We start from the raw sequence: 57488 nt of genomic DNA, 5'->3' as shown, positions 1-57488 counted from the left end.
GGTCTTAAGCGGGTTTTCAGACCATTGGGAAACACGCAGTATCCCAATCGCTGATGGGGGAGAAGGGTCAATGGCAGCAGTCATTGCTGCGCTAGGAGGCAATTACGAAACGGTTTCAGTGACCGCTCCATTAGGCGGTAAGTTGCAAGCCCGTATGTTGGTCACCAAAATCAAGGAAGAAAAAATTGCCCTGATTGAATCTGCAGAAGTGATTGGGTTGCAACTCGTGGAACCTAGTGACGAGACCACCCGCAATAGCTCTTCTTTTGGTTTAGGCCAAATGGTCTTAGCGGCTTGCAGGCAAGGTGTGAAAAAAATTTACCTGACCCTTGGCGGTAGCGGCACTTCTGATGGGGGTGTAGGCTTTTTACTTGCGCTTGGAGCAACCATTCAAAGAAACGAGCGAATGGAAAACAATCCTTTGCTGCAAGCAGAATCTCTGGCGCTCAGCCAGTTGAACCCTCTGCTTGCACAAATTGACCTATTTGCATTGGCCGATGTAACGAATCCCTATTTTGGCAATCAGGGATTTGCGCAGGTTTTTGGTCCGCAAAAAGGGGCATCCCAAGAAACGATCCAGCAGTTGGATCAGCAGGCAAAGCGCTTGGCTGAGCACATCAAGCGGACCACGGGGATCGATCTGGAAGTCCCTGGTGCTGGTGCGGCAGGTGGGCTTGGTGGTGCTGTTCGTTTGGCAGGTGGTCAATTGGTTCCTGGATTTGCGACGATCGCTTCATTGGTTGGATTTGAGGAAAAAATCAAAGAAGCAGATTTGTTGATCACGGGTGAAGGACGCATCGATGGGCAAACCGCTGGGGGAAAAGTACCCTATGGCGTCGCGTTGCTCGCCCACAAACATCAGGTCCCGGTTGTTGCCATCTGCGGCTCCCGAAGTGACGATCTAGGAAAACTGCCGCAACTACTATCTGCCGTCTTTTGTATCCAGCAAGGTCCGATTTCGTTGACAGAAGCGATGGAGAAAAAGCGAACCTTAGTGAATGCTCAACAGACTGCTCAAGCCATCGCTGGTTTTGTGGAACAGTGGCAAAAAAAGACTGAATCAGACGCTTCAAATAGGACTGAATAAGAAGATAACACCAAAAAAACTTCGTATTGGCTACTGCCTTTTGTACGAAGTTTTTTTGGTGTTTTTCTCTGTGCTTAAGCCAAGGTAGCTTGTGCATCCATCTCTACTTTAAATTCAGGGGCAACCAAGGCGGCAACGATGACGAGACTCATGGCTGGTTTGTTTTCTGCCAAAATAGTTGTAAACGCCGTACGGACAGCAGCTAAGTAGGCAGCATCTGTTAAAAAGACGGTCATTTTGACCACTGATGACCAGGACAGTTGATTGGCTGATAGAAGCTGTTCGATCTTTTTCAAAACGATGGTTGTTTGCTCCTGCGGGTCCTCAGGTGTGGCTCCGTCTTGCGACGGCGTTTGACCAGAAATGAAAAGAAAAGGTCCTTGAGCGATTTTTGTATCGGTATAGATTGCCATTTCTTTGGCTCCTTTCGTCTATCTTGGCTTTGGATGATGGGACAGATAGAAATTGATTGGGTGTGTCCTAGTTTACTTGATTCCACCTGCAAAAACAATCAACGGACGTTTTCAGTTGGTTGTGTGAAGCCACGCGACCAAGCCGCTCTTCCCCTTTAAGAAAAGCACTCATTTTTTTCAGGCTCCGCTGAAATTATCGCCAGAATTTTATGGTTTCAATGTCTTATACTATGTTCAGATCAAATAAATAAACAAGGAGGAAAAAAATATGAATTGGTACAAAAACACAACAGAAGAACTATTACACACGTTGCAAACAACACGGCAGGGCCTTTCCTCCGAAGAACGCAACCAGCGTTTAGCAAAGCAAGGTGAAAATAAAATTACTGAGGCAGCGCAGATCCCCACATGGAAGAAAGTCGGCAAGCACTTTACCGACTTACTGATGTTGGTCTTGATCGTCGCAGCCGTCTTAAAAGGGATTTCTGGTGATTATATCGAAAGCGGCATTATTATGGCGGTCGTCGTCATCAATGGATTCGTCGGCTACTGGCAAGAGCGCAAAGCCCAAGAATCACTGGATGGATTGAAGCAGTTCATGGGGCAAGAAGCAACGATTTATGTTCACGGCCGCAAAAAGAAAATTGCTGTTTCTTCTTTAGTAAATGGAGATTTAGTCGTTTTAGGACCAGGAGATGTTGTACCAGCAGATATGCGCTTGATCGAAACCCATGATCTTGTGATTGAAGAGTCGATTTTAACTGGCGAATCTGAGCCTGTTCAAAAAATGACCGAGCCTATTACTCAAGAAAGTACGATTGGCGACCAGCGGAACATGGCGTTTTCTGGTACCCATGTAGAAAGCGGAACTGCCAGCGGGATCGTCGTTGAGACAGGCGACGATACGCAAATCGGCCAGATCAATCAAGCAATTCAGTCTGTGAAAGCGCAAGAAACTCCGTTGATCAAAAAAATGAAGCAATTAAATCACCAAATCTTTAAAGGCATTATCGGATTAGTGGTTTTCTTGATCTTCTTTACTACCTTCCGCTACGGCTTTGATCTTGATCTCTTGTTCTCATCAGGTATCGCCTTAGTGGTAGCGATGATTCCTGAGGGCTTGCCAGCCGTGCTAACCATGATTTTATCGATGGGTGTCAAGGAAATGTCTGAGGAGCAAGCAATCATCAAAACGATGCCATCAGTGGAGACACTAGGTGCCATGACGGTGATTTGTTCAGACAAAACAGGAACCTTGACCAAAAATGAAATGACGGTCGTCGATGTTTTAGTTGAGTCAAACGTGGATAAAGCAACGGTGCTTGATATCATGGCAAATTGTCAAGACTTGAAGCAAGACGAAGGACAAAAGGCTGCGGATCTCGTTGGGAACCCAACCGAAAAAGCCTTGTTACAATACGCAGAATCAGCGCAGCAACCATTGCGTAAAACAGTCGATAAGATTCCTTTTAGTTCCTCTTACAAGTACATGGCAACACGCCATCAAAATCAAGAAGAGCCGAATGCCTCGGTAGTTTTTGTCAAAGGTGCGCCCGAAGTGTTGCTTGAGAAAAGCCAACTGACTTCAGATCAAAAGCAATGGTGGTTAGATGAAAGTGCAAAATTAGCAGCGAAAGGGCAGCGGCTGATCGGCTTTGCGCATCTGACGCTGTCGGCACAGGAGTCCTTGTCCCACGAAGGGCTAACCAATTTAACCTTTGTCGGGATCGCTGGTATCATTGATCCTCCGAAAGACAGTGCCATCAAAGCAGTAAAAGAGTGCTTGCAAGCGGGCATCCAAGTCAAAATGATCACAGGAGACCATGGCAAGACCGCTCAAGCCATCGGCAAGCAAATTGGCTTGAAGCACACGAATCACGTGTTGGAAGGGCTAGAAATCGATCTGTTGTCGGAGGAAGAATTGCAGCAAGCAGTCCAAAAGACAGACATCTTTGCTCGAACGACCCCTGAGCATAAATTACGGATCGTTAGTGCTTTGCAGGCGAATGAAGAGATCGTCGGAATGACCGGTGATGGCGTAAACGATGCACCAGCGCTGAAAAAAGCCGATATTGGGATCGCTATGGGGATCAAAGGCAGTGAAGTAACCAAGCAAGCAGCCGATATGGTTTTGGCAGACGATAATTTTCATACGATCGCCAATGCCGTCCGAGTGGGTCGTCGAATCTATGATAATTTGAAGAAAACCATCAACTTCTTCTTACCAACTGCGGTTGCCCAAGGATTGATCGTTATTGCGGCACTCTTGTTGAACCGACCACTGCCACTGACACCTGTCCAAATTTTATGGGTAAATATGGTGACAACGATCACGCTTTCTTACGCACTCGGTTTTGAAAAGGCAAGTGCGGATGTCATGAATCGACCACCACGGCCAATCAAAGAAGGCATCTTATCTTGGTACAGCTTGTTCCGCATCTTCTACGTCTCGCTGTTGATCATGATTCCTTCTTACGTCTTAGCGGTTCAATTTGAGGGAACGGTCCTTCAGCAAAGCATGCTGCTGCAAAGTATCGTCTTTGCCCAAGCGGTCTACTTGTTGAACTGTCGAGAGCTGGTCAAACCAGCCTTGAATCGCCAACTGTTTGCCAACCGAGCGCTATTCGTTTCTCTTTCACTGCTGATCGTATTACAGGCAGCGATTTTCCTAACCCCTCTTGGACACCAGCTTTTAGGGATCGGTTCTTTGACCTTGATGCAGCAGTTGAGTATCGCTGCTAACGGCGCACTCCTTTTCGCAGTCGTTGAGGGTGAGAAATTTATTACGAATAAGCTGCAAGGACGGCAAAAAGCCGCTCCAGTGAAGCAGTAGCGGCAGCTTGATGATTCTAACGATAGCTTAAATAATAGGTTTGGATGAGCTCAGTCACTTGATTGAGCTCATTTTTCGTCGGTACCATCGATAAGTAAAAAACTGGAACAGATACTTCCTCTAAAGGGAAATTTGAGAGAATAAAATCAACCTCGATTTCCGCCAACGCTTCTAGTTGACCAGGCTCGATCGCCGATAAAAGGATGCGGGCACCGAGGAAGTCATTCAATTCTTGCAGGAGGTAAGCTTTCCAGGCGGGCTCACCTTGGAAAACAAAATACCCTTTTGCGCGAATGGGATTGATTTGTAAAATCGCTTGTTGGATCAGTAAGGTGGTGGTTGACAATAATGGAAAACTCATTTCCGATTGACTGGCTGTTTGCTCTTCTAAAAAGTCATGGATCGTCGCTTCGATCGATAGCGAATAGGGTTGATTTAACCGTTGGATCTCGTGAAATTCTAGCCCGAACAATTCTGAGAGCTTGGCTGACTCTTGCGATTTGATCAAAAGCAACAGCAGGTTCTCAATCAGTTGTGTATCACTAGCTAAAGACAACTGCAACAAGCGGTCTAGTTTTCCAACAAAATGTGTCGTTTTCTGATAAATGGTTTGGTAGGATTCAAGGGTTGCTTGGATCGTTGCGGACCAGTCGTTATTGTAGTTCCAACTTTCTAAGAAGCAGTAGAAGCTAAAGAAGTGTTCGCTGCGTTCTAAATAAACGCCTTCTTTTTGATACAGCTGGCTTAATGGCTGTTGGAAAAGGCTATAAAGGGGATCGTTCCCCTGAAATTCAAAGGAATCGATACGGCAATTGGCTTTGATGCGAATCGTATTGATAAAAAACCAGCAGGTACCGTAGATTTGTTCCACTTCGATCTGCAGCTTGGCTTTTGCTAAGCGATCCAAGAAATGATAATAGTGGGACTCATGAATCGTATATTCTTCAAAAAAGTAATTGTTATGGGTGTATGGCAGTAACAGGCGATGAAAAAAAACACGGATGTTGATCTCACTTCCTTCAAAGCGGATCATGCGATTGGTGATCCGAATCCGCAACGAAAAATCAGTGAGACTTTTGTTTAATTTTGTCACATGTCGTCGCAAGGTCTCATAGGATGTCCCTGTTTGGCTAAGAATATCTTGCGTACGGAGTTCGCTGGAAAAAAGCAATGCTTTCATCAAAGAAACACCGATCGATTGAGGGAAAAACGTTTCCCAGAGCTGACTCATCAACAATGGCCCATCATGGGTCAGAGCAAAGCCACTACTGGCAGCTTCGATCTGCCAACCATCAGGCAATTGTTGGCGAATATAGGTTAGATCGGAAAAAACGGTTCGCTCCGTCGTATCGATCAATTTTGCTAGTTGCTTGGCAGTGATCATTTTGTGATTCGCCAGTTGTTCCAAGAGAAGGATCTGACGTAATAAATCCTTCTCCGTAATGATTTTTTTCATCATCCAATCCATGACAAAAACTTCCTTTCCGAGTCTTGAAGGTCAAAAGAGTCACATTGACTGTTTTGATGAAAGACAACTCTTTCGTGTTCTTTTTGATTTTATACGAAAAAGGCAAGTTTTGCTATTTCCAATTCACTGGATGATGTTTTTTTTATTAAAAAAGATGGGATCGGCAACCTTCTGAGTAACTGTCTAAAGGAATGCGTTTGTTTTATGTGCTTTAACGGTTAGAGGTCTATCATGTGTTCGTATTTCTTCATTCGCAAATACATAGAATAACTTTCTTTCGACAATTTTATTTTTGAGGAAAAAAGACTCTTTTTGCGAGAGGCGTAGAGTTTTCGATGGAGCGCAGAATTGATGATCCATTCAATTTCTGCTTGTTCTTCCTCGGATAATTCGACTTTTTTCTCATTGGATTGAATGAGAGAGTAAGTAAATTCTAAGCAGCTCATTTTATAAATAAAGGTGGAAAAATATAATTTGTCTATGTGCATTTAATCACCCTTTCTTACATTCGGTTCAATCATATAGAAGAATATTTCAAATAACAATTCTGTTTTTTCATGATGTTATGAAAATTTTGGATAAATGTCGATTTTTTGGCAAAATTATAGCAAAGCTTTCACTCTTTGATCTTCACGTAAGGGTTATAAAAAAACAAATATTATTTAAATGGAGTAGCAGCTATAATTAAGTACGCTGAAAGAAGTGAAGGAGATTTTTATCCTAAAGAATGTCTTTTTATTTTGGTTAAGGCAACCCATTGTAGGTTGTTTTCTTGTATTGTCAAAAGGAGTCAAAAAAATAAAATTCGCTTTTTTCTGTTGACAGATCAGCAAAAGCCACGTAATATAGCTACCAATAACTAGTAAAGACCAAACAAAAGAGAAGTATGAGGACGTTCGTCTTGCAGAGAGCTGATGGTGGTGTAAATCAGCAGATTGACGCTTCAGAAATGGACTTTTGTGTCGAAAGGCTGAAATCAGTAGGCTTTTTTCGGGATCTCCCGTTACAGAGAACGATCGTTGATAGACGATCTAGAGAACCAATTGAGGTGGCACCGTGAGTAATCGCCCTCATGCAGACGAGTTTGTTTGCATGAGGGCTTTTTTGTTTTTCTTGCCCTTCAACCAATAAAAAAAATAAACGTAAAATCAAACTAAGAGAAGTACTTGAGTCTTTTTTGGTTACAGAAAGTCGGCGGTGATGAGAATCCGATACCAAGAAATCAAGGAAATGGCCTTAGCCGATCATTTTTTGAACCCTTTTTTGTCAGTAGGAAAATGCGGGAACTCCCGTTATAGAGGAAGACCGTTGTTAGACGGTTGATAGAGAAGAAGTTGTTTTTTTAGGCAACTTTCAATTGAGGTGGTACCGCGGTCATTCGCCCTCAAGCAGACGTTTTTATGATGTTTGCTTGAGGGCTTTTTGTTTACAAAGAAAGGAGCAGCTTATGTATCGAATGGAACGAATCAACAGCGATTGTTTGACACCTGTCTCAGTGTTTTTACGGATTCAAGGGGCGCATAAATGTTTACTGGAAAGTATTCCCAGAGAAGAAGATACGGGACGCTATTCGATCCTCACTTTTGATCCTGTTCAGAAACTGACCTTTAAGGATGGTGTTTTTCAAGTAGAGGATCTTTTGGAAAAAACGGTCAACAAGTATCCCTGTCAGGACCCTTTAAAAGAAATGGAACGGTATGTAGTCAAAAAAGAAACCACCGCTTTACCGAATCTGCCGTTGCAAAGTGGGGCGATCGGGTATGCGGGCTATGATATCACAGCTTGCTATGAAGATATTGGACAACTGCCCGCAGATGAATTGCAGGTGCCTGATATGGCCTTTTGGCTTTTTGAAACCTTTCTCGTTCTGGATCATCAAAGGGAAACCTTGACCATCATCCTTGAAAATTGCTACAGCCAAAGGGGGACCGCCGAGATGGAGCAGGTACTCCAAGCGGTGCAGCAGCAATTAAGGACACCAGTCGCAGCTGAGACCCGTGGGTTATCGAATGAAAAGCTGCATTTTACAAGTAATGTTACTCAACATGCCTATGAAACGATCGTTCGTGAGGCAAAAGCCAGAATTACGGCAGGGGATATGTTTCAAGTGGTTCCTTCCCAACGTCTACAAGCAGCATTTACGCAAGATCCTTTTGACTATTACCGAAAACTGCGAGTGACGAATCCGTCTGCCTACCTCTATTATCTTGATTTCGATCACGGATTCAAAGTAATCGGCAGTTCACCTGAAAGCTTGATTCGGGTTCAAGGAACAACGATCACCACAAATCCAATCGCTGGTACCCGCAAACGAGGGGCAACCAAAGCAGAAGACGAAGCTTTGGCGGCGGAACTATTAGCAGATGAAAAAGAACGTGCAGAGCACCAAATGCTGATCGATCTGGGGCGCAATGATTTGGGCCGAATCGCTGAACATGGCACGGTTCATGTTCCTTTATACATGGTGATCGAGAAATACCGCTATGTCATGCATATCGTTTCGGTGGTGGCTGCCAAGCGCAGAGCAGGTGTGACGGCAATGGATGCCTTGAAAGCAACCCTGCCAGCAGGCACGGTCAGCGGGGCACCAAAGATTCGTGCCATGACTCGCATCTATCAATGGGAAGCTGTTCGAAGAGGGGTCTATGCGGGAGCCGTTGGGTATTTTTCTCGAAATGATCAAGCGGATTTTGCCATCGGGATTCGGACAATGGTATTGAAAGACGCGATCGCTTATGTCCAGGCAGGGGCGGGTGTCGTTTATGATTCTGATCCCTCATCTGAATACCACGAAACCTTACACAAAGCCAAAGCACTATTGGAGGTGTCAGCCAATGATCTTACTCGTCGATAACTATGATTCGTTTACTTACAATCTTCTCCAGCTCTGTCCAGAAGAAACAGTCGTCTTGCGAAATGATGATCCAGACCTTTTCCTTGTTGCTGAAGAAGCAGATGCTATCATTTTTTCTCCAGGACCAGGACGTCCCGCAGAGGCAGGATTCATGATTCCTTTGATCAAAGCACACCATGATAGCAAGCCGCTTCTAGGGATCTGCTTAGGTCATCAAGCCATTGGAGAAGCGTTTGGTGCCAAAGTGGTCCAAGCACCAGCCATTATGCACGGCAAGCAATCGAGCCTTACGTATCAGAAAAAAGGCGTATTCAAAACCTACCTAGGAGACATGACTGTCATGCGCTATCACTCGCTGGTCATTGAGCCAGCGACCCTTCCTACACAATTTGAGGTGTTGGCTGAAACAAAAGGGATCATCATGGCGATCCAGCATCGACAAAAGCCGATCGTAGGCCTTCAATTCCACCCTGAATCAATGGGGACAAACGAAGGGGCATTTTTTATCCAACGGTTTCTTGAACTCATTCCAGAAAACTCAGCAAAAAGCAGCAAATGAAAATGGAGGAACATTTATGGAAGCAGTCAAAATACAGCAGCCGCAGCAAATCACCCAGCAGCTTTTTAATGGCAGTCATTTAAGTTATCAGGAGATGCGCCACTTTGCTCAAGGAATTTTAAGCGGGATGTTTTCAGAAAGTCAATTGGGGGCAGCGTTAGTTGCGATGAAGATCAACGGCATCACAGCCGCCGAATTGACCGCTTTAGCGGAAATCATGTTAGAGCATGCCGTTGCGATCCCTTATGAAGGAGGAGACGCCATGGATAATTGCGGTACTGGCGGCGACCACTCCAATAGTTTTAATGTCTCCACTACGGCTGCTTTCGTGTTAGCAGCTGGGGGAATCACGATGGCAAAACACGGCAATCGCAGTATCTCTAGTCGTTCAGGTAGTGCCGATGTCTTAGCCTGCTTGGGGGTATCGATCCAAGCATCACCAGAAAAAATCGCTGAACTATTAGCGACTGTCGGCATCGCGTTTCTCTTCGCTCCCTCGTTGCATCCAGGCATGAAAGCAGTGATGAAGATACGGCAAGAATTAGCGACGCCAACGATTTTTAATCTATTAGGTCCCTTGATCAATCCTGTTCCATTGACTACGCAACTGATTGGGACATACGCAGGCGAGAGCTTGGCCGACACCGCTCAGGCGTTAGGCAGTCTTGGTCGGCAACGAGCAATGGTGATCCATGGATGCAACGGGATGGATGAAGCCAATTTGGCAGGTGAAACTGCGATCAGCTTTTATCAAGGAGGAGAGGTAGCCAATTTTTCTTTGGATCCACAAGCGTACGGCTTTACGCCAGCGCCGATTAAGGCGATAGTCGGCGGGGATGCCGCTCAAAATGCGGCGATCTTAACTGCGGTGTTGAAAAATCAACCCTCCGTTTATCTAGAAACGGTGGTCTTAAATGCAGGGTTAGGCTTTTACGCTAACGGCAAAGCCGCCACCCTAGCAGAAGGGTTTGCGATGGCACGGGCGTGTATCGCTTCGGGTGCCGCCTATGACAAACTGCAGGAGTTGATCCGCCAGTCAAATAGCCAATAACTACGAAAGCTGTAAGGAGGAGAATCATGGATTTTTTAGAAACGATCATCCAGAAAAAAGTTAAAGAAGTTGCCGCGATGCCACAAGAAACCGAAAAGGTCGTAGCGAAACGCCCATCATTTTATCAGCAAGTCAAGGAACGACCACAAAAGATGCACCTCATTGCTGAAATCAAGCGAGCTTCACCTTCAAAAGGAGACATTAATCAAGCGATCGACCCAGTCACGCAAGCGCAAGCTTATGAAGCCGCGGGTGTCAGCGGGATTTCCGTTTTGACCGACCAGCAGTTTTTCAAAGGCTCGCTGGCAGATCTTGAAGCAGTCAGTAAGGCTGTTTCGGTGCCTATACTATGCAAAGACTTCATTATCGACAAAAAACAATTGATTCGCGCCAAGAATGCAGGTGCCAGTATCGTTTTATTGATCGTGGCTGAGTTAGAGCCAGCCCGTTTTGTCGCGCTGTATCAAGAAGCCGAAGCACTAGGGTTGGAAGTACTCGTTGAGACTCATAATGCGGCTGAATTTCAACAAGCCCAAGCATTAGGTGCCAAAATCATCGGCGTCAACAATCGTGACCTAAAAACTTTTGACGTTTCCTTGGATGTCAGTGTTGCTTTAGCACCTCAGCCATCAGAGGCGGTTTATATCAGTGAATCTGGTATTCGAACTGCCGCAGATGTGCTGCAGCTTGCACCGTTTTATCATGGAGTCCTCGTTGGAGAAACGTTGATGAGAAGCAATCGAATTGCTGAAACAGCGGCAGATTTGCAGGTGAGCCGCCGATGACCAAAGTGAAAATTTGCGGACTCACCGAACGCCTGCATGTCGAAACTGCCATCAATGCAGGAGCAGATTACCTTGGCTTTGTTTTTGCCGAAAGCCGTCGGAGAATCGATCCGACCCAAGTCCGCAAGATAACGGAGCAAGTACCCGAAAATGTAGGGAAAGTCGGGGTTTTCGTTTCTCCAAGTGTTGAAGAAGTGCAAGCGGCAATTCAAGCCGCCCAACTGACAGCGATTCAGCTCCATGGAAAGGTTCTGCCATCTTTGCAAACAGCCATTCAGAAGGGCGTTTTTGCTCATCAAAAGATCGCAGTGATCCAAGCCTTTGATGGAGAAGCAGAAACTTTAAAGCAAGATTTCCTGAGCTGCGATGCAGATTTTGGTTTATTGGACGCTCCAGTAAGAGATCACCCTTATGCTGGCGGCAACGGCCAGTCCTTTGATTGGCAAAAAGCGGCGAGAGAACCGTTGCCGTTGTCTGAGCGATTTTTTATTGCTGGCGGGTTGCACGCGGAAAATGTAGAAGAGGCGATCCAACTTTTTAAGCCTTATGCTGTCGATGTTTCTTCAGGCGTGGAAACCCAGGGCAAGAAAGACAGTCGGAAAATCGAACAATTTATTCATTTAGTAAAGGAGAAAAAAAGATGACTCAGTATCCCACAAAAGCAGGGTTTTATGGTTCTTTTGGCGGACAGTTTGTGCCAGAGACATTGATGTATGCAGTCAAGCAATTGGAAACTGTCTATCGTGAAGCACAAACGGACGCAAGTTTTCAAACTGAATTACAGGAATATTTGCAAGAGTATGTAGGAAGAGAGACCCCCCTTTATCATGCCCAGCGCTTGTCACAACACTTAGGCGGTGCCAAAATTTATCTGAAGCGAGAAGATTTGAATCATACGGGTGCCCATAAAATCAATAATGCACTTGGCCAAGTCTTATTAGCAAAACGGATGGGGAAAAAGAAAGTGGTAGCAGAGACCGGTGCTGGACAGCATGGCGTCGCCACAGCGACTGCGGCAGCGTTATTCGGTATGGAATGCACGATTTTTATGGGCGCGGTAGATGTTCAGCGGCAAGCACTAAACGTCTTTCGAATGGAATTGTTGGGAGCAAAAGTGGTTTCAGTCACATCAGGCAATCAGACATTGAAAGATGCTGTCAATGAAGCGCTGCGCTACTGGGTCGCAACCGTCGAGGACACTCATTACGTGATGGGTTCGGTACTCGGTCCGCATCCTTTTCCAGAGATCGTTCGAGATTTTCAAAGTGTGATTGGCAGTGAGACACGGCGGCAACTATTAGAAAAAGAAGGACAACTGCCAACGATAGTCGTTGCGTGTGTTGGCGGCGGCAGCAATGCGATGGGAATGTTTTACCCTTTCATCAACGATCAAACCGTTCGTTTGATTGGCGTTGAAGCAGCTGGAAAAGGCGTGGATACTACCGAGCATGCGGCGACTTTAACGAAAGGCAGTATCGGTATTTTACATGGTACCAAAATGCATTTGCTGCAAGACGATGATGGGCAAGTGATTGAACCCTATTCGATTTCAGCTGGTTTGGATTATCCAGGGGTCGGTCCCGAGCATTCTTATTTGAAGGAAATTGCACGTGCGGAGTATTTCGCGGTCACTGATGAAGAAGCTGTTGACGCCTTTTATCTCTTGTCTCAAATCGAAGGCATTATTCCCGCTTTGGAAAGTGCTCATGCCGTTGCCTATGCTTTAAAGTTAGCGCCAACGATGACAGCAGAAGAACGCTTAGTGATCTGTTTGTCTGGGCGAGGGGACAAAGATGTTCAACAAATCAAAGATCGGAAAGGAGTAGCGAAATGACCAGCAAAACATTGACGATGAAACTAAAAGAGCGCCAAAAACGAGGCAAGCCATTGTTTGTACCTTATATTATGGCGGGAGCCAACGGACTGGAACGCCTGCCAGCAGAAATCGAACTGTTGACGACACATGGCGCAGCCGCCATTGAAATCGGCGTGCCCTTTTCAGACCCAGTCGCAGATGGAGCGGTCATCCAAGCAGCTGGAATGCAGGCATTAGCCAATGGCACCACTTTAAAAAAGATCATTGCTGCGCTGCAAACGATCCATTCTGAGGTTCCACTGGTATTGATGGGGTATGCCAATTCATTCTTTCATTATGGGATTGAACAGTTAGCAAATGAGTTAAAAACGACAAATGTGAAAGGGTTGATTATTCCAGATTTGCCTTTTGAACATCGATCGCTAGTAACGCCTACGTTTGATGCGGCGGATCTCGCGCTGCTCACACTGGTCTCTTTGACCAGTCCTCCAGACAGAATTCAGACGCTGATCGAAGAAGCGGAAGGATTCGTTTATGCTGTGACAGTGAACGGTGTCACTGGAGAAGATCGTCAATACAACGAACAGCTGGATCAGCATTTGCAAGCCATTTCGGAAAAAAGTCCGATTCCTGTACTAGCTGGTTTCGGGGTCTCGACCCACGCAGACGTGCAGCGCTTTGCCCGAGTGTGCGATGGGGTAGTGATCGGTTCAAAAATCGTAGCAGCCTTACAGAACGAGCCACTGCCTAAAGTCAGTGAGCTGTTAGCAGAACTTGTTGGTATTTCATAGAAAATCAATGTGAAGGAAAGAACCCGAGTTGGGTTCTTTTTTTTATGAGAAAACTAGTATTCGAGATACTGATGGGCTGCTATGGAAAAAAGAACACGATGTGTGAAGAGGAAAAAAGGCTGATGGAAGATCAACCTAAATTGTTGTGATTATGCCAGTGTATCGGTGTCGATGGTGACTGTCTCGCAAAAATGCCCTCTGCCCCCAACGTAAACACGTTGGATTTCCTTTCGCGAAGTCGTAATTAGTTTGACAAAGATTTCAGAAGGTTCACCTAAATTGCTGCCTTGTTCAAAGCGATACTCTTCTTTTTCGAGGGAACACTTTTGATACAAGAAGCAAGCCAAAGCGGCATTGGAAGTACCTGTGGCAGATTCTTCATTGATGTCAAACAGCTGACAATAAGAATAAATACGGAAACGATGATGCCAATGAAAGAAATTTGCTGAAGATTGAAGCGGATGGGAAGCGTTCGTTTGATTGCTTTTGATGAGGAAGGGAACAGGCTGCTGATTATTCACCAAATTGCTATGGCAAAAATCTAAATCAATTTGGCACAAGAACAAACAAAAACCGCCAAGAACAAGGGTTCTCGACGGTTAAATAACGTTCCAGGAGGGATTCGAACCCCCGACCGTTCGCTTAGAAGGCGAATGCTCTATCCGGCTGAGCTACTGGAACAAATAAATTTCAGCGAATGCTCACTTCGCCTAAGCTGTTGAAATCAATCAGCAACAAATAACATTATAGAAAAAGGGCGCAGCAATGTCAATCTCTTTTCGCCCTTTTCTTATTTTTTCTTTGAAAAAAGGAAGCGCAGCTGCCCTCAACCTTTCTCAGGTTCCTCAAGGATTACGCTATCTGCTTCTTTCGTAATGAGAATCACGCCATCTCCTAAAGGGACGAGGGTGGAGGTCAGCTGAGGATGGTTCATCACGGTATCCAAGAAAAGATTCAATTTGCGATGGATCGCTCGCTGGTTGCGAGGGATGTCTTCGATGGGTTGTAGAATCGTTCCAGCTTGAAACACGTCATCCACCATCAACACGCCGCCTTTTCGTAACAGACGCAGACATTCTGGTAAAAATTCAATGTATTTCGATTTGGCACTGTCCATGAAGATAAAATCATAAGGCCCACTCAATGTAGGCAGGACATCTGCGGCTTGTCCTTCTAATAGCGTGATTTTGTCTTCATTTCCTAAGCGAGCATAGGTTTCTTTGGCTTTGCGGATCATGACGTCAAAGCGATCGATCGTTGTGACATGACCTTCTTTCACACATTGTGCCATTAAGCTTGAAGAAAAACCGATCGCTGTGCCGATCTCAAGGATTTCTTTTGGCTGAAGCTGTCCCAATAAAAACTGCAAAAAGACCACAGTTTCATGTGGGATGATTGGCACTTCTTTTTCATGAGCGGCTTGCTCGATTTCACCAAGTTCGCCGGGTAATTGTTTTTGTTTTTCACGCATAAACGCCACTAGTTCTGGTTTGACTACTGGACGATGCATCATTTCGTTGCGCATCTTCATCCTCCTCATTTATCGCTGCCCCTTATTATACGAATAACTCACCTTAAGTTCAATCTTTTCGAGTCTTTGGAACAACAAAAAAACCAGTCATACGACTGGCAGGATAAAGGGGTGAAAAATATTTTTGGGATATTTCTATCATAACGGTGTTATGTGGAGGTTTGGTTAAAATCCTGTGAAGATCTCGTCAGGTTCTGCTTAAATTTTCATCAAGGAAGAAAAGCAACCCATCATCAGGGCGAAAACGAACTTTTTATCGAAATATTCAGAAAATTCAGGGAAAAGTGTTGACAGAGGAACCTGCTGTTTGGTATCTTCATAACAAGATAAAAAAAGTGATAGGTGACGACGATGGATAAACGATTGAAACAAACAGCTGCATTTTTATTATTATCGTAAGGACTCTTTTTCTATGACCCGCCTTTTTAAGGCATCATTTGAAGAGTCCTATTCGCATTGCATGAAGGAAACCCTTTATGGAGTGCTTTTTTTATACCATTTTTTCAATTTGTTTGAATGAGGTCGCGCCAAGCGTGCCCCTACCACTGCCAAGGAGGAAATAGTGATGAGAAAAATCCAGTTTTTTGACACCACATTGAGAGACGGTGAACAGACGCCGGGAGTCAACTTCAATACAAAAGAGAAGGTTCAACTGGCGCTGCAATTAGAAAAATGGGGGATCGATACGATCGAAGCAGGCTTTCCGATTGCATCAGAAGGAGACTTTCAAGCAGTCCAAGCGATTGCTGGGGCGGTGACGAAAATGACCGTTGCAGGACTTGCCCGTTGTCAGAAAAAAGACATTGATCGTGCCTATGAAGCTCTTCATCAAGCCATCGATCCCCAGATCCATGTCTTTTTAGCAACGAGTGAGGTGCATCGCCAGTACAAGCTGAATATGACGAAAGCAGAAGTACTCGCTTCCATTAAAGAACATGTGGCTTATGCCCGTGAACGCTTTGAAAAAGTTCAATTTTCGCCAGAAGATGCCACCCGCACCGATAAGGCCTTCTTGCTTGAGGCGGTTCAAACAGCGATTGATGCCGGCGCGACGATCATCAATGTGCCCGATACAGTAGGGTTTACCAATCCTACGGAATATGGTGCGCTTTTTGCCTATTTGATCGCCAATATCAAGAGTGAGCAGCCGATCATTTTTTCTTCCCATTGTCATGATGACTTGGGAATGGCGACAGCCAATGCGCTGGCAGCTATCGAAAATGGTGCTGATCGGGTGGAAGGAACGATCAACGGGATCGGCGAACGAGCGGGCAATACCGCACTAGAAGAAGTGGCGCTGGCGTTGCATATACGCAATGATTTCTATCAGGCTACCTCCAACATCAAGTTAAACGAAACAAAACGCACCAGCGATCTGGTGGCACGTTTGTCTGGGATCACGGTACCGAAAAACAAAGCGATCGTCGGCGGCAATGCCTATGCTCATGAATCTGGGATTCATCAAGATGGCGTCTTGAAAAATCCTGAAACTTACGAAATCATTACCCCGCAATTGGTAGGCGTACAAACCAACTCACTGCCTCTTGGCAAACTTTCTGGCCGCCATGCGTTTGTCGATAAAATGCAGCAGCTGGGGTACCAGTTTGACCAAGAAGAAACCAATGAATTGTTTAAACGCTTCAAAGAGTTGGCAGATAAGAAAAAGCAAGTGACCGAACAAGATTTGTTAGCGTTGGTGGCTGACCAGGGCCGCAGCCAAGAAGATGGCTGCGAGTTGGAGTCAGTTCAGCTGCAATACGTGTCCAATGGCCATCAAGGAGCGGTGGTTTCTATCATCAAAGACGAGGAAAAACAAGTGGCATCAGCTATCGGTGCCGGCAGTATCCAAGCTATCTACAACTCGATCGATCAGATTTTCCAGCAGCAGCCGAAGTTGTTGAACTATGAGATCACTGCCTTGACCAGTGGGGAAGATGCGCAAGCGGAAGTGCACGTGGTTATTGAATGCCAGGAAACCAATGAAAAAATCAGCGGGATCGGCTTAGACTTTGATGTCTTGCAGGCGTCAGCCAAAGCCTATGTACAGGCTAGCGCAGCTCTAAAGAATCGAGGTGTCCTTGTTTGAAAAAGATCGTGGTTTTAGCAGGAGATGGCATCGGACCAGAAATTATGGCCAGTGCGCTTGCGGTATTGAAAGCGGCTTGTCCAGACCATCTCCAACGCTTTCATTTTGACCAGCGGCCATTTGGTGGTGCGGCGCTGGCACTTACTGGAGAGCCATTGCCGCAAGAAACACTACAAGCTTGCCAGCAGGCGGATGCGATCCTTTTAGGAGCCATTGGTGATCCAGTTTGGGGAAACGCACCGATAACACCCGAGAAAGGACTTTTGAATTTGCGTCAAGCGTTAGGGCTATACGCCAATATTCGACCTATCAAAGTAGTTGATGCGGTGATTGCTTTGTCTCCCATTAAAGAAGCGATCCTTCGGGGGACAGATTTTGTCATCGTTCGTGAGTTGACTGGCGGTATTTATTTTGGCGAAAAAGCAGAAAAACCTGAAGAAGCCTACGACATCAATCATTATCATCAAGCAGAGATTCGACGGATTTTGCGTAAAGCCTTTGAGATCGCCCGCACGCGGAAGAAGCGGGTTCTCTCTGTCGATAAAGCAAATGTGTTGGCGACTAGCCGACTTTGGCGACGATTAGCGGAAGAAACGGCACAGGAATTCCCAGATTGTCAGTTGACTCATCAATATGTTGATTCCGCCGCTATGAAAATCATCCAAAATCCCAAAGACTTTGATGTAATCGTGACAGAAAATCTCTTTGGCGACATTTTAAGTGATGAAGCCTCGGTTTTGCCAGGGTCATTAGGGGTGCTGCCCAGCGCAAGTCATGGCGCAGAAGGGGTTTCTTTATATGAACCGATTCATGGCTCTGCACCTGATATCGCTGGGCAAAATTGCGCCAATCCGGTTTCCATGATTTTATCTGTCGTCATGATGCTAAGAGAGTCCTTTCAAGAGGAAGAGCTGGCGGATACCATCGAAAGTGCTTGTTACGAGGTAATGAATGCGGGGATCTTGACCCGTGATCTAGGTGGTACAGCAACAACAACTGCCTTTACAGAAGCGGTTATTGCACAGTTAGGAGTGAGCAATTATGGGGAAAACGCTGTTTGATAAACTATGGGATCGGCATGTCATCACAGGAGAAGAAGGGCAAGCGCAGCTGCTTTATGTCGATCTGCATATGATCCATGAAGTGACGACACCGCAAGCCTTCGAAGGATTATGGCAAGCGGGACGGACCGTCCGTTGTCCCGAAAAAACCTTCGCAACGATGGATCACAACGTGCCTACCAAAGATATTTTTACCATTACTGATCTGGTTGCAAAAAAGCAAATGGACACGTTACGTAAAAACTGTCAAGATTTTGGGATCGAATTGTGTGACAATGGCTCTGCCAACCAAGGAATCGTCCACATGGTTGGCCCAGAAGTTGGCTTGACCCAACCAGGGAAAACGATCGTTTGCGGGGATTCCCACACTGCCACCCATGGTGCTTTCGGTGCGATCGCGTTTGGGATCGGTACGAGTGAAGTAGAGCATGTCTTTGCGACACAGACGATTTGGCAGACAAAACCGAAACGCATGGGAGTTGAGATTACCGGTCACCTGCAGCCGGGAGTGTACGCCAAAGATATTATTTTGGCATTGATCGCGACCCATGGCACTGATTTTGGTGGTGGCTATGCCGTAGAATTCTTTGGCGAAACGATCCGTAGCCTGACGATGGAAGAACGCATGACCATTTGCAATATGTCGATCGAAGGTGGGGCGAAAATGGGCTTGATCGCACCTGATGAAACGACCTTTGCTTATGTGAAGGATCGACGCTTTGCGCCGCAAGCGTTTGCCAGTGCGGTGTCTGATTGGCAAACCCTTTATACCGATGAAGATGCTAACTATGATGCCCTGATCACCCTAGACGCAACAACCTTAGAACCCTATATCACTTGGGGAACCAATCCAGAAATGGGGGTACCAGTCAGCGAAGCGTTTCCTGAAGTGCGGGATCACAATGATCAGCAAGCCTATGAATATATGGCGCTGCAACCTGGACAGACAGCTGCTGATATCCCCATTGAATACATTTTTATTGGATCGTGTACCAATGGTCGTTTGTCTGATCTGCAAGAGGCAGCGGCGATTTTGAAAGGTCAGACCATCAAAGAAGGGGTCACTGGTATTATCGTTCCTGGTTCACGCCCTGTTCGTAAAGCAGCGGAAGCGATCGGTTTAGACAAAGTCTTTATTGACGCTGGTTTTGAATGGCGGGAGCCTGGCTGTTCCATGTGCTTAGGAATGAATCCTGATAAAGTACCAGAAGGCGTCCACTGTGCCTCCACATCAAACCGCAATTTTGTTGGACGGCAAGGGAAAAACGCGCGGACGCACCTCTGTAGTCCAGCGATGGCGGCAGCAGCTGCGATTCATGGGCGCTTTGTCGATGTACGAGAAGTGGTTGGAGGTGTTGGTTAATGGAAGCTTTTACGCAATTTGAAGGTACGACGCTGCCTTTGATGAATGACAATATCGATACCGATCAAATCCTACCGAAAAATTATTTGAAACGCGTTGAAAAAACGGGCTTTGGCGAATTTTTATTTGACGATTGGCGCTATTTGCCGCAACGCAAGCCTAATCCAGCATTTATCTTGAATGATCCAGCATATCAGACCGCTCAAGTCCTCGTCACTGGTGATAATTTTGGTTCTGGCTCTTCACGAGAGCACGCGGCATGGGCGCTGTTGGATTACGGCTTTAAAGCCGTGATTGCTGGCAGCTTCGGTGATATTTTCTATATGAATGCCACCAAAAACGGGCTGCTGCCCATCGAGCTGCCATTGGATGTTCGCCAAAGGATCGCCTCGCTGCCTGCTTCTGAAAAAATCAGCATCGACTTGCCGAGGCAATGTGTGATCGTTGCTGGGGAGGAGCATTTCTTTGCAATCGATGCTACCTGGAAACACAAATTGATCCACGGTCTCGATGAGATCAGTATCACGTTGCAGGAAGAGGCGAAAATCACCGCCTATGAGCAGACGATTCCAGCGTATTGGCAGTAGGGCTAGCGGACTGGTCGTTATTCGTCGGCTGGTATTTGTGAGAGGATGTTTCTTAACCCTCGCCAATCGGCTTCGATTTGCGGAGTCAACGTTCGATTGTAAAAGATCGCAGCGGGATGATACATCGGCACGATCAAATATTCTTTTTCCGACCAGTTATAGCCATCTTTTGTTGGATTGCTTTCTTGTATTTTGGAACGGATCACTTCGCCATGGTGATCTTTGATATAATAGGCGTTGCCTAATAATCGCTGCAGTCCGATATTGCCAACAGTTGCAATGACAGGCGGATCTACAACGGACAACTCGTAGTCAAGCAGCGGTGCGTGTAGCAAGACTTCTTTTTTGGTAGGTGTCCGATTGGGATGGACGATCTCATGGGCACCGCTGCGCTTGTTGATCCGTTCTTTGACGGAGTATGGTCGGCTGCGAACAGCGCTGGTGATGTAGACATCCTCACGGGTCAATCCGGCTAAAGCCAACGATTTCATCAATTCTTTTCCTGCTTGTCCGCTAAAAGGAATAAAATTCTCGATTTCGGTTCGTCCAGGGGCTTCCCCGACGATCATCAATTTGGGCTGCAGCGGTCCTTGACCGGGAACAAATCCTTCCAACGGATAACTGCGGGACGCCTGTTGAACGGCAGTGGCTAATTCTTTGGGGTATTGCATGAAAACTCCTCCAATTCTGTTTCACTTGTGCTCTTTCTTCTATAGTAATAGAAAATAAAAAATGCACAAAAGGAAATGACTAGTAGCAAAAGAATTCTGTCTTTTCCTTAATTAGTGATTGACTTTAGGAAAACATTTTGATAAAGTTAATCTGTTGTAATTGTGGACTCCACAGCTACAACCGCACAGAACAAGTAGTAAGTACGAAAGTCACTTGGGATGGCGAGTCTAAGTATATTATAAGGAGGTGCTGTAGAGCATGTACGCAATTATCAAAACTGGTGGGAAACAAGTAAAAGTTGAAGTGGGTCAAGCAATCTACGTTGAAAAATTAGACGTTGAAGCTGGACAAAAGGTTACTTTTGATGAAGTTATCTTAGTAGGTGGCGAATCAACAAAAGTTGGTGCCCCAATCGTTGCAGGAGCAACTGTTGAAGGGACTGTTGAAAAACACGGCAAACAAAAGAAAGTCGTAACTTTCAAATACAAACCTAAAAAACATTCACACCGTAAACAAGGTCACCGTCAACCTTACACAAAAGTTGTTATTGACGCGATCAACGCTTAATTCTTACGAAAAGCAGGGTAACGAATATGATCAAAGGGACATTCAAACGAAATGACTCTGGTCGGATTGTTTCTTTTGAACTAGCTGGACACGCACAAGCAGGAGAATACGGCAAAGACATCGTCTGTGCTGCAGCATCCGCTTTAGCGATCAGTGCAGTCAATGGGATCGATGCTTTGGCTGGCGTTGCGCCAAAAGTTGAAGCAGATAACGAAAATGGTGGGTACTTATTAGTCACACTGCCTTCTCGTTTGACCCAAGAGCAGTCGAATATCGCACAAATTCTTTTAGAAAATTTGTTGATCGGCTTGCAATCAGTTCAAGAAGAGTACAACGATTATATCCAAATCAAAACTACTAAAGAAAACTAGGAGGTGCATCTCATGTTGATGAAAATGAATTTGCAATTCTTCGCTCACAAAAAAGGTGGGGGTTCTACTTCTAACGGACGTGACTCTCAATCAAAACGTTTAGGTGCGAAACGTGCTGACGGTCAAACCGTTTCAGGCGGATCAATCCTTTATCGCCAACGCGGTACTAAAATTTACCCAGGGGTAAACGTAGGTATCGGTGGAGATGATACATTGTTTGCAAAAGTTGACGGCGTTGTTCGTTTCGAACGTAAAGGCCGCGACAAAAAACAAGTATCTGTTTATCCAGTAGCGCAAGAAGCATAAGAAAATGACATCCAGATTACGTAAAAGTAACCTGGGTGTTTTTTTATACACCAATGAAAACGTTTTAACGAAATAGTTATTTGTAATGGCTTAGATAAGGAGAGAAGCAATGATTCAATTAAAAGAAATCACGAAGGAAAACTATCGTGCGTGCATGAATTTGAAGACAACGAAGGAGCAAGAAGACTTTGTTGCGCCCAATTGGTACTCAATGTTAGAGGCGATCTATGAGGAACCTCGTCAGGCATTTGCCCTATACAATGGTGAGGAAATGGTCGGCTTTATCCTATTTAGTTTTTACGAGGCGGATGAGGATTATCCAAAAGCTTCGTGGTGGATCGAGCGGTTTATGATCGCAGAAAAATTCCAAAATCAAGGGTTAGGCACTCAGGCGTTTCTTGCTGGGTTAGATTGGTTCAAAACCCATATCCAAGCGCGAGAATTAAGGATCTCCGCTGTGGATGGCAACGAGATCGCAACGAAGCTTTACGAACGCAATGGCTTTGTTTTGACGGGTGAAATGATTGAGAACGAGCATGTACTCTTGTTGCAGCTGCCAACGGATCAAGGGTAAATGACTCTTTTTACAGTAAGAGAATGAGGTCAAAAGCAGAGGTTCTTAAGGGAATCCTCTGCTTTTTTTGTATTGTTTCGTAAAAAAAAGTGTGCGGTCATCTTCTGGTTAGACGTTTCAAGAAAATTTGTGCACTCGGGGTAAGAATGACGAGTATGTCCATGCTTTGTTGTTCACAAAGTTCCTTTTGCTGTTAACAGAATCTTTACACGTTGACAACACAAACCTTATATTCATTTGATACTCTGAGGAAGTAGAACAAATGGAAAGAAACTTTCGAAAAACGTTGATTATTGAGAATGTGCTCACGAATGATTTCGGTCAAAACACGAACATTGTCAAAAAAGAAAACGTTCGTAATTCGAAAAAGATTGTTTTTAATTCGGTCGTTTTTTATAATCAAAAAGGAAAGTTCGGAATTCCATGAGTTCGATTTTTTATATGAAAAGGAGAAAAAGTGATGAAAGTTTGGAAGAAAACGGCAATGTTTGGTTTAGGTTTGGTGGCAGCAGTTACGCTGGCGGCATGTGGCTCAGGTGGAGCAAGTACTGACTCGGCGGCTGAGGAAGCAGGATATGTACCAGAAAAGTTGACCGTTCAATTTGTCCCATCACAAGCAGCAGAAACATTAGAAGCAAAAGCAAAACCACTTGAGCAATTGTTAAGTGATGAATTGGGGATTCCAGTTACAGTGAGTGTTTCCACTGACTACAATACAATCGTCGAAGCAATGGCTTCGAAACAAGTAGATGTCGGCTTTTTACCGCCGAATGCCTATGTTTTAGCAAATGAGCAAAGCAATGTAAAGGTGTTATTGCAAGCACAGCGTTATGGCATCAAGCAGCCTGGTGGCGAATCAACGGATGAATTGGTTGATAGCTATCGTTCAATGATCGTCGTAAAAAGCGGCAGCGACATCAAAGAGTTGGAAGATTTAAAAGGCAAAACGATTGCCACACAAGATGTTACTTCTTCTGCCGGTTATGTTTGGCCAGTAGCAGAAATGAAAAAAGCAGGCATCGATATCAATACGGATGTGACGACTGTTCAAGTCAAAGGCCATGACCAAGCGGTCTTATCAGTCTTGAATGGCGACGTTGATGCGGCGTTCGTTTTTGAAGATGCCCGTAACACGGTCAAAAATGATTACCCAGAAATCATGGATGAGGTAGAACCAATGTACTTTACCGAACCGATTCCGAACGATACGATCAGTGTTCGCAGCGATATGAGTGAAGAATGGGACAAAAAAATCCAAGATGCCTTTATCGCGATCGGAAAAGATGAAGAAGGAAAACAAATCATCTCTGATATTTACTCTCATGAAGGATACGTTGTTTCACAAGACAGCAATTTCGACATCGTAAGAGAGTATGCGGAACAAGTCGGACAATAATTAATAGATGAATAGATCGGGAGGGTACCGGTAGTTGAGGTACCCTTTTCGAATGGACAGCAATTTTTACCTAATGGAAAGAAAGTAGGAGAATCATGGCTCTAGAGAACGAAACGATTATTTCATTTCAGAATGTGACCAAGCAATACCCAAATGGGGTGTTGGGGTTGAAGGACTTGAACATCGATATCAAAAAAGGGGAATTTGTCATCGTAGTGGGCTTATCCGGTGCAGGTAAATCGACGATGCTGCGCTCCATCAATCGACTGCACGAGATCACAAGCGGCGAGATTTTAATCGATAAAAAGTCGATCACAAAAGCAAAAGGAAGAGAGCTGCGCTTGATTCGTCGAGACATTGGCATGATTTTCCAAAGCTTCAATTTGGTGAAACGTTCGAGTGTCTTGCGAAACGTCTTAACGGGGCGGGTGGCTTATCATCCCACGATCAAAATGCTGCTGGGTCTGTTTCCGCAAGCGGACAAAGAGTTGGCGTATCAATCACTGCAGCGGGTCAATTTAGCAGAAAAAGTCTATACCCGAGCCGATGAATTGTCTGGCGGTCAGCAGCAGCGGGTTTCGATTGCCCGGGCGTTGACGCAAGAGCCGAAGATTATTTTAGCGGATGAACCAGTTGCTTCATTGGATCCGTTAACCACTGAAAAAGTCATGAATGACTTAAAACGGATCAATCAAGATCTGGGGATCACCATCGTTGTCAATTTACATTCTGTCCAATTGGCAAGAGAATATGGCACGCGGATCATCGGCTTGCGAGACGGAGGCTTGGTTTTTGATGGCCCTGTCAGTGAAGCGACCGATCAACGATTGAAACAGATTTATGGCAGCGAGATCATGGAAGAGCAGGAAGGGGCGGGACAATGACGACAAATACGTTGCCGAAACGCAGCGGACTATGGAAAAATGTTCTTTGGCTCGTCATTTTTTTAGTGGTATTGTTCGTTAGCGGCTCTATTTCAGGTGTTGATTTGGCACGGTTCTTTAGCAATAGCAGTCAAATGAATGTCATCTTACAAAAGATGGCTCATCCTGATTGGGCATATGCCAAAATCATTGTTGAGCCGATTTTGCAAACGATCCAAATGGCGATCATCGGCACAACCTTTGGTGCACTGGCGGCCTTTCCGTTTTCACTTTTAGCAGCACGAAATATCATGACCAATCATTGGATCAGTGGTTGTTTCCGTTTTGTTTTGAATATCATTCGCACGGTACCTGATTTGATGCTGGCGGCTTTATTTGTTGCCATTGTCGGAATTGGTCCCGTTGCAGGGGTGATCTCCATCTCTGTGTTTTCTTTTGGGATGATCACCAAATTGTTTTATGAATCGATTGAAACGATTGATGAAGGGCCGATCGAAGCGATCACGGCTTCTGGAGGATCGAAGTTTGATATCATCCGCTATGCAGTCGTACCGCAAGTCATGAGTCATTTTCTTAGTTACTTGCTTTATGCCTTTGAGATCAATGTGCGGGCATCGACGATTCTTGGGTATATCGGCGCAGGCGGAATCGGTGTTTTCTTACAACGATCTTTAAGCCAATTTCGCTATGACCAGACGTCGATCATCGTCTTAGTGATTTTTGCAGTTGTTTTGGTGATTGATACCATTAGTAATAGATTAAGGGAGCGATTATTATGATGTTGCCAGCAGAACCGAAAAAGAAAAAAATACGGAATTGGCTGATCGCTGTAGTCGTTATCCTCCTTTATATCTGGGCTTTTGCTGGCGTGCCTTTTGCTGGTGTTAAAGAAAATGTCGGTCAAATTGTCGGCTCGATCTTTTATGGCCTGATCCATCCTGATTGGGGCTATGTTTATACCGGTGATGGCGAAGATTTGATCAGTCTGATGATCGAAACCGTCGCGATTGCCTTTGTTGGGACCTTTTTGTCATCGATTTTAAGTATTCCTTTTGCTTTTTGGGCGGCGCGCAGCAAAAACAGCCCTCGCTGGTTATCGGGGTTTGGGAAAATCGTGCTGACGGCGATTCGAACGTTTCCAGAAATCGTCTTAGCCATCATGTTTATCAAAACGGTAGGTCCTGGCTCCTTTGCTGGTGTCTTGGCGGTCAGTGTCCATTCCATTGGGATGCTGGCAAAGCTTTACAGCGAAGCGATCGAAAACATGGACCATGGTCCCTCGGAATCCGTCATTAGTGCGGGAGGAAGCCGCTGGGATGTATTAGGCTTTGCGACATTGCCGCAACTGATCCCAGAATTTCTTTCTTTTACCTTGTATCGATTTGAACTGGCTGTCCGTTCAGCTTCGATCTTAGGGATCGTAGGGGCAGGTGGGATCGGTACACCGATGATCTTTGCCATCAATGCGCGTTCATGGAGCCGTGTAGGGATCATTTTATTAGGGATCGTGGTGACGGTCACGATCATTGATTTTATTTCTGGGCGTTTGCGTAAACGATTGGTTTAATAAAATGAAATGAGTACTCGAAAAAACACAGTCTGATTAGGCTGTGTTTTTTTTGTAGGGGGATAGGCGGAGGTCGTTTAAGACAGGTTTCGTGAAACTTGTTATACTGGATTCATAGAAAATGAACCCAAACAAGGAGGCTGTTTTATGAAAGCATTATTGATCGTCAATCCAAGCTCTGGTGGGGAACAGGCCCAAGAATATGAGCAGCTGGCAGAAGAAAAGTTGCGGGAAGCTTTTTCAGAAGTCGTGGTCAAACATACCGAAACAGAAGGAGATGCCACACGTTTTGCCTCTGAAGCGGTAGCAGAATTTGACAGTGTCTTCGCAATGGGCGGTGATGGTACCGTCAATGAAGCGGTCAATGGCTTAGCTCCTCATGACAAACGACCAAATTTCGGTTTCTTCCCGCTGGGAACAGTAAATGATTTAGCCAGAGCATTAGCGATTCCACTAGATCCTAAGGAAGCCATCGAATCATTTGCAGTGGATCACACCCGCAAAATCGATATTGGTCAGGTCAATCAAGCCTATTTTACCAATGTGGTGGCGATCGGTATGATTCCAGCAGCGATCAACAACGTAGAGGTCGAAGAAAAAACGAAGCTAGGAAAAATGGCCTATTTTGTTTCTGGTCTACGGGAAGTGCGGAAAAATGAAAGTCATCCGTTTGAAGTGACCGCCGAAAATAATGGCGAAAAAACGACGATCGCTGTGGAAAGCAGTACGATGATCGTTGGGTCATCCAATACGATCGGCGGTTTCGAATCTCTTTTGCCTAAAGCGAGTACCGATGACGGCAAATTGCATCTGATCTACTTGAAGGATACGAATCTTTGGGAGACCGTCAAAAGTGTCCCAGAGCTTCTCAAAGGGGTGACAGAATCAAATGATGTTCTTGGCTATCAAACCCTTGATAAAGCTGCGATTCGTTTGACGGATGGGGCAACGATCGAAACGAATGTCGATGGTGATCCAGGACCTGAATTGCCAATCACAGTAGCGGTACTGCCACAACATCTTACCGTGTATTGCGGAGCTGAAAAAGCCCGCTAAATCATTTATAACTAGGAAACGATCCGTCAAAAGCGGATTGTTTTTTTTGTTCAGAAAGAGTATACTGGGAAAAAATTTACTGAAAGAAGGGATTCTATGACGATACGTTCTGCCACGATTGCAGATGCCCAAGCCTTGACAGCAATCTATGCTTATTATGTAGAAAATACACCGATTACCTTTGAAACGGAGGTGCCATCGGTTCAAGAATTCGCGGAACGCATCGCCAAGACCTTGAAACGCTACCCGTATCTCGTTGCAGAAGAGGCTGGTGAAATCGTCGGTTATGCCTATGCGTCAGCTTATAAAGAACGGGCTGCGTACGATTGGACCGTTGGAGTAACCGTTTATTTAGCACCGGATGCCAAAGTAAAAGGGCTCGGCACCGCTCTTTATCAAGCGCTTGAAGAAAAATTAAAAGCGCAAAACGTAGTCAATCTGACTGCATGCATTACAGGAGGCAATCAACAAAGCGAGGCTTTTCATGAGAAGCTTGGGTATCGGAAAGTTGCTGATTTTGCGCAGGTCGGCTATAAGTTCAATCAATGGCACGATGTGATTTGGATGCAAAAAGAACTGCAATGGTTTCCTGAGAAGGTACCAGCGTTCATTCCCAATGAAAAAGCCTAACGCATCCTGACTTTTGAATATCTTTTTTTGGCAAAATGCTTTATGCTGAGAGTAGCATGTGATAGGACGTTCTATTGCTCTTTCGAACAAAGTATTTTGCTTTTTCTGTGCGGAAAAAAAGTTGCTTTTTTATAGAAAAATGAGTAAAGTATTCAAGTGGAAAAAACAAGGAGGCGAAGCTGTTGGGCAAGCGAATCGAACGGATTTATCAATATATCGTCGAAAATACGATGAGCGGCTTAGGGGAAAAGAAAGGGTTGTCTACTTCAGAAGTTGCCGATCATTTAGCCATTCAGCGCAGTAATGCCAGTAAAGATTTAAATAAGCTTGTCAAAGAAGGGCGCGTCGAAAAAAGCGACTCGCGGCCTGTTCGCTACTGGGCGGCAGGGGTCGATCCCAGCAGTAGGGAAAAGTATGTGCCAAGCTACAAAGAAAGTCGCCCGCAAAGAGAAAAAGCCTTCCCTCAACGGGTACAAGGAAAACCCTCTGACCGAGATATTTTTGCGACGATCATCGGTGCCAACGGAAGTATGAAAAATGCCGTTGAGCAGGCGAAAGCAGCGATCTTGTATCCGCCAAAAGGGCTAAACTGCTTGATCACAGGGCCTACTGGTTCTGGGAAAACCTACTTTGCCCATGCAATGTTCCAGTTTGCCAAAAGCAATCAAGTAATTGCCGATGACAAAGAATTGATCGTCTTTAACTGTGCCGACTATGCAAATAACCCAGAGCTTTTGATGAGCCATTTGTTTGGTTATGTACGGGGGGCATTTACGGGTGCCGATCAAGAGAAGATCGGTATTATTGATCAAGCGGATGAGAGTATGTTGTTTCTCGATGAGATCCATCGATTACCGCCAGAAGGGCAAGAAATGATTTTTTACTTTATGGACCATGGAACCTTTAGCCGTCTGGGAGAGACGGGCAAAAATCATCAAGCGAATGTCCGAATCGTTGGAGCGACTACCGAAGACCCCAACTCAACGCTATTAGATACCTTTACCCGACGCATTCCTATCAATATTCAACTGCCCTTCTTTGAGAAACGACCCGCATCAGAAAAAGTCGATCTCGTTCGGGTGTTAGTCGGGCAAGAGGCGTCCCGTATTCAGCGGACGATCACCTTGACAGAAGATGTAGTCAAAGCGTTGATCGGCAGTGTCAGTTTTGGGAATATCGGTCAATTGAAATCCAATGTCCAGCTCGTCTGTGCACGGGGCTTTTTGAATCATATGCAACAAGATGAGATTGAGATCGATTTGATCGATTTGCCAGAAGGGATTCGTTCTGGATTGATCGTTTTGGGGAATCGCCGCAATGAGCTGGCGGAGCTTTCTAAAATCCTTGAACCGAAGATCAGCATTCAACCGAATCAAAACTTAAACAATATTCAATCAGATTCCTATGAATTGCCTTACAATCTCTACGACATCATCGGGGATAAAGCAGCCTTATTAAAAGCAGATGGTTTGGATCAAGAAGCAATCAATCATTTTATTTCAACCGATATCAATGTTCATTTGAAATCTTTTTATAAAGATCACGGCTTCTCTTTTAATTCTGTTAATAAACTAAGTGAATTTGTCGATCAGAAAGTGATCAGTGTAACAAATCAAATTTATGAGATGGTTCGGAAACGGTTGAATTACGATTTCCAGCAAAACTTTATTTACGCGATGAGTTTGCATATCAGTTCTTTTTTGAAAAAGATCCATCTGGGAGAAGAACGGCAAACCAACGACAACATTCGTCAAATGGTGGCGGATTACCCCCAAGAGTTCGAAGTTGCCAAAGAAGTCCGCGACTTCATCGGCGACAGCTTTCACGTGGCGATTCCTGAAAGTGAATCCTATTACTTGGCAGTTCTATTGGTTTCACTGCGTACGACACATTCCTCTGGGAAAATTGGTGTCGTTGTGGCAGCTCACGGCAACAGTACGGCTAGTAGTATGGTACAAGTAGTCAAGCAGCTGTTGGAAGTCGATCAAGTGACAGCGGTGGACATGCCATTAGATATGCCACCGGCTGTGGCGTTGAAAAAAATCGTGGATAGTGTACGAGCAGTCAATGACGGCAGTGGGGTGATCCTCTTAGTTGATATGGGGTCCTTAGCGACCTTTAATAATGAAATCCAGCGAGAAACGGGTGTGGCTGTTCGAACAGTCGATATGGTGACTACCTCCATCGTCCTTGAGACGGTCCGTAAAGCATCAGTGATCGGCACGGACCTCGATCAGCTCTATGATTCATTACGGAAGTTCCGCGGATACGGAGCGGTCACTGTGGAAGAACCAGTGACACAAAACCACCACCCTAAAGCGATTCTAGCGGTCTGCGCTTCGGGAAAAGGGACAGCGCAGCGCATCAAAGAATTGATCCAAAGCTCATTGTCGAAACGCCAAAATCAAAATGTTGACGTAGTTACCTTATCGGTGGCGGATCTGAGAACGGACTTGGATCAGATTCAACAGCGCTACCGGCTGATTGCCGCAACGGGGATCATTGATCCGCATATCGATGCACCGTTTATTTCATTAGAACGTTTTATCGACCAAGATGTTGATCTTTTGTTGGATGATATCTTATTGGAAAACGATTTGAGTTTTGAAGATGAAGTGCAGCTAGATGATCGGCAGGCAAAGGAAATCTGTGTTCGGTATTTAGAGGAAAACTTTACCTATATCAATGCGAAAAAAGTGGTAGAGCCGTTGTGGAAATTTGGCGAAGAGATCATTCACGATTTGGATTTGGTAGGGGCGCAGCAAGGCTTTCAGATCAATTTTGTGATGCATGGCGCAGGTATGCTGGAGCGGATCTTATTGCGTCAACCATTGACTGTTTCCGAAATTGATTTAGCAGCGATGGAGGAGAATCCTCTTTACGGCCAATTGCATGTGCATGTCCAATCATTTTCGCGCTTGATGAATATCGAAGTGCCGAAGACAGAAGAGTATTACCTGCTGGAGCTGATCAAAAACCATCACGAAAAAGAAATGTATTTTTAAATCCTGCAAATAATACAGATACACTAAAAAAGATACAGTATTTTTTAGTGTATCTTTTTTAGTGTATTATCCGAATGCTGATTCTTAAGGTTTTTTCAAGAATAGTGTATCGGAAAAACTTGGCACGCTTCTTGCTTCTATATAAGTGGATACAGGAGGTGATTGAAAAAAGAACAGATCCTCAATATGAAAAGCGGATCGATGGATGTAGGAGGCTTGCACAATGGGAATGGATATACGTCTTGCCCGAATCGACGATCGGTTGATTCATGGTCAGGTCGCCACAGCTTGGTCGAAAATGACTGGTATCAATCGAATCATCGTGGTCAGTGATGAGGTCGCAAATGATCAATTACGGAAGTTTCTCTTGAAAGAAGCTGCTCCACCAGGAATCAAATCCAATGTGGTGACAGTAGCAAAAATGCTTGAGGTGGCGCATAACACATTATTTAATTCGCAAAAAGTCATGTTATTATTTACCAACCCTCAAGATGTCGTGACTCTGGTCAAAGGAGGCATTGACATTCGTTCCGTCAATATCGGCGGCATGAGCTTTTCAATGGGAAAACGGATGATCACTAATTTCGTGTCAGTCAATGATCAAGATCTTGCTTCGCTGCTTTATTTGCAAAATCAAGGCATAGAAGTAGAGATACGCAAAGTTCCAGCTGATCGTAAAATCTTTTTGAAGGATATTTTGGAAAAAGAAGGTAGTCACCCTTAATTTTTTCGATGTTGTTTTTTCTTTCGTATTCGTGTCACATTTTTCAATTTTGATATAGGAGGTAAAAAGATGGTAGGAATTATCCTAGCAAGTCATGGAGAATTTGCTAACGGCATTTTGCAATCTGGTTCAATGATCTTCGGCGAACAAGAAAATGTTAAAGCTGTTACATTGATGCCAAGTGAAGGTCCAGATGACATCAAGGCAAAAATGCAAGAAGCAATTGCTACATTTGACGATCAAGAAGAAGTATTATTCTTAGTTGATCTTTGGGGTGGTACTCCTTTCAACCAAGCAAACAGCTTGTTTGAAGATCACAAAGACAAATGGGCAATCGTTGCTGGTATGAATTTACCAATGGTGATCGAAGCCTATGCTTCACGTTTTTCAATGAACACTGCGCATGAAATCGCTGCGCACATCGTTGAAACAGCTAAAGAAGGGGTTAAGGTCAAACCAGAAGAGCTTGAACCAGAAGAAGCGACAGCACCAAAAGCTGTGCAAGACGATCAACCTAAAGGATCACTTCCTCCGGGAACTGTTCTAGGCGATGGCAAAATCAAAATCGTGCTTGCGCGTGTGGATTCTCGTTTGCTACATGGTCAAGTCGCTACAGCTTGGACAAAATCAGTTAATCCATCTCGGATCATCGTTGTTTCTGATGCAGTTGCAAAAGATGATTTGCGTAAAAAACTGATCGAACAAGCAGCTCCTCCAGGAGTAAAAGCGAACGTCATTCCAGTGGACAAAATGATCGAAGTTTCTAAAGACCCTCGTTTCGGGAATACGAAAGCTTTACTATTATTTGAAAACCCACAAGATGTGTTGCGTGCAGTTGAAGGTGGCGTTGACATCACTGAGGTGAACGTTGGTTCAATGGCTCACTCTGTTGGGAAAGTTGTTGTAAGTAAAGTATTGTCGATGGGTACGGACGATGTGAAGACATTTGAAGATCTAAAAGGACGCGGCATCAAATTTGATGTACGTAAAGTGCCAAATGACTCTCGAGACAACATGGACGAAATCTTACGCAAAGCCAAAAATGAATTGGCGAATAAATAGAAACGTATTCAACTAAATAGGAGGTCTATCATGACTATTATATCTATGGTATTAGTAGTACTCGTTGCCTTTTTAGCTGGTATGGAAGGAATCTTGGATGAATTCCAATTCCATCAACCGCTAGTCGCGTGTACTTTGATCGGTTTAGTGACCGGTAATTTGGAAGCATGTATCATTTTGGGCGGATCATTACAAATGATCGCACTTGGATGGGCAAATATCGGTGCCGCTGTTGCACCTGATGCTGCATTGGCGTCTGTTGCATCTGCAATTATTTTAGTTTTAGGTGGACAAGGAACTGCTGGTGTTGATACAGCGATTGCCGTTGCGATCCCTCTAGCTGTTGCTGGTTTGTTCTTGACAATGATCGTTCGTACATTGGCTGTGCCAATCGTTCACTTTATGGATGCTGCTGCTGAAGAAGGCAACATTCGTAAAATCGAAATGTGGCATGTGATCGCTGTATGTATGCAAGGGGTTCGTATTGCGATTCCTGCAGCTGCATTGTTGGCAATTCCTGCTGCAACTGTTCAAAACTTCTTAGAATCAATGCCTGCATGGTTAACTGATGGTATGGCTATCGGTGGTGGTATGGTCGTTGCCGTTGGTTATGCAATGGTTATCAACATGATGGCAACTCGTGAAGTATGGCCATTCTTCATTATCGGTTTCGTTATCGCAGCTATTTCTCAATTGACATTGATCGCTATCGGTGCTTTGGCAGTAGCAATCGCATTGATCTACTTGAACCTAACTAAAATGGGCGGATCATCAAATGGAGGCGGCGGCAGCAACACTGGCGACCCTCTAGGCGATATCTTGAATGACTATTAGAATCGAAGGAGGAGAAAAAAATGGCAGAAAAAATTCAATTAAATAAAAAAGATCGTTTAGCCGTAGCATGGCGCTCTACCTTCATTCAAGGTTCATGGAACTATGAACGTATGCAAAATGGTGGTTGGGCATTCTCAATGATTCCAGCAATCAAAAAATTATACAAAACAAAAGAAGACCGTGCCGCTGCATTGAAGCGTCACTTAGAATTCTTTAACACTCACCCATATATCGCATCGCCAATCTTAGGGGTAACATTAGCCTTAGAAGAAGAACGTGCCAATGGCGCGCCTGTTGATGACGTAGCGATCCAAGGGGTAAAAGTTGGGATGATGGGTCCTTTAGCCGGTGTCGGTGACCCTGTGTTCTGGTTTACTGTACGTCCGATGTTAGGTGCTCTAGGTGCTTCTCTTGCTTTAGCTGGAAACATCTTAGGTCCAATCATCTTCTTCGTTGCATGGAACATCATCCGTTGGGCATTTATGTGGTACACACAAGAATTCGGCTATCGTGCTGGTTCAAAAATCACTGATGACCTTTCAGGCGGATTGTTGCAAGATGTGACAAAAGGTGCTTCAATTTTAGGGATGTTCGTATTAGGGTCACTCGTTCAGCGTTGGGTATCGATCTCATTTGCGCCAGTTGTCTCAAGCGTACCGCTTGATGAAGGTGCTTATGTCGATTGGGCGAACTTGCCTTCAGGCTCTGCTGGTTTGCAACAAGCCTTCCAACAAGTTGCTGAAGGCCGTGCGTTGACTGATACAAAAGTAACAACATTGCAAAACAACTTGGATCAATTGATTCCTGGTCTAGCTGCACTATTGCTTACTTTATTATGTATGTGGTTATTGAAGAAAAAAGTTTCTCCAATCATCATTATTATCGGTCTATTCTTAGTCGGTATCGGTGGACACTTGATCGGATTGTTATAATCTTTTCAATGAAAGGTGCTTGGGGCAACCCAAGTACCTTTTTATTTATTCGCCAAACCTGCTGCAAACACGTATAATAAGATAATAAGATAATAAGACGATATAGAATGGAGTAAGCGCAAATGGTACAATCTCTTAATACAAAAGTGGATTTGACGATCGATGCTACGTCTTTTTTAGGGATCAATGAGTACGGCAAAATCATGATCGGCGATAAAGCCTTTGAGTTTTACAATGACCGTGACAAACGCAAGTTTATTCAGATCCCATGGGAAGATGTCGACTATGTGATCGCTTCGGTCATGTTCAAAGGCCGTTGGATACCACGCTATGCGATCCGCACCAAAAAGAATGGCACGTATACCTTCTCCTCAAAAGAACCAAAAAAAGTCTTGCGAGCGATTCGTGAATACGTCGATCCAGACCATATGGTGCATTCATTAGGCTTTTTTGATGTATTGAAACGAGCCTTCACTCGCAGAAAATAACAAGAGAGCATATATTTTTCCAATTGATTCTCAATATGGTACCCTTTTTATAAGAAAGTTTAGGAGGGGTTAGTATGCACTTTTTATGGACATTGATCGTAGGAGCGGTCATCGGTTCAATCGGTGGTGCCATTGCAGGCGAAAAACGCGGTTGTATTTTTGATATCGTTGCAGGACTTGTAGGCGCATCGATTGGTCAAGGCCTTTTTGGCACTTGGGGACCGCAAGTAGCAGGAATGGCTATCGTGCCTGCGATTATCGGCGCAGTCATTTTCGTGGCAGTCGTATCGTTCTTTTTGGGACGTAAAAGATAATTATCAAAAAAGCAATTCATTGATTGAATTGCTTTTTTTGTGCACGGACGCCATCATTTAGAAGAGAACAACGAAAGATCACACGGCAGTCTTTTTAAAGTACTCTATCGTTTATTCATATTGCTTGATTTTTTAGAAAACTTTTCGCTTGCTTTCCGCTTTTTCTGGAAGTTTGTTATAATACTATCGTATAGAACAAGAAAGTAGGGAACGATACATGTTAAGAGTTGAAAAATTACGTGAAGCAATGAGAAAAGATTCGATTGATGGGTTCTTGATCACCAGCCCATACAATTTGCGTTACTTGACAAACTTTACTGGGACAACTGGTTTAGCAGTCATTACGTTGGACAAAGCTTTTTTTGTAACAGATTTCCGATATACAGAGCAAGCAGCTGCCCAAGCTCAAGGTTTTGAGATCGTAAAAAATAGCGGACCAATTTTTGAAGAAGTTGCAACCATCTGCCAAAAGGAAGAAATCAATGTCTTAGCTTTTGAAGAAAGTTTCGTCAGCTTTGCCGAATACTCCGTCTTAGAAGACTTGATCGAGGAATCATCCCTTGCCCCTGTATCGGGTATGATCGAGGCTTTGCGGGAAGTCAAAGATGAGGAAGAGATCGCATTGATCCAACAAGCCTGCCATATCGCCGATCAAGGATTTGAACATATTTTGAAAATGGTCCGCCCAGGAATGACAGAAATCGAAGTGGCGAATCAGTTAGATTTCTTTATGCGTTCATTAGGTGCCACAAGCGTATCTTTTGAAACGATCGTTGCTAGTGGTCTGCGTTCAGCAATGCCCCATGGGGTTGCCAGTGAAAAAGTGATCGAACAAGGCGATCTGATCACGTTAGACTTTGGCTGTTACTATCAAGGCTATGTGTCTGATATGACTAGAACCTTTGCAGTAGGAGATCCTGGCGATAAATTGAAGGAAATCTATCAAATCGTACTTGAAGCGCAAGAAAAAGTCTTGGCCGCAGCAAAACCTGGAATGACCGGAATTGAACTAGATGCGATCGCTCGGGATCACATTGCTTCCTTTGGATACGGAGATGCCTTTGGTCATTCAACAGGCCATGGGATTGGTTTAGAGATCCACGAAGGACCAAATGTATCCTTCCGCGCTGATAAAGCATTTGTTGTCGGAAACGTCATTACAGATGAACCAGGGATCTATCTTCCAGGAATTGGCGGCGTTCGTATCGAAGATGATCTTTTGATCACCGAAACTGGTAATAAAGTGTTGACACATTCACCGAAAGAATTGATCATTCTCTGATTCATCGACCTTGTTTATCAGAAAATTCATTGAGAATAGTGGGTTATTATAGATTCTCAGTGCAGAAAATGATAAACTTAGAGCGAGAAGAAACACTGTGCCATGGATGTTATTGATTGAATCAAGCGTTGGTTTGCTTCAAACGGAAAAAACGAGCGATTTTTTTACAAACAATACGGTACAGCTGTTTAGAATGGAGGCAAAAACGTATGAATGAAGATAAAAACCTTGTATTAAATGCAAGTCCTGAATTAGGCGAGATCGTCATCGCGCCAGAAGTGATCGAGATCATTATTGGGATCGCTGCTTCTAAAGTGGAAGGTGTCTATGGGATGCGAGGAACACTGGCAAACAGTGTCACTGAATTATTGGGTCGCGCAGCTCATGGCAAAGGGGTCTACTTAACGATCGATGAAACAGGGATCAAAGTGGACATTTACTGCTATATCACTTATGGGATGTCAGTGCCTAAAGTGGCAATGGAAATCCAAGAACGGGTCAAACAGCAAGTCTTATTTATGACAGATGTGCAACTGGCTGAAGTAAATGTTCATGTTGTGGCAGTCGTGCCAGAAAAAGTAGATTTACCAGACATCGAAGAATTATTTGGAAACGACGAGGAAGAAAATGAGTAAAGAATTATCACGGCATGAAATACGGAAAATGGCGTTACAAGCTTTATTTCCACTAGACTTTAATAAAGATTTAACGAAACAAGATGCCATCATGCATGCCATCGAGTTGGAACACCATGAATTGATCGATGAAGAACAAGAGCATTTTGTGCCTGTTTATTTAGATCAATTAGTGGCAGGTGTCTGTCATTACAAAGAAGCCTTGGATGAAGTCATTCAAAGTCATTTAAAAGCTGGTTGGAAAATCCAGCGTTTATCAAAAATGGACGTGACGATTTTACGAATTGCTTTGTATGAAATGATCTATGTGGATAATGTGCCGAATCGTGTGGCTTTGAATGAAGCGATCGAATTAGCGAAAACCTTTAGTGACGATCAGTCCAGAAAGTTTGTCAACGGTATTTTATCAACAGTCAATCAAGAGCTAGAAACAAAAACCAACCAAGTAAGTGAGTAATTTTCAGCCCTAACACGATCGATCAAAAGAGATCAGCTTTTTTTCGATCGAGTCAGAAACCGAACGATTTATGAGCAACCGCCTTGTTTTGACGGTCCTGCTTGATCGTTCGGTTTTTTTGCACGCACTTTGTCGGTTTACCCTCGTTTTTTCCGAAAAAAGGGAGCCTTAGACGGTGTTTTTCTTTTCAGAAAATGCTATGATAGAAAACATGAAGAAGCATATCGACAAACGATTGGTGCGTTTCTTTTTACAAAATAAGTCCGTATAATCAGGTTGGAGGAGTTGTCAGAATGGGTACATTAATCAATGGAAAAGAATTGGCTGAAAAAATGCAAGCAGCGTTTCTTTCAGAGACAGCAGCACTAAAAGAGCAGGGTGTGACACCGGGATTAGTTGTTTTGCTTGTTGGAGAAGACAAAGCGAGTCAGACTTATGTGAAAAATAAAGAACTAGCTGCGGCGAAAATCGGCATCAATTCCCGTGTTGCCCGCTACCCTGAATCCATTACTGAAGCAGAATTATTAGCAGAAATCGAACAGTTCAATAACGATGATGCCTTTCATGGAATTTTGGTTCAACTTCCTTTGCCAAAACATATCAATGAAGAAAAAGTCCTGTTAGCCATCAAACCAGAAAAAGATGTCGACGGCTTTCATCCAATCAATTTAGGAAAATTATTCGCAGGTGTACCTGACCGAATTCCTTGTACCCCTTATGGCATCATGAAAATGTTTGCTGCGTATGGGATCGAATTGGAAGGGAAAAATGCCTTAGTGATCGGTCGCAGCAACATTGTCGGAAAACCAATGGCACACTTGCTCTTGGGGGCAAATGCCACCGTGACTATTGCTCATTCAAAAACCAAAAATCTGCCCGAGTTGGCAAAACAAGCGGACATTTTAGTCGTGGCGATCGGCCGCGGTCATTTTGTCACAAAAGACTTCGTAAAAGAAGGGGCTGTGGTGATTGATGTTGGGATGAATCGTGATGCCAACGGCAAGTTGATCGGCGATGTGAAATTTGATGAAGTCGAACCGATCGCTAGCTATATCACACCGGTACCTAGAGGTGTAGGTCCAATGACGATCACGATGTTGATGGCCCAAACGATCGAGGCAGCAAAGGAGACAATGAAAAACTAAATGGCGCAAAAATATTTAACGGTAACCGCATTAACAAAATATATCAAGCGTAAGTTTGACGTCGATCCGTATCTAGAACGGGTTTATTTGACGGGGGAGATCTCCAATTTTCGTCGTCGCCCCAATCACCAATACTTTAGTTTGAAGGATGATGGTGCAAAGATTTCGACCGTCATGTTCAAAGGCGCTTTTGACAAGCTGCGCTTTCAACCAGAAGAGGGCATGAAAGTCATGGCGGTTGGGCGTATCACTCTGTATGAGGCAAGCGGAAATTACCAGATGGTGATCGATCATATGGAACCAGACGGTATCGGCGCTCTTTATCAAGCCTATGAACAATTAAAGCAGAAATTGGCAGCAGAAGGTTTATTTTCTGCACCGAAGCAGTCCTTGCCGAAATACCCGAAACGCATCGCAGTTTTGACCAGTCCTAGTGGGGCGGTGATCAGAGATATCATCACGACGACACAGCGGCGTTATCCCATTGCTCAGATCGTTTTGTATCCAACCGTGGTACAAGGCAATAAAGCTGCGGATGATGTGGTGAAAAATATCCAACGAGTCGAAGCCGATGGGACCTTTGATACTATGATCATCGGACGTGGGGGTGGATCGATCGAGGACCTCTGGCCTTTCAATGAAGAACGAGTGGCAAGAGCTATTTTTGATGCAAAAACCCCCATTATTTCTTCAGTGGGGCATGAAACCGATACGACGATTGCCGATTTAGTGGCGGATGTACGGGCGGCAACTCCGACCGCCGCTGCCGAATTAGCGGTGCCAGTGCTGTCGGAGGAGATTTTGCGGATCGAAGAAAGACAAGCCCGATTAGAGCAAGCATTTATGCACCAGATCCAGTACAAACAAGAACGCTATCAGCGAGTGATTGGATCGTATGTTTTTCGACAACCAGAGCGCTTGTATGAGGCACAGTCCATCAAACTCGATCAGTTGCAGCAGCGGATGCAGCAAGGCTTGCAAACCTTGCTTTATGACAAGGATCGCCAGGCACAGCAATTGATTTCACGGTTGGCCCAACAACAACCAAAAGCGCGATTACAAGCCAGCAATCAAGAGGTCAGCTATCTTTCTCAACGCTTAACGAAAGCCATGAAAGATATCTATGCGGCAAAAGAAAATCAATTTGCAAATGCAGTCCAATCCCTTGATTTGTTAAGCCCACTAAAAATCATGGGACGCGGCTACAGCTATACCACGAAAAATGAGCAGGTGATCAAATCGATTGATGCGATCGAGCCAGAAGATCAGCTGACGATCCATTACCAAGATGGCCAAGCACTGGTCGAAGTTATTAGTACAGAAGGAGTTAATCATGGCAAATCCAACATTTGAAGAATCATTACAAGAATTAGAACAAATCGTAACCCGTTTGGAACAAGGCGATGTTCCATTGGAAGAAGCGTTAGATGCTTTTCAAAAAGGCATGGTTTTGAGCAAGCAATGCAAGGACACCTTGAGTAAAGCGGAAAAATCCTTAACAAAAATGATGACTGAATCCAATGAAGAAGTCCCCTTTGAAGAGGAAAGCCAATGAGTGCTTTGAAGGAATTTACGAAAGAACACGCCCCATTGATCGAAGAAGTTATGGAACGTTTTGTCAAAGAACACACCTCTGATCGACGACTATTTGAAAGCATGCAGTATTCGATCCAAGCTGGCGGCAAACGCATTCGCCCGCTTTTATTGGCAGCAACAGTCGCCGCTTTTCACAAACCCATCAATACCGCGGTGTACCAGTGTGCAGCAGCCCTAGAAATGGTGCATACGTATTCGCTGATCCATGATGATCTGCCAGCAATGGACAACGATGATCTGCGTCGAGGCAAACCCACCAACCATAAGGTTTTTGGTGAAGCTTTAGCGATTTTAGCTGGAGATGGTCTTTTGACGGCTGCGTTTCAATTAGTCGCTATGGCGGAAATCGAAGCCAATCAAAAAGTCTTGCTGCTGCAGCAGTTGAGTAAAGCAGCGGGCACACAAGGGATGGTCGCCGGCCAAGCAGCTGATATTCAAGGGGAGAACCAAGCCCTTCGTCTTGAGGAGCTCATGTCGATCCATGAACGAAAGACTGGAGAATTGATCCGCTTTGCGGTGATTGCTGGTGGTGTCTTAGCCGACCAGACGGAAGAGGTTCTGCATGAATTGGATCGCTTTGCCCAGCATATTGGGTTAGCCTTTCAAATTCGCGACGATCTGTTAGATGCCACTAGTACGACCGAAGAGCTAGGCAAAGTTGTTCGCCGAGATGACGAGTTGGCGAAAAGTACCTATCCTGCTTTACTTGGCTTAGCAGGCGCGCAGCAAGCCTTGACTGAAGAATTGAGCAAAGCCAAAGAAATTCTGGCACAGTTAAGCCAATACGGTCAATTTACGCAGGATGTTTTATTAGCATTTGTGGAACGATTTGAGATTCGAGGGAACGCATGAAGAAAGAACGAGTAGATGTTTTAGCAGTCCAGCAAGGCCTCTTTGAGACCCGCGAGCAAGCCAAACGAGGAGTGATGGCTGGATTGGTGTACAAAGAAAAAAACAATGAGCGCCTAGATAAGCCTGGAGAAAAAATTGCCGCAGATACACTGTTGCAGATCAAAGGGAAGAAGCTGCCTTATGTTTCTCGTGGTGGTCTCAAGTTAGAAAAAGCACTCAAAGTTTTTGATTTTGACGTAACCGATAAAATCATGTTAGATATCGGCGCTTCCACCGGTGGCTTTACTGATGCGGCGTTGCAAAATGGCGCCAAAAAAAGCTATGCACTGGATGTCGGTTACAATCAGTTAGCATGGAAGCTGCGGCAAGATGAGCGAGTGATCGTAATGGAACGGGTCAACTTCCGTTATGCAAAACCAACAGACTTCCTGGATGGTCTTCCTGAAGCCGCTACGATCGATGTTTCTTTTATTTCACTTAAACTGATCTTACCTCCCCTTTACGATATTTTGGTAGCGGATGGCGAAGTGATGGCGCTGATCAAACCACAATTTGAAGCGGGCAAAGAAGCGGTCGGAAAAAATGGGATCGTTCGTGACCCCAAAACCCATGAACGAGTGTTGGAGGAAGTACTGGCATTCGCTAAGAAAACAAAATTCGATGTATTAAACCTAAGTTTTTCACCAATCACTGGTGGCGAAGGGAATATCGAGTTTATCGTACATTTAAAGAAAAGCCTGCAAGAAGGCACCGCAGCAGGGATCGACATCCCGAAAGTTGTTGCATCAGCACATGAGACCTTTCATCAACCAAAATAAAGAATGGAAGAGAGTGGACATTTTACGGCTCTTTGTCAATAAGGACTGATGAGTTGTGCAAAATCAAATCTGGGTCAGAATGAACCACATTCTGGCTCAGATTTTTTGTTATCTTACATTGATTAATTGATTGATCAAAAAGATTCTAATTCTCATGTTCTCGAATGATTTAAATCCGTAGGATACTCGTTTCATTGTCTTTATGTGGGTATTCTTCGCTTCTATTTTTCCATTGGAATAAGGATAGATCATTGCGTTGGTGATGCCTTCTTCATAGGTCAGAAGGTTTTGAAGCTTTTCCCGAAAGCCGTCATCTAACGTTTCGGGAAGTTCTGCCAATAAGGAGAAAAATAAGTCAGGGTCTTTGTCTCGAAAGGCTTCAACTAATTCATGAAAAAAGCGATACGCCTCCTTTAGGGGCGGAGAAAACTCAAGAAATCGATCAATCATCATTGCTTCAGTAAGAAATGGGTATTTTGGTGCTCGGAAACTTTTCCATGTTTTGTATTCATAATGGTTGATGTTTGCACGATTTTTTAGCAAAAAGCGCCAGTTCTTTTTCAGTTTTTCTGCCTGGCTTTTCTGTCCGGCTTTACGAAGTTCATTCATTTCACGGATACGCAACTCATTGAACGCTTGATTCATGTGTTTGACAATATGAAACCGATCAATCACGACTTTCGCATTTGGCAGAACACGTTTGGTGAGCTGGAAGTAGGCGTCGTTCATGTCTGTCACCAAGAATTCTACTTCTTCTGGATTGGTACAACCTAAGAAATAGCTTGTTAATCGAGGTAATTTACGCGTAGGCAAAACATCTATTAATTTTCCTGTTTCGCCATCTGCACAAATAAAGCTCATTTTATCTTCTATAGAAGCATGCGAACGAAATTCATCAACCATCAATACTCTGGGGAGAATCTTCTTAGATTGCTTTGGTAAATAGCTTTTAAACTCTTTCAATGTACGAATAACGGTGGTCAAAGATACCTGACAGCTTTTCGCAATAAAAGATAAAGATACTTTTTCAGTCAGTAAAGAAGCAATTTTATATCTAACATGATTTGCGATTGAATGTCTGGGTTGGACAAAATAACTTTGAGCAGTCCAATGGGTGCGACAGTTTTTACAGGTATAGCGCTGCTTTTTTAGGCGCATAACCAAAGGCATATGATTGTATTGTTCAAAACGGACAATCGTTTCCTTCTTCCCATTTTTCACTATAATTGCTTTCCCGTTTCCATCTACCACAGTAGAACCACAACTTCTACAAGCACGAGGAGTAGGCGAGAGAACAGCATCGACGACCAACGTCTTTTTCTTCTGAAGGGTCTCGTAAGAGACCTCTGTAATCATCAAATCTTTCTCTATTATTCTCAGCATTTTTTTGATAGAATCATTCATATAGCATATCGTCCTCTCAGTTGTTTATTTTGTGGTGATTTAATCATACTAGAGAACGATATGTTTTTTAATACCTAAAATGAAAATGGGGCTGAAGAATCAATTCTGATTCATTAGTCCCATAAATTATAGAGCCCATTTTACTTGTCGGCTCTCTTTCTTTCTTGCGCAAAATAGGATAAAATTAGTAGGAATTCATTCAGGAGGAACAAGAGATGAGAAAAAAAGAACGGCATCGCTTGATTACACGATTGTTAAGTGAACAAGATATTCAGAAACAAGAAGATTTTGTCGAGTTGTTAAAAGATCGCGGCGTCTCAGTCACACAAGCAACCATATCAAGGGATATCAAGGAATTGAAGTTAGTGAAAGTTCCTTCCCAAAAAGGCGGCTATCGCTATAGTATTCCACAAGAGACAACAGAAGACGTGAGTGGTAAACTAGATAAAATCCTAAAAACGGCGTTTGTTTCTGTCGATCGAATGGACAAATTTGTGATCCTGCGCACACTGCCTGGCAATGCTTCGGCTTTGGCGAATTTGATCGATAAGCGTTATGCCAAAGAATTATTTGGCACGCTAAACGATGATGACAACGTCTTGATGATCACTAGAACAGAAGCAGATACCGAGAACCTATTCAAGGATTTCCAACGTTACGTATAAAAGAGGAGGCAAGGGATGCTTTTAGAATTGTCGATCCAAAATTTTGCGATTATCTCCAACCTGCACCTGTCTTTTCATGAGGGGATGACGGCTCTAACAGGTGAAACAGGTGCTGGGAAATCAATCATTATCGATGCGATGGGCTTACTAGCAGGTGGCAGAGGATCCAGTGACTATTTGCGTCAAGGCGCAGAAAAATGCCGTTTGGAAGGGATTTTTGAATGGCCGAATCAGCTGGAGTTCAAAGAGCTGACCGCAGATTTGGGTATTGATGAAGAGGAAGTTCTGATCGTACAACGGGATATCTCTCAATCGGGTAAAACTATTTGTCGTGTTAATGGTCGAACTGTTACCTTGTCGGTTTTGCGCCAAATCGGCTTGTTTTTAGTTGATATCCAAGGACAAAATGAGCATCAAGAGCTGCTGCAGCCAGAAAAACATTTGGCGTTGATGGATGGTTTTGGAGATGATGCCTTTAAAGCGGAACTTGCAAGTTACCGTCAAGCCTATCAAGCCTATCGCTCCTTAGAAAAACATGTGCGGACCATTCAAGAAAATGAACAGCTCTATGTGCAGCGAATGGACATGCTGCGTTTTCAACAAGAAGAGATCGCCCAAGCGGAATTGATGGAAAATGAAGAAGAGCAGCTGATCGATGAACGAGAAAAACTGACCAATTATCAAAAAATCGTGGATGCTCTAGGGCAAAGCTATGGCGCTCTATCCGCCGAAGAAGTTAATAGCCTAGATGGAGTCAGTGTGGCATTATCAGAGATCCAGTCGATCGCCCATCTTGATCCTGCGTATGAAAAAATCAGTGAAGCGATCCAAAGTGCGTACTACCTGCTACAAGATGCAGCCACTGATATTTCGCGGCAAGTCGACAACCTTGAATTAGATGAAGGCCGACTGGAAGAAGTCATTTCACGGCTGGAAACGATTCGTCAATTGAAGCGCAAATACGGGGAGTCAATTCCTGTGATTCTTGCTTATTATGATGAGATCAGTAAAGAAATCAGCGAGTCTGCCTATACAGAAGGTCAGTTGGAGCAATTAGAAGAAGAGCTTGCCCAAAAAGCTGAAGCAGTTTGGCAGCTGGCGGAAGCCTTGCACGTCAAACGACGTGAATTGGCTCATCGTTTAGAAAAAGAAATCGTTCAAGAGTTAAAAGAGCTGTATATGGAGCACGCGCAATTTGAAGTACGGTTTGCATCTGGCTCAAAACAATTAAGCAGCAGCGGATTTGATACCGTGGAGTTTTATTTGACAACCAACCCCGGTGAAGGCATGAAACCGTTAGTACGAGTTGCTTCTGGAGGAGAGCTTTCCCGGATCTTATTAGCGCTTAAATCGATTTTCTCCCGCAAGCAAGGAATCACTAGTATTGTCTTTGATGAGGTGGATACTGGGGTCAGTGGCCGAGTAGCTCAGGCGATCGCCGAAAAAATCGCCAAGATCGCTGCGAATTCGCAAGTCTTGTGTATCACCCACTTGCCGCAAGTAGCGGCTGTGGCGGACAATCAATATTTTATCGAAAAAGCAATTCAAGAAGGTCGGACAGAAACCCATGTCCGTAAATTATCAGAAGAAGAACGAGTGGCTGAGATCGCCCGTATGCTCTCAGGTGCAGAAATCACCGATTTAACGATCGAACATGCACGAGAACTATTGGCGCTGGCTCACCGATAAAAATTGGAAACACTTATAGAAAGATTCAGGAGATGATGGACCCGCAACTTTCGTCTGCCATCCTTTCCTGATCTTCTTTTTTGCAGGAGGACATGATGAGAAAAAGAACAAAAGTCTTGATCGGTGTATTGATCACCGTTGTTATTTTAATTATTGCCGGTTGGGTCGGTTGGCAACAACTGCATTACTCAGCAGTGGATGCTGCAGTTACAGCTGCGAAAGAGGCAGATGATGAGGGAAATGTCCTCTATTTTGCTGGAGATGAAGAAAAGCCTTTGGTTATTTTCTATCCTGGTGCGCTTGTCGATGCCGAAAGCTATAGTGTATGGGCAGCAGGTTTAGCGGAAAAAGGCTATCCTGTCGCGATCGTTAAAATGCCCTTTAACATGGCTGTTTTAGCAGGCAATCGTGCAGAAGAGGTCTTGGAAGAAATCCCCCATAGCTCCTATGTCATTGGCGGTCATTCATTAGGTGGCGTCATGGCAAGCCGTTTTGCAGCGAATCAGTTGGCTGAAAACGACAACGAGTTAAAAGGCGTCTTTTTCTTTGCTAGTTACCCAGATGAAAAAGGATCCTTAGCTGATCAATCGATTGCTGTGTTGTCACTCTCAGGCAGTCAAGACCAAGTAGTGAATCAAGAAAATTGGCAAGCTGCCCGCAGCCTCCTTCCAGAAACTACGACGTTTGAAACGATCGAAGGCGGCAATCATGCTGGCTTTGGTACCTATGGGTTACAAAAAGGAGAAGCAGCAGCGGATCTACCAAATGAAGCACAGCAAGAAGCCATCATTGAGCAGATGGCGGCATGGTTAAGTGAATTAGAATAAAAAAAGACGGCAGAAGATGCATAGGAATGCTTCTTTCTGCCGTTTCGATTCAACAGACATTTTGGGGAAATGTTGATGAAATCGTGAAAACGCTGAACATAACAACATATTGTACTTGATTGGGGAAGCAAGATTAATAATTATGTTCTTTTTAAAATACGTTTCCTCTCACAGTATAGCACAGCATACCTTCTGGATGCACGTAATTTAATTAATAAATCTTGTCATTTTATTTGCAAAATAGTTATTTTGTAAAAGGAAAAAAGCGTTTTAAATAAAGGGACAGACTCAGCTCAAGAAAAAAAAGCAAATAATAATTTTCATTGATTTCAACTAATGGTAAAATGAAAATAATTGATTTTTACAATCAATGACTTTCGAAAGTACAAGGAGCGTTATGATGAAAAAATTAAAACTTCTAAGTCCTATCATCGGATTGGTTATTTTACTCTCAGGATGTGCAAGCTGGGCAGATCGAGGAGAATCGATCACAGCAGTCGGGTCTTCTGCCTTGCAGCCACTCGTAGAAACCGTTGCGGAAGAATTTCAAAACTCAAATCCTGGGCGATTTATCAATGTCCAAGGAGGCGGGAGCGGCACTGGGTTAAGTCAAGTCCAAGCAGGCGCAGTCGATATTGGGAATTCTGATTTGTTTGCAGAAGAAAAGCCAGGGATCGATGCGGATGCACTCGTTGACCACCGAGTGGCAACGGTGGGTATCACACCGATCGTCAACAAAGGCGTTGGGATCACGGATATTTCAACAGAGGACTTAAAAAATATCTTCTTAGGAAATATTACAAATTGGCGTGACGTTGGCGGAAATGATCTGCCCATCGTTTTGTTGAATCGGGCGACTGGAAGCGGCACGAGAAGTACGTTTGAAAAATGGATCATGGATGGTGAAACAGCGATTCCTTCCCAAGAGCAAGATTCTAGTGGGATGGTCCGTTCGATCGTTTCAGATACACCAGGGGCCATCAGTTATGTTGCATTTTCTTATGTGACAGATGAAGTCAACGTCCTTTCGATCGATGGGGTTCAACCAACGATTGAAAATGTAACGACCAATGATTGGAAAGTTTGGGCTTACGAGCATATGTATACAAAAGGAGAACCAACGGGATTGACCGCTGAATTTCTCGAATATATGCTTTCTGATGAAGTACAAGAGCATATCGTCGGGGATCTGGGTTATATTCCAATTTCCATCATGAAGGTGGAAAGAGATTGGGAAGGCAACATCGTCGAGTAATCTTTACACAAAATTTACACAAGCTTTAACAGAAATTGATGTTGAACCGATAAACTAATGGTTATGAGTTTAGTTTGATTTTTGAGGAGGAACCCTCGTGGAAAATGTAAAAGAAGTGTTAACAAAAAAATCCAAGCGCGCAAGAATGGAACAAAGAGGAAAGCTGGTTAGCTTTCTATGTATTGCGTTGATTGTATTGGTTGTGATCTCCATTTTTTATTTCGTTGCTAGCCGTGGATTAGCGACATTCTTTGTAGACAAAGTCAATGTTTTCGACTTTTTGTTTGGTACGCAATGGAATCCAAGTGCTGTTGGTCCTGATGGCCAACCATTAGTAGGTGCTTTACCGATGATCCTTGGTTCGTTCTTCGTAACCTTCCTATCAGCAATCGTCGCAACACCATTTGCGATCGGTGCAGCAGTCTTTATGGTGGAGATCTCTCCTCGTAACGGAGAGAAGATTTTGCAGCCTGTCATCGAACTATTAGTCGGTATTCCTTCTGTAGTTTATGGTTTTATCGGTTTGTCTGTCATTGTACCAGCAGTCCGTTCTGTTTTTGGCGGTACAGGGTTTGGGATCTTGGCGGGGACCTTTGTCCTATTTATCATGATTTTGCCGACAGTGACTACGATGACTGTCGATGCGTTACGGGCAGTCCCTCGGCACTACCGTGAGGCATCCTTAGCTTTAGGTGCAACACGCTGGCAAACGATCTATAAAGTTGTTTTACGAGCAGCTGTCCCTGGGATTTTAACGGCAGTTGTTTTCGGAATGGCTCGCGCATTTGGGGAAGCATTGGCGATCCAAATGGTTATCGGTAATGCGGCTCTGATGCCGACGAGCTTAGTGACACCTGCATCAACATTGACATCGATCTTAACCATGGGTATTGGGAATACGATCATGGGAACAGTCCAAAACAACGTTCTATGGTCATTAGCCTTGATTCTCTTATTGATGTCCTTACTATTTAACATTGTCATTCGCTTTATTGGGAAGAAAGGAGCATTGAAATAATGAATGCAAAACGTTCAGATAAAATTGCTACCGGCGTCTTGTATGCTGTTGCTGGAGTCATTGTTTTGATTTTGGCTTCCTTACTATTGTACATTTTGGTACGTGGTATTCCCCATATCAATTGGGAGTTTCTGACTTCTTCTTCAAAAGCGTATCAAGAAGGTGGCGGGATCGGCATCCAATTGTTCAATTCCCTATACTTGCTTTTAGTGACAATGATCATTAGTTTTCCGATTTCTTTAGGAGCGGGGATTTACTTATCAGAATATGCGAAGAAAAACTGGTTGACGGATATCATTCGGACATCGATCGAAATCTTGAGTTCACTGCCTTCTGTGGTTGTCGGTCTTTTTGGTTTCTTGGTCTTTGTTATCCAGTTTGGTTATGGCTTTTCGATCATTTCAGGTGCCTTGGCATTGACTTTCTTCAATTTGCCACTATTGACTAGAAATGTGGAAGAATCTCTACAAGCGATTCATTATACGCAGCGTGAAGCGGGCTTGTCTTTAGGCTTATCCCGTTGGGAAACTGTCACACGCATTATTGTTCCAGAAGCAACACCAGGGATTTTGACTGGGGTCATTCTAAGTTCTGGTCGGATTTTTGGTGAAGCGGCAGCGCTGATCTACACTGCAGGACAAAGTGCACCGGCCCTTGATTTTACAAACTGGAATCCATTGAGTGTTTCCAGCCCGATCGGTCTTTTCCGACAAGCGGAGACGCTGGCAGTCCATATTTGGAAAATCAATACAGAAGGTACGATGCCTGATGGCGCTCAAGTTTCAGCCGGTGCTTCGGCGGTATTGATCATTGCCGTCTTGCTATTTAACTTTGGCGCCCGTGCAGCTGGCAAACGGTTGTACAAGAAAATGACGTCAGCATAAGGAGAATGACAGTATGAACGATTACAATTGGGACGATCGAAATATCATTACCTTCGATAAACCAGAAGATGTGGCGCTTTATACCACTGACTTGCATGTATGGTATGGATCAAATGAAGCCATCAAAGGCATTGATCTACAATTTGAAAAAAATAAAATCACCGCATTGATCGGACCTTCCGGTTGCGGTAAATCAACGTATCTGCGTTCTTTGAATCGAATGAATGACGGGATCGCAAACACGAGAGTCACAGGAAACATCATGTATAAAGGAGTCGACGTCAATACAAAAGAAGTCGATGTCTTCGAAATGCGCAAGCGTATCGGCATGGTTTTCCAACGACCAAACCCTTTCAGTAAATCGATCTATGACAACATCGCCTTTGCTTTGCGACGTCATGGAGAAAGAAACAAAAAGAAATTGGATGAAGCAGTCGAAACCAGCTTGAAACAAGCCGCACTTTGGGATCAAGTAAAGGACAGCTTAGACAAAAGTGCTTTGGCATTGTCCGGTGGACAGCAGCAACGTCTGTGTATCGCTCGAGCAATTGCGATGAAACCAGATATTTTGCTTCTAGATGAACCAGCTAGTGCCCTTGATCCAATCTCAACAGGGACAGTGGAAGAAACTCTTATCAACTTGAAAAACGACTATTCAATCATCATCGTGACCCATAATATGCAGCAAGCTGCTCGGATCAGCGATTATACTGCCTTTTTCTACTTAGGAAATGCGATCGAGTACGATGAGACCCGTAAGATATTTACTCGTCCAAAAATTAAAGCAACAGAAGATTACGTATCCGGTCATTTTGGCTGAGCCGATTCGATCAGTAAACGGAGGCAAAACAATGGCAGAAGAAATTATTACATCGAAAGATCTGCATTTATACTACGGAAAAAAAGAAGCATTAAAAGGAATCGACCTTTCCATCAAAAAAGGCGAGATCACTGCAATGATCGGACCTTCAGGATGTGGGAAATCGACCTACTTGCGTTCTCTTAATCGAATGAATGATTTGATCCCTGGTGTGACAATTACAGGAAGTGTTGTCTATAAAGGGAAAGACATTTATAGTCCAAAGCAAGACATCGTTGATTTGCGCAAAGAAATCGGGATGGTTTTTCAACAACCGAATCCTTTTCCCTTTTCAATTTACGAAAATGTGATTTATGGGTTAAAATTAAAAGGAGTCACGGACAAGGAGATTCTTGATAAGACGGTAGAAGAAAGCCTGAAAGCAGCTTCTGTCTGGGAAGATGTCAAAGACAAACTTCACCAAAGTGCGCTTTCTTTATCAGGTGGACAACAGCAGCGGGTTTGTATCGCTCGGGTATTGGCTGTCGATCCAGAAATCATTTTGCTGGATGAACCAACCAGTGCGTTAGACCCCATTTCATCAGGGAAAATCGAGAATACCCTTCTAGCACTGAAAGAACGCTACACCATGATCATCGTGACCCACAACATGTCACAAGCTTCAAGAATCTCAGATAAAACCGCGTTCTTTTTGGACGGCAACTTGATCGAGTTCAATGACACGAAAAAAGTGTTCCTAAGTCCAAGCAAAAAAGAAACAGAAGATTATATCTCAGGAAGATTTGGTTAGGAGGAAAAGGGATGTTGCGTACACAATTTGAAGAAGAATTATTAAATTTACACAATCAATTTTATGAAATGGGGATGCTAGTCAGCAGTGCCATTCATAAATCTGTGCGAGCATATGTCAGACATGACAAAGAAATTGCGCAGGAAGTAATTGAAAATGATTTGGCGATCAACAATATGGAAGTTCGTTTAGAAAAAAAGAGCTTTGAGATGATTGCTTTGCAACAACCAGTAACGACCGATCTACGAATGATCATTACCGTGATGAAAGCCAGCTCTGACTTGGAGCGGATGGGGGACCATGCGGTATCCATCGCGAAGTCAACGATTCGGGTCAAAGGCGAAACGCGGATTGCCGAAATCGAAAAAGAAATCTCAGATATGTCGGATTACGTCAAAAAAATGGTTGATAATGTCTTAGTGGCATATGTAAAAACCGATCAAGATGATGCCCGCATGATCGCTCAAATGGACGATCGGGTCAATGAATATTACAAAGACATTTATTACAAAACGATCGAGAGTATGAAAGAAAATCCAGAAACAGTTGTCAGCGGGACCGATTATTTATCCGTTGCTCAATACTTGGAACGAATCGGTGACTACGTAACGAATATTTGTGAATGGATCGTGTATCTTGCTACTGGGAAAATCAGTGAATTGAATACAAACCGTACGGAAATGATTTAAGAAACCAACTTGGGTTCTTGATCACATATCTCTTTTAAAAGAGATGGGATGGACCGTCGAAAGCAGTTGTCCTTTAAGGAGTAACTTCTCTCGGCGGTCTTTTTGATTTGAAAGAATCGCTTCAATCGATGACGTGAATAGGATAGGCAGAATAGAAAATGGCTCCTCCATAAAGATGGCCAATGGAAATCGATTCTATCGTCCCTGAAATTTACTAGTTGAGCCGTCTATTCTTTTCGTCGCCGACCTGCAGTGAAAGGAGCAATCACTCATTTACTCTAGCAGGCCTATTCCTTAAGAGTTCTACTAGCTGAAACTTTTGTTTCTATTGGTTTTTCGTGGTACTGTTAATAATAGGAAGATCGTTTTGAGCCTAGAGGAATGAAGAAAAAGTGTCGGTTTTGCTTGCCAATCTGCAGATTGAGAAAAACTTGGTACTTAAGACCTATGACACTTTTGCAAAAACAAGGCATAATAGGTTCGTAAGCTAAACTTGCAATCACACATTTGCTGAAGGAGGCAATTTCCATGAACGAAAGAGAACGTATATTGGATCTAGTAAAAAAAGGTGTGCTTTCTACAGAAGAAGCCTTGGATTTACTAGAAGGTATGGCAAAAGCCAAAGACGAAAAACAAATTAACAAAGCTGCTGCTGAGGTAACCGCGGATAAGAATGCGACAAGCCCATTTGATGATACTGAAAACGACGATGAGATGTTCACGTTTGACGGCGAAGAAAAACTTCGTCAAAACGAAGCGCAAGACAAAGAAAATCTTGAAAAGATTCTCGATGGTTTAGCAACGGAAGCCAACCAAGCATCTGCTGAGTTGGACGAAATCAATGCTGAAATTCTTGGCGTCAAAGAAGAATTAAAAGAAGCACAAGAAACACTGATGCAATTGAACACCAAAGAAGAGTTGGATCAATTGTCAGAAGATGAACTGGCTACGCGTCACGAAACAGAAGCGACCATTACTGCCTTGGAAGAAACCTTAGATGGTTTATCTGAAGAAAAAGCAGAATTGGAAGCAAAATTAAAAAATATTCGCAAAGACCAATGGTCTCAAACAAAAGAAAAAATTTCTCAAAAATTAGATATTCCAGAGGATTGGAAAGAGCAAGCGACTGACACCTTTAACCAAGTAAGTGAAAAAATGGTCGATGCCAGCACACACTTCGGACACTTCTTGAAGAAAACGGTTCGGGCAGTGACAGAGTCAGTCAATGACAACATGGAATGGAAAGACATCAACTTGAAAGTTCCTGGTGTTGCAGCGACAAAATTTGAGCACACATTCAGCTATGACGAAACGGCAGCGACATTGATCGATGTGAAATTGGCAAACGGCAATGTTTCCTTCCAGTTATGGGATGAACCAGGCGTCAAAGTAGATGCCAAAATCAAACTATATGGTAAAATGGATGCGGCGGAGCCTTTCGATGCTTTTGAAGCAAGAAGCCAAATCAATGTCGATGATGAACGCATCTCTTTCCAAATTCCCAACAAACGCATTCGTGCCGATCTCGTTTTCTACTTGCCAAAACGTACCTATGATCATGTGGCAGTGAAATTGTTGAACGGCAATGTTACATTCAATGAATTGGATGCGAAAGATGTCTATACAAAATCAACAAACGGCAATATCGATTTCCGCAAAGTAAACGCATCGATGTTAGAGATTGAGGGCGTGAATGGAACGATCACTGTTCAAGAGGGTGAGATTTTAGATGCCATTATTGAAACGGTGAACGGCGACGTTACGTTGACAGCAACGCCACAAAATACCGGTATTTCTTTAGTTAACGGCAACATCCGTGTGACCTACAAAGAAGAAACGGTCCAAAAATTAAACGCCAGCTCTGTAAATGGGAATGTCAAAGTAGCATTACCGACAGGAATCGGTTTTGAAGGGATCGCAAAAACAAGTTTAGGTAGCATCAACAATCGTTTAAGCGAGATGGAAGTTGTGCGTGAGAAAAAAGAACGCCTAAACCAACTATTGCAATTCCGTCGGGTTGCCGATAAAGTCGCTCAAATCGATCTATCCACAACAACAGGAAATGTCTTTATCAAAGATACAGACAAATAAGAATCGCTGGGTTTACACTCATTAAAGAAAAGAAGGAAGGTGTAGATAAATGAACAAAAAATTAACAAAATCAGCCAATAACGTTGTCATTACAGGTACTCTAGGGGGGCTGGCAGAATACTTGCGAATTGATCCAACCATCGTTCGCGTGATCTATGTCTTTCTATCTTTAGTGACTGCTGCGTTTCCTGGAATCACTTTATATATCATCATGGCGGTCTTGATTCCTTCTGGTCGCAAGAGTACCTCAGGATATGGCCACGACAATCACTACTACAAGCAAAACAAATACAATGAAGCAAATCGTCCCCGTAAAGAAGCGGAAAAGGTGGAGGATGAGGACTGGAGTGACTTCTAGTGTCTTATTTTCAACGGCTTATCATGAATACACTGACGTTTGTCACATTGGCGGTTTTATTACCAAATATGATCCATGTTCAAAGCATTCTGACTGCAGTGATCGCCAGTTTCGTACTGTCGATCCTGAATGCTTTGATTAAACCAATTCTGATCGTCATTTCATTTCCATTGACTTTACTGACGCTTGGTTTCTTCACTTTTGTGATCAATGCGCTCATGCTGAATTTGACTTCATATTTTGTTGGGTCAGCCAACTTCGGCTTCTCCTCGTTTGGGGCAGCGCTATTAGTGGCACTGATCATGTCAGTGATCAATATGATCGTGACCGAACACCATATCGAAAAATATTCACGTTAAAAAGACGTTTCACGTTTTCTCCCACTAGCTATGAAGCTAGTGGAGAAACGGAAACGTCTTTTTTTAGTTTAACTCTTCTTCTTTGATAGCAGCAAGGTACGTATCTACTGCCTGTAACGTCTCATCAAGCGCCCCTTTTTCAAAAGGTGAACGCAAATGAGCAAGAGACAGGATCTCAAGGAATGTTTTCGTGCCGCCGACTTCGCAGATGGCCAAATAATCTTGCCAAGCGGTTTCGTCTTTAGCCACGATGAATCGATACCAAAATTGGAACGCACACACTTGCGCCAATGTATAATCGATATAATAGAAAGGTGATTCAAAAATATGCCCTTGTCTAAACCAATACAAGCCACGATCAAGGTCTGGATATTCTGAATAATCCCGTTCTGGGCAATACTGGCGCTCTAATTCCCGCCAACGGGCTTTGCGCTGTGCTGGTGACCACTCAGGATGCTCATAAACATCTTGTTGGAAGTGATCCACTAAAACGCCATAAGGCAAAAATTGCAGGCTGCTAGCAAGATGCGCAAATTTGTATTTTTCTGTTTCTTCTTCAAAAAAGGCATCCATCCATGGCCAGGCGATAAACTCCATCGACATTGAATGGATCTCGCAAGACTCGTAATTGGGAAAGAGAATTTCCGGTTCTTTGATCCAACGAGAGCGAAAGGCTTGAAACGCGTGGCCAGCTTCGTGGGTCAAAACATCGACATCGCCAGAAGTGCCGTTAAAGTTGGCAAAGATAAATGGCGATTGATAGTCTTGGATAAACGTACAATAGCCGCCAGATTGTTTGCCTTTTTTGCTTAGTAGATCAAGTAGGTCATGCTCGACCATAAAATCAAAAAATTCGCCAGTTTCAGGGGATAGTTCCTGATACATCACACGGGCTTTTTCTACTAGTTCTTCAGGAGTTCCTTTAGGCTCTGCGTTACCACTAGGATAAACAAGCGGCAGGTCGGTAAAGGTTGCCTGAGTCAATTGATTACGCTGCGCCTGTCTTTGGTACAGTTTTTGGGTAATCGGGACGACTTTTTCTAAAATTTCTCGACGATAGGTCTCGATCATTGAACGATCATAGTCCCAACGATTCATTTGGGTATCCGCAAAGGCGACGTAATTTTCAAAGCCGAGCTTGTGGGCGATCTCGGTACGAACCTTGACCATCTCGTCATAAATTTGATCAAAACGGTCTTCATTTTCCGTGAAGAAAGCCGTTTGTTTTTCAAACGCTTCTTTTCGAACACCGCGATCTTTGTTTTCGGTAAATGGTCGCAGTTGTGCGAGGGTATAGGTTTCTCCTTGGAAGTCGATTTGGGCAGAAGCGACCAATTTGCTGTAATCAGAAGCCAATTGGTTTTCTTTTTGAAATAATTCGATCAAGGCCTCATCAAAAAGCTTCACACGGCTTTCGGCAAATAAAAAAAGTGTTTCTGGATATTCGGCTTTTAATTCATCTAAGACAGGTGAAGCCAGGAGTGCTTGATAGAATTGAAAATCCAGAGCTTCAAAATGAGGCTGGTATTCATTCCAAAAGGTGTCTTCTGCTTCATAAAAGGCATCGTTGGTATCGATCGAATAGCGGATCGAAGCCAAGTTCATTGCGGTATCGATCGTTCCTCTTAGTTCGTTCAAAGCATCAAGGGCTTGCTTCGCCTCCGAGAAGGTATCGGCTGACTGAAGGTTTGCTAATGCTTTTTTGAATGTTTCTTGATAAACTGGAAAATCAGGGCGTTGATACTTGTATGCTGAAAATTTCATTAAAAATCCCTCCTTAGTAAAATAATAACACAAACGAAAAAGAATGAGGACTTCTATTGGCGAAGGTAGTAACTTTACTGATAGAATGATAAAATAGAACCAGAGTGTCGTTTACAAGAAACAGCGGCAAGAATCATTGAGAAAAGAGGGAAAACCTATGGCAGAAACCGTCAAAGTCAGCGAGCTGGCGGAGGCTTTAAATTTAGAGATAGTTGAAGGAACTGAAAACAGTTTAGAAAGAGAAATCATTACCGGCGATATTTCCCGACCTGGTTTGGAATTGACGGGTTATTTTAATTACTATTCCCATGATCGTCTGCAATTATTCGGCAGCAAAGAGATCACCTTTGCGGAACGAATGATGCCAGAAGAACGCTTGATGGTGATGCGCAAAATGTGTGCCGAGGATACCCCAGGGTTTAT

General features: G+C 43.9%; 57 protein-coding genes, 1 tRNA gene, 1 pseudogene and 3 other annotated features (2 of these 62 cut by a window edge). Of the genes and pseudogenes, 51 read left to right on the top strand and 8 right to left on the bottom strand.

The annotated features are described in order from the left end of the window. Positions 1 to 1087, top strand: partial view of a glycerate kinase family protein gene (locus tag IGJ05_RS04965; RefSeq protein WP_225000746.1) — the 3' portion only. 65 nt of this gene lie to the left of the window's left edge; the window shows 1087 of its 1152 coding nt (coding positions 66–1152); its start codon lies off the left edge, out of view; it ends in the stop codon at positions 1085 to 1087. 74 nt (positions 1088 to 1161) lie between these two features. Here the strand turns inward: IGJ05_RS04965 and IGJ05_RS04960 are convergent, their stop codons facing one another. Beyond that, the gene (locus IGJ05_RS04960) at positions 1162 to 1500 is read right to left on the bottom strand and encodes a RidA family protein (protein WP_225000747.1); all 339 of its coding nucleotides are present in this window, start codon (positions 1498 to 1500) and stop codon (positions 1162 to 1164) included. 268 nt (positions 1501 to 1768) lie between these two features. On the opposite strand from IGJ05_RS04960, the gene IGJ05_RS04955 reads away from it, so the two are divergent. Continuing rightward, complete coding sequence (locus tag IGJ05_RS04955; RefSeq protein ID WP_123833876.1) at positions 1769 to 4333, top strand: HAD-IC family P-type ATPase; 2565 nt, start codon at positions 1769 to 1771, stop codon at positions 4331 to 4333. A gap of 16 nt (positions 4334 to 4349) precedes the next feature. Here the strand turns inward: IGJ05_RS04955 and IGJ05_RS04950 are convergent, their stop codons facing one another. Further along, a complete protein-coding gene (locus tag IGJ05_RS04950; RefSeq protein ID WP_225000749.1) occupies positions 4350 to 5801 on the bottom strand; it encodes a helix-turn-helix domain-containing protein in 1452 nt (483 codons plus the stop codon). 862 nt (positions 5802 to 6663) lie between these two features. Continuing rightward, positions 6664 to 6876, top strand: a binding site (T-box leader). A gap of 67 nt (positions 6877 to 6943) precedes the next feature. Further along, positions 6944 to 7190, top strand: a binding site (T-box leader). Positions 7191 to 7248: 58 nt separating this feature from the next. On the opposite strand from IGJ05_RS04950, the gene trpE reads away from it, so the two are divergent. Genes trpE through trpA form a run of 7 tightly spaced genes read left to right on the top strand, consistent with a single transcriptional unit; the run spans position 7249 to position 13657 of the window. Then, positions 7249 to 8655 (top strand): anthranilate synthase component I, encoded by a 1407-nt coding sequence (gene trpE / locus IGJ05_RS04945; RefSeq protein ID WP_317755942.1) that lies wholly within the window; start codon positions 7249 to 7251, stop codon positions 8653 to 8655. Then, entirely contained in the window at positions 8636 to 9214 is a 579-nt protein-coding gene (locus IGJ05_RS04940; protein WP_225000751.1) for an aminodeoxychorismate/anthranilate synthase component II, read from the top strand. The genes trpE and IGJ05_RS04940 overlap by 20 nt, the downstream gene beginning before the upstream one ends. A gap of 16 nt (positions 9215 to 9230) precedes the next feature. After that, positions 9231 to 10265 carry an anthranilate phosphoribosyltransferase gene (gene trpD, locus IGJ05_RS04935; protein ID WP_225000752.1) on the top strand — a complete coding sequence of 345 codons (1035 nt, stop codon included), beginning with the start codon at positions 9231 to 9233 and terminating at the stop codon, positions 10263 to 10265. 26 nt (positions 10266 to 10291) lie between these two features. Beyond that, positions 10292 to 11050 (top strand): indole-3-glycerol phosphate synthase TrpC, encoded by a 759-nt coding sequence (gene trpC / locus IGJ05_RS04930; RefSeq protein ID WP_317755945.1) that lies wholly within the window; start codon positions 10292 to 10294, stop codon positions 11048 to 11050. Continuing rightward, a complete protein-coding gene (locus IGJ05_RS04925) occupies positions 11047 to 11694 on the top strand; it encodes a phosphoribosylanthranilate isomerase (RefSeq protein WP_225000753.1) in 648 nt (215 codons plus the stop codon). The genes trpC and IGJ05_RS04925 overlap by 4 nt, the downstream gene beginning before the upstream one ends. Beyond that, entirely contained in the window at positions 11691 to 12884 is a 1194-nt protein-coding gene (trpB, locus tag IGJ05_RS04920) for a tryptophan synthase subunit beta (protein WP_225000754.1), read from the top strand. Before IGJ05_RS04925 ends, trpB begins: the two co-directional genes overlap by 4 nt. Then, the gene (gene trpA / locus IGJ05_RS04915; RefSeq protein WP_332282595.1) at positions 12881 to 13657 is read left to right on the top strand and encodes a tryptophan synthase subunit alpha; all 777 of its coding nucleotides are present in this window, start codon (positions 12881 to 12883) and stop codon (positions 13655 to 13657) included. The genes trpB and trpA overlap by 4 nt, the downstream gene beginning before the upstream one ends. 149 nt (positions 13658 to 13806) lie before the next feature. Here trpA and IGJ05_RS04910 read toward each other — a convergent pair. The 3 genes and pseudogenes from IGJ05_RS04910 to IGJ05_RS04900 form a co-directional block, all read right to left on the bottom strand. After that, positions 13807 to 14064, bottom strand: a pseudogene (locus tag IGJ05_RS04910) (PhzF family phenazine biosynthesis protein); the annotation flags it as partial. Between the two features lie 200 nt (positions 14065 to 14264). After that, positions 14265 to 14338: transfer RNA gene (locus IGJ05_RS04905), tRNA-Arg, on the bottom strand. 145 nt (positions 14339 to 14483) lie between these two features. Further along, complete coding sequence (locus IGJ05_RS04900) at positions 14484 to 15182, bottom strand: O-methyltransferase (protein ID WP_005225745.1); 699 nt, start codon at positions 15180 to 15182, stop codon at positions 14484 to 14486. 571 nt (positions 15183 to 15753) lie between these two features. On the opposite strand from IGJ05_RS04900, the gene IGJ05_RS04895 reads away from it, so the two are divergent. Genes IGJ05_RS04895 through leuD form a run of 4 tightly spaced genes read left to right on the top strand, consistent with a single transcriptional unit; the run spans position 15754 to position 20285 of the window. Next, on the top strand, positions 15754 to 17274 hold the full coding sequence (locus IGJ05_RS04895) for a 2-isopropylmalate synthase (protein WP_086338358.1): 1521 nt from the start codon (positions 15754 to 15756) through the stop codon (positions 17272 to 17274). Next, complete coding sequence (leuB, locus tag IGJ05_RS04890; RefSeq protein ID WP_225000758.1) at positions 17271 to 18335, top strand: 3-isopropylmalate dehydrogenase; 1065 nt, start codon at positions 17271 to 17273, stop codon at positions 18333 to 18335. Before IGJ05_RS04895 ends, leuB begins: the two co-directional genes overlap by 4 nt. Further along, entirely contained in the window at positions 18316 to 19698 is a 1383-nt protein-coding gene (gene leuC, locus IGJ05_RS04885; protein WP_317755951.1) for a 3-isopropylmalate dehydratase large subunit, read from the top strand. Before leuB ends, leuC begins: the two co-directional genes overlap by 20 nt. Further along, positions 19698 to 20285 carry a 3-isopropylmalate dehydratase small subunit gene (gene leuD / locus IGJ05_RS04880; protein ID WP_016610311.1) on the top strand — a complete coding sequence of 196 codons (588 nt, stop codon included), beginning with the start codon at positions 19698 to 19700 and terminating at the stop codon, positions 20283 to 20285. Before leuC ends, leuD begins: the two co-directional genes overlap by 1 nt. 17 nt (positions 20286 to 20302) lie before the next feature. On the opposite strand, the gene IGJ05_RS04875 is transcribed toward leuD, so the two are convergent. Continuing rightward, positions 20303 to 20956: a uracil-DNA glycosylase gene (locus tag IGJ05_RS04875; RefSeq protein ID WP_225000760.1), complete on the bottom strand. Its 654-nt coding sequence runs from the start codon at positions 20954 to 20956 to the stop codon at positions 20303 to 20305. 169 nt (positions 20957 to 21125) lie between these two features. Beyond that, positions 21126 to 21196 (top strand) — a sequence feature (ribosomal protein L21 leader region). Between the two features lie 19 nt (positions 21197 to 21215). Here IGJ05_RS04875 and rplU point away from each other — a divergent pair. From rplU to IGJ05_RS04750, 25 genes are all read left to right on the top strand, one after another. Further along, complete coding sequence (rplU, locus tag IGJ05_RS04870) at positions 21216 to 21524, top strand: 50S ribosomal protein L21 (protein ID WP_005225751.1); 309 nt, start codon at positions 21216 to 21218, stop codon at positions 21522 to 21524. A 26-nt stretch (positions 21525 to 21550) separates the two neighbouring features. Further along, the gene (locus IGJ05_RS04865; RefSeq protein WP_005225752.1) at positions 21551 to 21895 is read left to right on the top strand and encodes a ribosomal-processing cysteine protease Prp; all 345 of its coding nucleotides are present in this window, start codon (positions 21551 to 21553) and stop codon (positions 21893 to 21895) included. A 12-nt stretch (positions 21896 to 21907) separates the two neighbouring features. Then, complete coding sequence (rpmA, locus tag IGJ05_RS04860) at positions 21908 to 22201, top strand: 50S ribosomal protein L27 (protein WP_003126181.1); 294 nt, start codon at positions 21908 to 21910, stop codon at positions 22199 to 22201. A 109-nt stretch (positions 22202 to 22310) separates the two neighbouring features. Next, a complete protein-coding gene (locus IGJ05_RS04855; RefSeq protein ID WP_225000762.1) occupies positions 22311 to 22775 on the top strand; it encodes a GNAT family N-acetyltransferase in 465 nt (154 codons plus the stop codon). Positions 22776 to 23235: 460 nt separating this feature from the next. Next, on the top strand, positions 23236 to 24171 hold the full coding sequence (gene phnD / locus IGJ05_RS04850) for a phosphate/phosphite/phosphonate ABC transporter substrate-binding protein (protein WP_005235326.1): 936 nt from the start codon (positions 23236 to 23238) through the stop codon (positions 24169 to 24171). Between the two features lie 95 nt (positions 24172 to 24266). After that, a complete protein-coding gene (phnC, locus tag IGJ05_RS04845) occupies positions 24267 to 25055 on the top strand; it encodes a phosphonate ABC transporter ATP-binding protein (RefSeq protein WP_317755954.1) in 789 nt (262 codons plus the stop codon). Continuing rightward, complete coding sequence (gene phnE, locus IGJ05_RS04840) at positions 25052 to 25834, top strand: phosphonate ABC transporter, permease protein PhnE (RefSeq protein ID WP_005235330.1); 783 nt, start codon at positions 25052 to 25054, stop codon at positions 25832 to 25834. Before phnC ends, phnE (IGJ05_RS04840) begins: the two co-directional genes overlap by 4 nt. Continuing rightward, entirely contained in the window at positions 25831 to 26622 is a 792-nt protein-coding gene (gene phnE / locus IGJ05_RS04835; RefSeq protein ID WP_010747988.1) for a phosphonate ABC transporter, permease protein PhnE, read from the top strand. The genes phnE (IGJ05_RS04840) and phnE (IGJ05_RS04835) overlap by 4 nt, the downstream gene beginning before the upstream one ends. A 147-nt stretch (positions 26623 to 26769) precedes the next feature. Beyond that, positions 26770 to 27678, top strand: a complete 909-nt coding sequence (locus tag IGJ05_RS04830; protein ID WP_225000763.1) for a diacylglycerol/lipid kinase family protein — start codon at positions 26770 to 26772, stop codon at positions 27676 to 27678. A gap of 96 nt (positions 27679 to 27774) precedes the next feature. Continuing rightward, positions 27775 to 28308 carry a GNAT family N-acetyltransferase gene (locus IGJ05_RS04825; RefSeq protein WP_317755955.1) on the top strand — a complete coding sequence of 178 codons (534 nt, stop codon included), beginning with the start codon at positions 27775 to 27777 and terminating at the stop codon, positions 28306 to 28308. A gap of 230 nt (positions 28309 to 28538) precedes the next feature. Then, positions 28539 to 31313 (top strand): sigma-54-dependent transcriptional regulator, encoded by a 2775-nt coding sequence (locus IGJ05_RS04820; RefSeq protein WP_060792504.1) that lies wholly within the window; start codon positions 28539 to 28541, stop codon positions 31311 to 31313. A 229-nt stretch (positions 31314 to 31542) separates the two neighbouring features. Continuing rightward, complete coding sequence (locus IGJ05_RS04815; protein WP_225000789.1) at positions 31543 to 32037, top strand: PTS system mannose/fructose/N-acetylgalactosamine-transporter subunit IIB; 495 nt, start codon at positions 31543 to 31545, stop codon at positions 32035 to 32037. Positions 32038 to 32106: 69 nt separating this feature from the next. Beyond that, positions 32107 to 33099, top strand: a complete 993-nt coding sequence (locus IGJ05_RS04810) for a mannose/fructose/sorbose PTS transporter subunit IIA (RefSeq protein ID WP_005225763.1) — start codon at positions 32107 to 32109, stop codon at positions 33097 to 33099. Positions 33100 to 33129: 30 nt separating this feature from the next. Beyond that, entirely contained in the window at positions 33130 to 33933 is an 804-nt protein-coding gene (locus IGJ05_RS04805; RefSeq protein WP_005225764.1) for a PTS mannose/fructose/sorbose transporter subunit IIC, read from the top strand. 20 nt (positions 33934 to 33953) lie between these two features. Then, on the top strand, positions 33954 to 34865 hold the full coding sequence (locus tag IGJ05_RS04800; protein WP_005225765.1) for a PTS system mannose/fructose/sorbose family transporter subunit IID: 912 nt from the start codon (positions 33954 to 33956) through the stop codon (positions 34863 to 34865). 122 nt (positions 34866 to 34987) lie between these two features. Further along, on the top strand, positions 34988 to 35353 hold the full coding sequence (locus IGJ05_RS04795; protein WP_005225766.1) for a DUF956 family protein: 366 nt from the start codon (positions 34988 to 34990) through the stop codon (positions 35351 to 35353). A 74-nt stretch (positions 35354 to 35427) separates the two neighbouring features. Continuing rightward, the gene (locus IGJ05_RS04790) at positions 35428 to 35667 is read left to right on the top strand and encodes a GlsB/YeaQ/YmgE family stress response membrane protein (RefSeq protein WP_005225767.1); all 240 of its coding nucleotides are present in this window, start codon (positions 35428 to 35430) and stop codon (positions 35665 to 35667) included. A gap of 217 nt (positions 35668 to 35884) precedes the next feature. After that, positions 35885 to 36949 (top strand): M24 family metallopeptidase, encoded by a 1065-nt coding sequence (locus IGJ05_RS04785; protein WP_005225769.1) that lies wholly within the window; start codon positions 35885 to 35887, stop codon positions 36947 to 36949. Positions 36950 to 37158: 209 nt separating this feature from the next. Further along, positions 37159 to 37584 carry an Asp23/Gls24 family envelope stress response protein gene (locus tag IGJ05_RS04780; RefSeq protein WP_005225770.1) on the top strand — a complete coding sequence of 142 codons (426 nt, stop codon included), beginning with the start codon at positions 37159 to 37161 and terminating at the stop codon, positions 37582 to 37584. Beyond that, on the top strand, positions 37577 to 38041 hold the full coding sequence (gene nusB, locus IGJ05_RS04775; RefSeq protein WP_081116530.1) for a transcription antitermination factor NusB: 465 nt from the start codon (positions 37577 to 37579) through the stop codon (positions 38039 to 38041). Before IGJ05_RS04780 ends, nusB begins: the two co-directional genes overlap by 8 nt. Positions 38042 to 38334: 293 nt before the next feature. After that, positions 38335 to 39186, top strand: a complete 852-nt coding sequence (locus IGJ05_RS04770) for a bifunctional methylenetetrahydrofolate dehydrogenase/methenyltetrahydrofolate cyclohydrolase (protein WP_225000765.1) — start codon at positions 38335 to 38337, stop codon at positions 39184 to 39186. Then, a complete protein-coding gene (xseA, locus tag IGJ05_RS04765; RefSeq protein ID WP_225000766.1) occupies positions 39187 to 40539 on the top strand; it encodes an exodeoxyribonuclease VII large subunit in 1353 nt (450 codons plus the stop codon). It begins immediately after the preceding gene. Beyond that, positions 40520 to 40741, top strand: coding sequence for an exodeoxyribonuclease VII small subunit (locus tag IGJ05_RS04760; protein ID WP_005225774.1), 222 nt, complete (start codon positions 40520 to 40522; stop codon positions 40739 to 40741). Before xseA ends, IGJ05_RS04760 begins: the two co-directional genes overlap by 20 nt. Then, positions 40738 to 41634, top strand: a complete 897-nt coding sequence (locus IGJ05_RS04755) for a polyprenyl synthetase family protein (RefSeq protein WP_225000767.1) — start codon at positions 40738 to 40740, stop codon at positions 41632 to 41634. Before IGJ05_RS04760 ends, IGJ05_RS04755 begins: the two co-directional genes overlap by 4 nt. Continuing rightward, positions 41631 to 42452 carry a TlyA family RNA methyltransferase gene (locus IGJ05_RS04750; protein WP_005225776.1) on the top strand — a complete coding sequence of 274 codons (822 nt, stop codon included), beginning with the start codon at positions 41631 to 41633 and terminating at the stop codon, positions 42450 to 42452. Before IGJ05_RS04755 ends, IGJ05_RS04750 begins: the two co-directional genes overlap by 4 nt. Positions 42453 to 42560: 108 nt before the next feature. On the opposite strand, the gene IGJ05_RS04745 is transcribed toward IGJ05_RS04750, so the two are convergent. Beyond that, positions 42561 to 43856 (bottom strand): ISL3-like element ISEfa11 family transposase, encoded by a 1296-nt coding sequence (locus tag IGJ05_RS04745; RefSeq protein ID WP_438725054.1) that lies wholly within the window; start codon positions 43854 to 43856, stop codon positions 42561 to 42563. Between the two features lie 215 nt (positions 43857 to 44071). Here IGJ05_RS04745 and argR point away from each other — a divergent pair, with 215 nt between their 5' ends. The 12 genes from argR (at position 44072) to IGJ05_RS04685 (ending at position 55301) form a co-directional block, all read left to right on the top strand. Further along, the gene (gene argR / locus IGJ05_RS04740) at positions 44072 to 44521 is read left to right on the top strand and encodes an arginine repressor (RefSeq protein WP_005225777.1); all 450 of its coding nucleotides are present in this window, start codon (positions 44072 to 44074) and stop codon (positions 44519 to 44521) included. A 15-nt stretch (positions 44522 to 44536) separates the two neighbouring features. Beyond that, entirely contained in the window at positions 44537 to 46210 is a 1674-nt protein-coding gene (recN, locus tag IGJ05_RS04735) for a DNA repair protein RecN (RefSeq protein ID WP_010747998.1), read from the top strand. Between the two features lie 95 nt (positions 46211 to 46305). Continuing rightward, the gene (locus IGJ05_RS04730) at positions 46306 to 47037 is read left to right on the top strand and encodes an alpha/beta hydrolase (protein ID WP_225001306.1); all 732 of its coding nucleotides are present in this window, start codon (positions 46306 to 46308) and stop codon (positions 47035 to 47037) included. Between the two features lie 400 nt (positions 47038 to 47437). Further along, positions 47438 to 48292 (top strand): phosphate ABC transporter substrate-binding protein PstS, encoded by an 855-nt coding sequence (locus tag IGJ05_RS04725; RefSeq protein ID WP_015509511.1) that lies wholly within the window; start codon positions 47438 to 47440, stop codon positions 48290 to 48292. Positions 48293 to 48389: 97 nt separating this feature from the next. Then, positions 48390 to 49310 carry a phosphate ABC transporter permease subunit PstC gene (pstC, locus tag IGJ05_RS04720; protein ID WP_005225781.1) on the top strand — a complete coding sequence of 307 codons (921 nt, stop codon included), beginning with the start codon at positions 48390 to 48392 and terminating at the stop codon, positions 49308 to 49310. Continuing rightward, the gene (gene pstA, locus IGJ05_RS04715) at positions 49310 to 50194 is read left to right on the top strand and encodes a phosphate ABC transporter permease PstA (RefSeq protein WP_005225782.1); all 885 of its coding nucleotides are present in this window, start codon (positions 49310 to 49312) and stop codon (positions 50192 to 50194) included. The genes pstC and pstA overlap by 1 nt, the downstream gene beginning before the upstream one ends. Positions 50195 to 50207: 13 nt before the next feature. After that, a complete protein-coding gene (gene pstB, locus IGJ05_RS04710) occupies positions 50208 to 51014 on the top strand; it encodes a phosphate ABC transporter ATP-binding protein PstB (protein ID WP_005225783.1) in 807 nt (268 codons plus the stop codon). 31 nt (positions 51015 to 51045) lie between these two features. Continuing rightward, on the top strand, positions 51046 to 51804 hold the full coding sequence (gene pstB, locus IGJ05_RS04705) for a phosphate ABC transporter ATP-binding protein PstB (protein ID WP_005225784.1): 759 nt from the start codon (positions 51046 to 51048) through the stop codon (positions 51802 to 51804). Positions 51805 to 51815: 11 nt separating this feature from the next. Next, complete coding sequence (gene phoU / locus IGJ05_RS04700) at positions 51816 to 52493, top strand: phosphate signaling complex protein PhoU (protein ID WP_005225785.1); 678 nt, start codon at positions 51816 to 51818, stop codon at positions 52491 to 52493. Between the two features lie 528 nt (positions 52494 to 53021). After that, positions 53022 to 54584, top strand: coding sequence for a daptomycin-sensing surface protein LiaX (gene liaX / locus IGJ05_RS04695; protein WP_074931614.1), 1563 nt, complete (start codon positions 53022 to 53024; stop codon positions 54582 to 54584). 49 nt (positions 54585 to 54633) lie between these two features. Next, the gene (locus IGJ05_RS04690; RefSeq protein ID WP_010748006.1) at positions 54634 to 54942 is read left to right on the top strand and encodes a PspC domain-containing protein; all 309 of its coding nucleotides are present in this window, start codon (positions 54634 to 54636) and stop codon (positions 54940 to 54942) included. Beyond that, entirely contained in the window at positions 54942 to 55301 is a 360-nt protein-coding gene (locus tag IGJ05_RS04685; RefSeq protein WP_225001307.1) for a phage holin family protein, read from the top strand. The genes IGJ05_RS04690 and IGJ05_RS04685 overlap by 1 nt, the downstream gene beginning before the upstream one ends. Before the next feature lie 63 nt (positions 55302 to 55364). Here the strand turns inward: IGJ05_RS04685 and IGJ05_RS04680 are convergent, their stop codons facing one another. Beyond that, positions 55365 to 57065 (bottom strand): M3 family oligoendopeptidase, encoded by a 1701-nt coding sequence (locus tag IGJ05_RS04680; protein WP_225001308.1) that lies wholly within the window; start codon positions 57063 to 57065, stop codon positions 55365 to 55367. A 157-nt stretch (positions 57066 to 57222) separates the two neighbouring features. On the opposite strand from IGJ05_RS04680, the gene hprK reads away from it, so the two are divergent. Then, positions 57223 to 57488: the 5' end (the start) of an HPr(Ser) kinase/phosphatase gene (gene hprK / locus IGJ05_RS04675; protein ID WP_005225790.1), read on the top strand. 670 nt of this gene lie beyond the right edge of the window; the window shows 266 of its 936 coding nt (coding positions 1–266); the start codon lies at positions 57223 to 57225; its stop codon lies beyond the right edge, outside the window.

Origin of the sequence: Enterococcus sp. AZ167, from assembly GCF_051714025.1 — a bacterium.
GTDB lineage: Bacteria > Bacillota > Bacilli > Lactobacillales > Enterococcaceae > Enterococcus_D > Enterococcus_D casseliflavus.
Note: the sequence above shows the minus strand (reverse complement) of the source record. Positions and strands in the feature narration are given on the sequence as shown.

Bases quoted from the DNA above. Each gene is read 5' to 3' on its own strand.
- IGJ05_RS04960 (WP_225000747.1), bottom strand. From the start codon at position 1,500: ATGGCAATCTATACCGATACAAAAATCGCTCAAGGACCTTTTCTTTTC.
- IGJ05_RS04955 (WP_123833876.1), top strand. From the start codon at position 1,769: ATGAATTGGTACAAAAACACAACAGAAGAACTATTACACACGTTGCAA.
- IGJ05_RS04950 (WP_225000749.1), bottom strand. From the start codon at position 5,801: ATGGATTGGATGATGAAAAAAATCATTACGGAGAAGGATTTATTACGT.
- trpE (WP_317755942.1), top strand. From the start codon at position 7,249: ATGTATCGAATGGAACGAATCAACAGCGATTGTTTGACACCTGTCTCA.
- IGJ05_RS04940 (WP_225000751.1), top strand. From the start codon at position 8,636: ATGATCTTACTCGTCGATAACTATGATTCGTTTACTTACAATCTTCTC.
- trpD (WP_225000752.1), top strand. From the start codon at position 9,231: ATGGAAGCAGTCAAAATACAGCAGCCGCAGCAAATCACCCAGCAGCTT.
- trpC (WP_317755945.1), top strand. From the start codon at position 10,292: ATGGATTTTTTAGAAACGATCATCCAGAAAAAAGTTAAAGAAGTTGCC.
- IGJ05_RS04925 (WP_225000753.1), top strand. From the start codon at position 11,047: ATGACCAAAGTGAAAATTTGCGGACTCACCGAACGCCTGCATGTCGAA.
- trpB (WP_225000754.1), top strand. From the start codon at position 11,691: ATGACTCAGTATCCCACAAAAGCAGGGTTTTATGGTTCTTTTGGCGGA.
- trpA (WP_332282595.1), top strand. From the start codon at position 12,881: ATGACCAGCAAAACATTGACGATGAAACTAAAAGAGCGCCAAAAACGA.
- IGJ05_RS04900 (WP_005225745.1), bottom strand. From the start codon at position 15,182: ATGCGCAACGAAATGATGCATCGTCCAGTAGTCAAACCAGAACTAGTG.
- IGJ05_RS04895 (WP_086338358.1), top strand. From the start codon at position 15,754: ATGAGAAAAATCCAGTTTTTTGACACCACATTGAGAGACGGTGAACAG.
- leuC (WP_317755951.1), top strand. From the start codon at position 18,316: ATGGGGAAAACGCTGTTTGATAAACTATGGGATCGGCATGTCATCACA.
- leuD (WP_016610311.1), top strand. From the start codon at position 19,698: ATGGAAGCTTTTACGCAATTTGAAGGTACGACGCTGCCTTTGATGAAT.
- IGJ05_RS04875 (WP_225000760.1), bottom strand. From the start codon at position 20,956: ATGCAATACCCCAAAGAATTAGCCACTGCCGTTCAACAGGCGTCCCGC.
- rplU (WP_005225751.1), top strand. From the start codon at position 21,216: ATGTACGCAATTATCAAAACTGGTGGGAAACAAGTAAAAGTTGAAGTG.
- IGJ05_RS04865 (WP_005225752.1), top strand. From the start codon at position 21,551: ATGATCAAAGGGACATTCAAACGAAATGACTCTGGTCGGATTGTTTCT.
- rpmA (WP_003126181.1), top strand. From the start codon at position 21,908: ATGTTGATGAAAATGAATTTGCAATTCTTCGCTCACAAAAAAGGTGGG.
- IGJ05_RS04855 (WP_225000762.1), top strand. From the start codon at position 22,311: ATGATTCAATTAAAAGAAATCACGAAGGAAAACTATCGTGCGTGCATG.
- phnD (WP_005235326.1), top strand. From the start codon at position 23,236: ATGAAAGTTTGGAAGAAAACGGCAATGTTTGGTTTAGGTTTGGTGGCA.
- phnC (WP_317755954.1), top strand. From the start codon at position 24,267: ATGGCTCTAGAGAACGAAACGATTATTTCATTTCAGAATGTGACCAAG.
- phnE (WP_005235330.1), top strand. From the start codon at position 25,052: ATGACGACAAATACGTTGCCGAAACGCAGCGGACTATGGAAAAATGTT.
- phnE (WP_010747988.1), top strand. From the start codon at position 25,831: ATGATGTTGCCAGCAGAACCGAAAAAGAAAAAAATACGGAATTGGCTG.
- IGJ05_RS04830 (WP_225000763.1), top strand. From the start codon at position 26,770: ATGAAAGCATTATTGATCGTCAATCCAAGCTCTGGTGGGGAACAGGCC.
- IGJ05_RS04825 (WP_317755955.1), top strand. From the start codon at position 27,775: ATGACGATACGTTCTGCCACGATTGCAGATGCCCAAGCCTTGACAGCA.
- IGJ05_RS04820 (WP_060792504.1), top strand. From the start codon at position 28,539: ATGAGCGGCTTAGGGGAAAAGAAAGGGTTGTCTACTTCAGAAGTTGCC.
- IGJ05_RS04815 (WP_225000789.1), top strand. From the start codon at position 31,543: ATGGATATACGTCTTGCCCGAATCGACGATCGGTTGATTCATGGTCAG.
- IGJ05_RS04810 (WP_005225763.1), top strand. From the start codon at position 32,107: ATGGTAGGAATTATCCTAGCAAGTCATGGAGAATTTGCTAACGGCATT.
- IGJ05_RS04805 (WP_005225764.1), top strand. From the start codon at position 33,130: ATGACTATTATATCTATGGTATTAGTAGTACTCGTTGCCTTTTTAGCT.
- IGJ05_RS04800 (WP_005225765.1), top strand. From the start codon at position 33,954: ATGGCAGAAAAAATTCAATTAAATAAAAAAGATCGTTTAGCCGTAGCA.
- IGJ05_RS04795 (WP_005225766.1), top strand. From the start codon at position 34,988: ATGGTACAATCTCTTAATACAAAAGTGGATTTGACGATCGATGCTACG.
- IGJ05_RS04790 (WP_005225767.1), top strand. From the start codon at position 35,428: ATGCACTTTTTATGGACATTGATCGTAGGAGCGGTCATCGGTTCAATC.
- IGJ05_RS04785 (WP_005225769.1), top strand. From the start codon at position 35,885: ATGTTAAGAGTTGAAAAATTACGTGAAGCAATGAGAAAAGATTCGATT.
- IGJ05_RS04780 (WP_005225770.1), top strand. From the start codon at position 37,159: ATGAATGAAGATAAAAACCTTGTATTAAATGCAAGTCCTGAATTAGGC.
- nusB (WP_081116530.1), top strand. From the start codon at position 37,577: ATGAGTAAAGAATTATCACGGCATGAAATACGGAAAATGGCGTTACAA.
- IGJ05_RS04770 (WP_225000765.1), top strand. From the start codon at position 38,335: ATGGGTACATTAATCAATGGAAAAGAATTGGCTGAAAAAATGCAAGCA.
- xseA (WP_225000766.1), top strand. From the start codon at position 39,187: ATGGCGCAAAAATATTTAACGGTAACCGCATTAACAAAATATATCAAG.
- IGJ05_RS04760 (WP_005225774.1), top strand. From the start codon at position 40,520: ATGGCAAATCCAACATTTGAAGAATCATTACAAGAATTAGAACAAATC.
- IGJ05_RS04755 (WP_225000767.1), top strand. From the start codon at position 40,738: ATGAGTGCTTTGAAGGAATTTACGAAAGAACACGCCCCATTGATCGAA.
- IGJ05_RS04750 (WP_005225776.1), top strand. From the start codon at position 41,631: ATGAAGAAAGAACGAGTAGATGTTTTAGCAGTCCAGCAAGGCCTCTTT.
- IGJ05_RS04745 (WP_438725054.1), bottom strand. From the start codon at position 43,856: ATGAATGATTCTATCAAAAAAATGCTGAGAATAATAGAGAAAGATTTG.
- argR (WP_005225777.1), top strand. From the start codon at position 44,072: ATGAGAAAAAAAGAACGGCATCGCTTGATTACACGATTGTTAAGTGAA.
- recN (WP_010747998.1), top strand. From the start codon at position 44,537: ATGCTTTTAGAATTGTCGATCCAAAATTTTGCGATTATCTCCAACCTG.
- IGJ05_RS04730 (WP_225001306.1), top strand. From the start codon at position 46,306: ATGAGAAAAAGAACAAAAGTCTTGATCGGTGTATTGATCACCGTTGTT.
- IGJ05_RS04725 (WP_015509511.1), top strand. From the start codon at position 47,438: ATGAAAAAATTAAAACTTCTAAGTCCTATCATCGGATTGGTTATTTTA.
- pstA (WP_005225782.1), top strand. From the start codon at position 49,310: ATGAATGCAAAACGTTCAGATAAAATTGCTACCGGCGTCTTGTATGCT.
- pstB (WP_005225783.1), top strand. From the start codon at position 50,208: ATGAACGATTACAATTGGGACGATCGAAATATCATTACCTTCGATAAA.
- pstB (WP_005225784.1), top strand. From the start codon at position 51,046: ATGGCAGAAGAAATTATTACATCGAAAGATCTGCATTTATACTACGGA.
- phoU (WP_005225785.1), top strand. From the start codon at position 51,816: ATGTTGCGTACACAATTTGAAGAAGAATTATTAAATTTACACAATCAA.
- liaX (WP_074931614.1), top strand. From the start codon at position 53,022: ATGAACGAAAGAGAACGTATATTGGATCTAGTAAAAAAAGGTGTGCTT.
- IGJ05_RS04690 (WP_010748006.1), top strand. From the start codon at position 54,634: ATGAACAAAAAATTAACAAAATCAGCCAATAACGTTGTCATTACAGGT.
- IGJ05_RS04680 (WP_225001308.1), bottom strand. From the start codon at position 57,065: ATGAAATTTTCAGCATACAAGTATCAACGCCCTGATTTTCCAGTTTAT.